General features: G+C 36.6%; 53 protein-coding genes and 1 pseudogene (1 of these 54 only partly in view). 48 read left to right on the forward strand and 6 right to left on the reverse strand.

The features are described 5' to 3' along the window. Positions 1–709 precede the first annotated feature (709 nt). Both ACETMN_RS21840 and ACETMN_RS21845 read right to left on the reverse strand, forming a co-directional pair. Positions 710–3928 (reverse strand): AAA family ATPase, encoded by a 3219-nt coding sequence (locus tag ACETMN_RS21840; RefSeq protein ID WP_091011975.1) that lies wholly within the window; start codon positions 3926–3928, stop codon positions 710–712. After that, complete coding sequence (locus tag ACETMN_RS21845; protein WP_179198370.1) at positions 3925–4965, reverse strand: tyrosine-type recombinase/integrase; 1041 nt, start codon at positions 4963–4965, stop codon at positions 3925–3927. Before ACETMN_RS21845 ends, ACETMN_RS21840 begins: the two co-directional genes overlap by 4 nt. 358 nt (positions 4966–5323) lie before the next feature. Here ACETMN_RS21845 and ACETMN_RS21850 point away from each other — a divergent pair, with 358 nt between their 5' ends. The 48 genes from ACETMN_RS21850 to ACETMN_RS22085 all read left to right on the forward strand — a co-directional run bounded on the left by ACETMN_RS21850 (position 5324) and on the right by ACETMN_RS22085 (position 55216). Then, positions 5324–7918 (forward strand): RNA dependent RNA polymerase, encoded by a 2595-nt coding sequence (locus ACETMN_RS21850; protein WP_411735129.1) that lies wholly within the window; start codon positions 5324–5326, stop codon positions 7916–7918. A 164-nt stretch (positions 7919–8082) separates the two neighbouring features. Next, the gene (locus ACETMN_RS21855; RefSeq protein WP_411735130.1) at positions 8083–8355 is read left to right on the forward strand and encodes an HU family DNA-binding protein; all 273 of its coding nucleotides are present in this window, start codon (positions 8083–8085) and stop codon (positions 8353–8355) included. 282 nt (positions 8356–8637) lie between these two features. Then, positions 8638–9441, forward strand: a complete 804-nt coding sequence (locus tag ACETMN_RS21860) for an HNH endonuclease (RefSeq protein ID WP_091014485.1) — start codon at positions 8638–8640, stop codon at positions 9439–9441. A 22-nt stretch (positions 9442–9463) separates the two neighbouring features. Continuing rightward, positions 9464–9646, forward strand: coding sequence for a YonK family protein (locus ACETMN_RS21865; protein ID WP_091014487.1), 183 nt, complete (start codon positions 9464–9466; stop codon positions 9644–9646). 4 nt (positions 9647–9650) lie between these two features. After that, positions 9651–10865, forward strand: coding sequence for a hypothetical protein (locus ACETMN_RS21870; RefSeq protein WP_091014489.1), 1215 nt, complete (start codon positions 9651–9653; stop codon positions 10863–10865). A 188-nt stretch (positions 10866–11053) separates the two neighbouring features. Beyond that, a complete protein-coding gene (locus ACETMN_RS21875; RefSeq protein WP_411735131.1) occupies positions 11054–11932 on the forward strand; it encodes a hypothetical protein in 879 nt (292 codons plus the stop codon). Further along, the gene (locus ACETMN_RS21880) at positions 11929–13710 is read left to right on the forward strand and encodes a terminase large subunit domain-containing protein (protein WP_091014492.1); all 1782 of its coding nucleotides are present in this window, start codon (positions 11929–11931) and stop codon (positions 13708–13710) included. Before ACETMN_RS21875 ends, ACETMN_RS21880 begins: the two co-directional genes overlap by 4 nt. A gap of 8 nt (positions 13711–13718) precedes the next feature. Then, on the forward strand, positions 13719–15248 hold the full coding sequence (locus ACETMN_RS21885) for a hypothetical protein (protein WP_179198438.1): 1530 nt from the start codon (positions 13719–13721) through the stop codon (positions 15246–15248). A gap of 104 nt (positions 15249–15352) precedes the next feature. Next, positions 15353–16756, forward strand: coding sequence for a hypothetical protein (locus tag ACETMN_RS21890; protein WP_179198439.1), 1404 nt, complete (start codon positions 15353–15355; stop codon positions 16754–16756). 26 nt (positions 16757–16782) lie between these two features. Continuing rightward, positions 16783–17235: a hypothetical protein gene (locus tag ACETMN_RS21895; protein ID WP_091014497.1), complete on the forward strand. Its 453-nt coding sequence runs from the start codon at positions 16783–16785 to the stop codon at positions 17233–17235. A gap of 29 nt (positions 17236–17264) precedes the next feature. Further along, on the forward strand, positions 17265–18257 hold the full coding sequence (locus ACETMN_RS21900; protein WP_091014499.1) for a hypothetical protein: 993 nt from the start codon (positions 17265–17267) through the stop codon (positions 18255–18257). 72 nt (positions 18258–18329) lie between these two features. Then, positions 18330–18767: a hypothetical protein gene (locus ACETMN_RS21905; protein WP_091014501.1), complete on the forward strand. Its 438-nt coding sequence runs from the start codon at positions 18330–18332 to the stop codon at positions 18765–18767. A 68-nt stretch (positions 18768–18835) separates the two neighbouring features. Then, the gene (locus tag ACETMN_RS21910; RefSeq protein WP_143786482.1) at positions 18836–19180 is read left to right on the forward strand and encodes a hypothetical protein; all 345 of its coding nucleotides are present in this window, start codon (positions 18836–18838) and stop codon (positions 19178–19180) included. Between the two features lie 12 nt (positions 19181–19192). Beyond that, on the forward strand, positions 19193–20404 hold the full coding sequence (locus tag ACETMN_RS21915) for an Ig domain-containing protein (RefSeq protein ID WP_091014506.1): 1212 nt from the start codon (positions 19193–19195) through the stop codon (positions 20402–20404). A 12-nt stretch (positions 20405–20416) separates the two neighbouring features. Beyond that, entirely contained in the window at positions 20417–20926 is a 510-nt protein-coding gene (locus ACETMN_RS21920) for a hypothetical protein (RefSeq protein WP_091014508.1), read from the forward strand. A gap of 19 nt (positions 20927–20945) precedes the next feature. Beyond that, positions 20946–21416 carry a hypothetical protein gene (locus ACETMN_RS21925; protein WP_091014510.1) on the forward strand — a complete coding sequence of 157 codons (471 nt, stop codon included), beginning with the start codon at positions 20946–20948 and terminating at the stop codon, positions 21414–21416. Positions 21417–21430: 14 nt separating this feature from the next. Then, positions 21431–22132: a hypothetical protein gene (locus tag ACETMN_RS21930; RefSeq protein WP_411735132.1), complete on the forward strand. Its 702-nt coding sequence runs from the start codon at positions 21431–21433 to the stop codon at positions 22130–22132. Between the two features lie 39 nt (positions 22133–22171). Further along, a complete protein-coding gene (locus tag ACETMN_RS21935) occupies positions 22172–22909 on the forward strand; it encodes a hypothetical protein (protein ID WP_091014513.1) in 738 nt (245 codons plus the stop codon). Positions 22910–22964: 55 nt separating this feature from the next. After that, a complete protein-coding gene (locus ACETMN_RS21940) occupies positions 22965–23744 on the forward strand; it encodes a glycosyltransferase (RefSeq protein ID WP_091014515.1) in 780 nt (259 codons plus the stop codon). Continuing rightward, positions 23707–24714 carry a hypothetical protein gene (locus tag ACETMN_RS21945; RefSeq protein WP_091014517.1) on the forward strand — a complete coding sequence of 336 codons (1008 nt, stop codon included), beginning with the start codon at positions 23707–23709 and terminating at the stop codon, positions 24712–24714. Before ACETMN_RS21940 ends, ACETMN_RS21945 begins: the two co-directional genes overlap by 38 nt. Continuing rightward, positions 24704–25675, forward strand: a complete 972-nt coding sequence (locus ACETMN_RS21950) for a glycosyltransferase (RefSeq protein ID WP_091014519.1) — start codon at positions 24704–24706, stop codon at positions 25673–25675. The genes ACETMN_RS21945 and ACETMN_RS21950 overlap by 11 nt, the downstream gene beginning before the upstream one ends. A gap of 14 nt (positions 25676–25689) precedes the next feature. Next, positions 25690–26172, forward strand: coding sequence for a hypothetical protein (locus tag ACETMN_RS21955; RefSeq protein WP_091014520.1), 483 nt, complete (start codon positions 25690–25692; stop codon positions 26170–26172). Then, on the forward strand, positions 26162–26602 hold the full coding sequence (locus tag ACETMN_RS21960; protein ID WP_256975013.1) for a hypothetical protein: 441 nt from the start codon (positions 26162–26164) through the stop codon (positions 26600–26602). Before ACETMN_RS21955 ends, ACETMN_RS21960 begins: the two co-directional genes overlap by 11 nt. A 69-nt stretch (positions 26603–26671) precedes the next feature. Beyond that, positions 26672–27673 (forward strand): tyrosine-type recombinase/integrase, encoded by a 1002-nt coding sequence (locus ACETMN_RS21965; RefSeq protein ID WP_240661925.1) that lies wholly within the window; start codon positions 26672–26674, stop codon positions 27671–27673. Between the two features lie 155 nt (positions 27674–27828). Continuing rightward, positions 27829–28137 carry a hypothetical protein gene (locus ACETMN_RS21970; protein WP_411735133.1) on the forward strand — a complete coding sequence of 103 codons (309 nt, stop codon included), beginning with the start codon at positions 27829–27831 and terminating at the stop codon, positions 28135–28137. Positions 28138–28219: 82 nt separating this feature from the next. Then, positions 28220–29998: a phage tail tape measure protein gene (locus ACETMN_RS21975; RefSeq protein WP_411735134.1), complete on the forward strand. Its 1779-nt coding sequence runs from the start codon at positions 28220–28222 to the stop codon at positions 29996–29998. Positions 29999–30126: 128 nt separating this feature from the next. Beyond that, complete coding sequence (locus ACETMN_RS21980; RefSeq protein ID WP_411735135.1) at positions 30127–31263, forward strand: homing endonuclease associated repeat-containing protein; 1137 nt, start codon at positions 30127–30129, stop codon at positions 31261–31263. Positions 31264–31447: 184 nt separating this feature from the next. Continuing rightward, positions 31448–36748, forward strand: a complete 5301-nt coding sequence (locus ACETMN_RS21985; protein ID WP_411735136.1) for a transglycosylase SLT domain-containing protein — start codon at positions 31448–31450, stop codon at positions 36746–36748. Between the two features lie 48 nt (positions 36749–36796). Then, on the forward strand, positions 36797–40300 hold the full coding sequence (locus tag ACETMN_RS21990; RefSeq protein ID WP_411735137.1) for a phage tail protein: 3504 nt from the start codon (positions 36797–36799) through the stop codon (positions 40298–40300). 90 nt (positions 40301–40390) lie between these two features. Beyond that, positions 40391–41137 (forward strand): stalk domain-containing protein, encoded by a 747-nt coding sequence (locus ACETMN_RS21995; protein WP_411735138.1) that lies wholly within the window; start codon positions 40391–40393, stop codon positions 41135–41137. Between the two features lie 64 nt (positions 41138–41201). Next, a complete protein-coding gene (locus ACETMN_RS22000) occupies positions 41202–41543 on the forward strand; it encodes an SHOCT domain-containing protein (protein ID WP_411735139.1) in 342 nt (113 codons plus the stop codon). 167 nt (positions 41544–41710) lie between these two features. Further along, a complete protein-coding gene (locus tag ACETMN_RS22005) occupies positions 41711–41827 on the forward strand; it encodes a putative holin-like toxin (RefSeq protein WP_336120830.1) in 117 nt (38 codons plus the stop codon). Positions 41828–42112: 285 nt separating this feature from the next. Beyond that, entirely contained in the window at positions 42113–42727 is a 615-nt protein-coding gene (locus tag ACETMN_RS22010; RefSeq protein WP_411736432.1) for a phage tail domain-containing protein, read from the forward strand. Between the two features lie 20 nt (positions 42728–42747). Further along, a complete protein-coding gene (locus tag ACETMN_RS22015) occupies positions 42748–43383 on the forward strand; it encodes a hypothetical protein (RefSeq protein ID WP_411735140.1) in 636 nt (211 codons plus the stop codon). A gap of 8 nt (positions 43384–43391) precedes the next feature. Beyond that, positions 43392–44030, forward strand: coding sequence for a hypothetical protein (locus ACETMN_RS22020; protein WP_411735141.1), 639 nt, complete (start codon positions 43392–43394; stop codon positions 44028–44030). A gap of 8 nt (positions 44031–44038) precedes the next feature. Beyond that, entirely contained in the window at positions 44039–44512 is a 474-nt protein-coding gene (locus ACETMN_RS22025; RefSeq protein ID WP_411735142.1) for a hypothetical protein, read from the forward strand. A gap of 14 nt (positions 44513–44526) precedes the next feature. Next, positions 44527–45681, forward strand: coding sequence for a hypothetical protein (locus ACETMN_RS22030; RefSeq protein ID WP_411735143.1), 1155 nt, complete (start codon positions 44527–44529; stop codon positions 45679–45681). A gap of 26 nt (positions 45682–45707) precedes the next feature. Continuing rightward, a complete protein-coding gene (locus tag ACETMN_RS22035) occupies positions 45708–46250 on the forward strand; it encodes a hypothetical protein (RefSeq protein WP_411735144.1) in 543 nt (180 codons plus the stop codon). Positions 46251–46326: 76 nt separating this feature from the next. Further along, positions 46327–46938: a hypothetical protein gene (locus ACETMN_RS22040; RefSeq protein WP_411735145.1), complete on the forward strand. Its 612-nt coding sequence runs from the start codon at positions 46327–46329 to the stop codon at positions 46936–46938. After that, positions 46939–47505 carry a hypothetical protein gene (locus ACETMN_RS22045; protein ID WP_091014552.1) on the forward strand — a complete coding sequence of 189 codons (567 nt, stop codon included), beginning with the start codon at positions 46939–46941 and terminating at the stop codon, positions 47503–47505. It begins immediately after the preceding gene. Between the two features lie 13 nt (positions 47506–47518). Further along, positions 47519–47779, forward strand: coding sequence for a hypothetical protein (locus ACETMN_RS22050; RefSeq protein ID WP_091014554.1), 261 nt, complete (start codon positions 47519–47521; stop codon positions 47777–47779). Between the two features lie 31 nt (positions 47780–47810). Continuing rightward, positions 47811–48692 carry a LamG-like jellyroll fold domain-containing protein gene (locus tag ACETMN_RS22055; protein ID WP_091014556.1) on the forward strand — a complete coding sequence of 294 codons (882 nt, stop codon included), beginning with the start codon at positions 47811–47813 and terminating at the stop codon, positions 48690–48692. Positions 48693–48750: 58 nt separating this feature from the next. Next, positions 48751–49899 carry a discoidin domain-containing protein gene (locus tag ACETMN_RS22060; protein ID WP_091014558.1) on the forward strand — a complete coding sequence of 383 codons (1149 nt, stop codon included), beginning with the start codon at positions 48751–48753 and terminating at the stop codon, positions 49897–49899. A gap of 50 nt (positions 49900–49949) precedes the next feature. Beyond that, entirely contained in the window at positions 49950–51521 is a 1572-nt protein-coding gene (locus ACETMN_RS22065) for a hypothetical protein (RefSeq protein ID WP_091014559.1), read from the forward strand. Positions 51522–51553: 32 nt separating this feature from the next. After that, a complete protein-coding gene (locus ACETMN_RS22070) occupies positions 51554–53374 on the forward strand; it encodes a DNRLRE domain-containing protein (protein WP_091014560.1) in 1821 nt (606 codons plus the stop codon). A 56-nt stretch (positions 53375–53430) separates the two neighbouring features. Further along, positions 53431–53892: a holin family protein gene (locus ACETMN_RS22075; protein ID WP_411735146.1), complete on the forward strand. Its 462-nt coding sequence runs from the start codon at positions 53431–53433 to the stop codon at positions 53890–53892. Positions 53893–53896: 4 nt separating this feature from the next. Continuing rightward, positions 53897–54805, forward strand: coding sequence for an N-acetylmuramoyl-L-alanine amidase (locus ACETMN_RS22080; RefSeq protein ID WP_411735147.1), 909 nt, complete (start codon positions 53897–53899; stop codon positions 54803–54805). A 24-nt stretch (positions 54806–54829) separates the two neighbouring features. Then, a complete protein-coding gene (locus ACETMN_RS22085; RefSeq protein WP_411735148.1) occupies positions 54830–55216 on the forward strand; it encodes a hypothetical protein in 387 nt (128 codons plus the stop codon). 70 nt (positions 55217–55286) lie between these two features. Here the strand turns inward: ACETMN_RS22085 and ACETMN_RS22090 are convergent, their stop codons facing one another. The 4 genes and pseudogenes from ACETMN_RS22090 to lysA all read right to left on the reverse strand — a co-directional run. Then, positions 55287–55721 carry a peptidylprolyl isomerase gene (locus ACETMN_RS22090; RefSeq protein ID WP_411735149.1) on the reverse strand — a complete coding sequence of 145 codons (435 nt, stop codon included), beginning with the start codon at positions 55719–55721 and terminating at the stop codon, positions 55287–55289. Then, positions 55718–55882: a hypothetical protein gene (locus ACETMN_RS22095; protein ID WP_411735150.1), complete on the reverse strand. Its 165-nt coding sequence runs from the start codon at positions 55880–55882 to the stop codon at positions 55718–55720. The genes ACETMN_RS22090 and ACETMN_RS22095 overlap by 4 nt, the downstream gene beginning before the upstream one ends. Positions 55883–55979: 97 nt before the next feature. Next, positions 55980–56174 (reverse strand): annotated as a pseudogene (locus ACETMN_RS22100) (peptidylprolyl isomerase); the annotation flags it as partial. Positions 56175–56422: 248 nt separating this feature from the next. Beyond that, positions 56423–57671: the 3' portion of a diaminopimelate decarboxylase gene (gene lysA / locus ACETMN_RS22105; protein ID WP_091018084.1), read on the reverse strand. 83 nt of this gene lie beyond the right edge of the window; only the last 1249 of its 1332 coding nucleotides appear in the window; the start codon falls outside the window, past its right edge; it ends in the stop codon at positions 56423–56425.

Raw genomic sequence — 57671 nt, forward strand, 5'->3', positions numbered from 1 at the left:
AATTAGATAGTGTACAATTTAATTTGATATAAGTCATGATATATGCAAAGGCTGTTACCCAGCGATTATATTATACCCCCATAGGGTATATGGTGTGTGAGGTAAATTTTTCAGAATTTTTGAACATTTTAAATATTTTTTTGAGAATTAGCTTGACAATTTAGCACCTAACCAGATCAGTTGAATGAGTGCCCTTAGATACTCCAAATACCACACAATATATCTTGTGTAGTATCTAGTAAGGGTATGGGGGCTATTTTAAATCCAAAATCGAGTCATAATTGGAAAATAGTGGCCTAGCACTTCCACTTCCACACCATGATTTAATATTCATCCCCTCCCATTTTATTTCCATTTATTTGTAATACTTTTGTAACTTTTTACTCTATTTTCATCAAATATCAATCACAATCTCAATCGTAACTAATCCCTTTTCCTCTACTCCCATCTAACTTTATAAATTTATTACATTACTGTAACCATCACATATCATCTCATATTCTATCCTTTTTCACCCTATTTCCCTTGATACGTATAGGCTTTTGCGATACACATCACTGATCAACATACCCCCTAACAACATTTCTCTCATTTTCCCTTGGTATATCTATCTTTCACAATACAACAACTCAATTCACGATTACCCTTTAATCGTAAAACAAAAAAAGTCTACCGGATATATTCATCCAATAGACTTCGTTTCACTTATTTAATTTTTTTCTTGCAACAGTCTACACAAATGTGTATTTCTTCTCTTACTTTCTACTTTTCTTATGGCAAAGTTTAATGTCTCTGCCTGAGTTAAGAATATACACCTAGATACACTCCTAGTTATTGCTGTATAAATTAAGTTGGCACTTATCTGAAACTTATTGGATCTATCAACTACTATTAACGTTGCTTCGCTAGAACTTCCTTGACTCTTATGTATTGTTAATGCCCAAGCAGATAATAATTGAGCTGCTAAACCTATGTCTAATCTAACAAGTTGATCATCAAATTGAATTATAATTCCTTTTTTTTCACTCTCCGCTAATTCATCGTCACCATTCCTTTTATCATCTTCCGTCTTTATATCGATTACTTTTCCTGAATCTCCATTTACTACATCTATTCCTTCTTCAGACATATTCGCTATCTGGTACATATTGACCGTGTTGAGGATGTAGTCTCCAACTCTAATTAATCCATCGTATCCATATTCATGCTGTTTCTTTGTTGAATCAAATGGATTGACTTGCTCTTGTATGTACTTATTTAGTTCTATGGTTCCTAACTTCCCTTTCTTAGTTGGAGACAGTACCATAATATCTTCAGGCTTATATGTATTCAGTAACAAATTATAATAGTGTTTATATCCCTTTTCAATCTGTACCTGATCAACACAGTGCAGTAAAAAGTCCTTTCCAAACAACTGCTTACCTTCAAAATCATTTCCTACGATCTGCTTGCCTTCTCTTATCTTAGTTGCAACATCAAGGATGCCTCCATCCCCTTGTCTAAAAACAATGTCCAACTTCGTCATTGGAATTACTCCGCTTTCAATAGCATCGTGCAGAAAATTTCCTGCCTGTACGGATAGTAACTGAAAATCATCACCTACAAATAGCACTCTAGTATTTGGATTCTTAATTTTTGATAGTAGTGAGGATAAGATAAAGACATCAGTCATACCGGATTCGTCAATAATTACAAAGTCTTCGTGAATCTCTAGCATCATCTCTTCTTCTTTGTCCATACCAAAACCAATTCTCCTATGTATAGTTTGAGCATTTACTCCCGTATAGGTGCGAGTAACTTTTGCTGCTTTTGCAGACGGAGATAGTAATACATATGTTAGTCCTAATTTATTTAGTAAGTCTACAAGAAACTTTTGTAAATATGATTTTCCGCAGTTTCCTGTAACAGCAATTCTACCTTCTCTTCGCATTATCCACATGCCAGATGGAACCGTAAAACAATACTTCAATCCATCTAACGTTCTATATTCTTTAAACTCAGTCTTAGTATTTCTGGATCTAGATATTAACGATACTTCACTTTTCCCTTGCGATATATTTACGATATATTCTTTAGATCTTCTGTAGTATTTATCTATTCCATTTTTTGAACATTTATATTCTTCTCCAGACCTATCATTAATTGCAATAGTCGATCTTTTACCTATAGAAGAAAATACAAATTGAACAAAATCAGCAGACTCTTTTTCTGTGGTGCTGAACCTTTCTCTACCATTAATGCTATTCCCGTCCCAGTGTAAAACTTCGTCTGCTATTACCTTTATTTGATTCTCATTACAATTGTACCAAAATGAATCAAATTTCTTTGCTTTCATTGGTGCATAGAACGTATATGAGGAGAAACCATCATTTCTATTTTTAACTTTATGGTCAACTTTACATTCATTTAGAATTTGAACTAGTCTATCTTTTTTTCTTTGTTTTTTTATATTTATTCTACATCTATTTGTGTTGATTCCTTTGACGAAATTGCCATCTGCAATAATTGCCACCATCAATCTTATTTCTTCATCTTTTAAATTGATCCCGCATCCCGAATATCTAAACGTCGTCATAAATCTACCATTAAAGCCACATTCATTTATCTCATGTCTACGTTTTAACTCCTTGAATTCTATATTGGCTAGATTTCCTTTGCTTGTATTATAGACAACGTTGTGCTCATCGGAAAGGCACTGGTTTATACTGCCTCTATCTGTTTTTATTAAAGTCAATTTTTCCTCTGGTAGCACTATGTATTTTGAAGGATATACTAATTCTGACGATCCGTCATCATTATATTGTAAAACTCTATCTCCATGTCTAAAGTCACAAATTCTCTTCCATCCATACCCGTCAAAAAATTCTGTATCCTTATCTACACATCCAGCGTATCCTACCAGAAGATTGACAGGGTTATTTTTGATATCATAAAAGAATTTTTTTTGTTGATTCGTAAATTTCGTTTTATATTTCTTCTCTATCTCATCAATATACTTCTCAGGATCAAAATCTAATTCCTTACTGCTACTTAATATTTCAAATAATCGTTTGGCTATGTGTTTTTCAGCATTGTAGGTTCTAGTTAATGAAACTTTGTCATCAATAAACACTAATCCATCAGTATCGTTTAGATAATCTTCGACTACTACCTCAGTGAGTTCAAGTTTCTCAGAAGCATTACGCAGCAACTCATCTCTTAACATATAAGTGTGCCCTTGTTGTTGGTTGTCATCAATTGTAAATCTAATCCCATACTTGATTCTATGTGGATCGTCTTTCTTAAAGCCCATTAACTGTGCAATCTTATCTGCTCGTTTAAATCCAAATCCAGATAATTGAGTTAATTCGTAAGGATTTTCTTCGATCTTCTGAATTGCTAATTCTTTCGAGCCAAAAGTTTTCTCAAGTTTTAAAATGATATCATAGGTGATGCCGTATTTTCCTAATCGACTTAATATGTCACGATAAGCGATATTTTCAAGAATCCTATCTCTAATCCTTTTGTAAGTCTTTGATCCGAACTGTTTAACTTTCTCATATTCAAATTTATCGTCAATAATCAATTTTACAATATCCTCGTTTGGATACGTTTTATACACTTCTTTAAGTTGTAGCTCCGTCATTAAAGTAGCAAGGAAGGCTTTTTGTCCCTCCATAGTTTCAGGAACTTCTTGATAAATGGACAGTACGCTATAACTAGCGCCGTACTTTGCATCTACTTTCTCAAGCTCAATTTGTGCTTCGTATTCGACCCCCAATTCCAAACGCTGCATTACGCCTTTGATGCTAAGATTCCCATACGAGTTCAAAAGTACATTCGGACTATTTGCGTGACAGGAGTATATCCTAAAATCATTTTTGTTATCCGCTTCTTTTCTTGGAAACATCATCTTTTCTGGTGTTAACTTCAGCTCTATTATACTCAATTAATCGCCTCTCCTTTGTTTTTGATTGTTTCTTGTGCGTCTCTTTTCATTTGGGTCAGCACTCCATGGTTTTGTTGCATAATCAATTCGATAAGTTCTTCTTTTGAAAGCTTTTCTAGTATAGAATCTTCAATTTTTTCTTCCATTCTTAAGCTAATGCTATTAGAGCGGTCTTCGTTAACGTGTCTATAATAGGTTTCAGTTGTTGAGACATTCGTGTGATTAAGATGTTTTTTGGCTTCTTCCAATGTTCCAAATCCAGCAGCTACATTCCTTAGACTGTGAAACTTAACATTTCTTTCAGGAGAAATCCCCATCTGTTCTTTCAAGTTGTCCATCATAACCTGAATCGTTTTGGTTGAAAGATGAAAAATTTTATCATCGCCATACCTACCGTAGTATTTTTGATTCTTTATAAGTAATAACTCACTGTATAATTCTTTGGAGATTGGAACAGTGTGCTTTTTGCCACCCTTCCCAACAGTGTGAATATTATAATATCCTCTATTATCATCTAATTTAATATCGGAGTAGCAGATTGACAATAATGTACTTTTGCGGAAACTTGCTGTGTAAGCTAATCGGACGAAAGCTGCCTTTTCAATGCCTTTAACTTTTTCTTCTCGTAGTAATGAAGCGATCTTTTCTGCTTCATTGTAATATAAAGCTCCACTTCGCTCTGAGTCATCTGGTAGAACCTTTACTTTAGCAAATTTCGAATTGACGTCATATTCATTTATCTCAAGGAATTCATAAAAACTTTGTACGGCTGCCATAATGTTGTTTATTGAGTTATTTGAGTAATCAATAGGGTGCTCTTTTAGATATATCTGATAACCAATTAAATCTGCATTTCTAATTTTCATATCCTCTCTCACTAGCATTTCAATTTCTTTACCTTTATACCACATGTAAAAGCTTCTTAATGAGCGTTCGTAATTTTTCTGAGTGTGAACACTGTTGAATTTTTTCAAATATGTTCTCATATCATCAAATACTGAGTTATTATGTAGCCCCACTACATTTACGGTTTGCATTTGTATCCCCTCCATATATCTAATTATACACTACTTTTTTTAAAGAGTAAATATATGTATTGACAATAGTTTATATCCGGATTAATATGAGTACATGGTGATGAACACCAAATATAAAACATACATAGAGGAGCAGCAATTTGAAAAACAAACACAATAAAGGAAATCACTCAACTATCACTTGGGAGGATCGATACTATGATGGATTTGAAGTAGATACATATGAAACGAAGATGGTGTCAGATTGGATGCGAGATGGAATAAATGATTGTGTTGAATACATAGATGTTTTGGATAATGAATATTTCTGGTATAAGAGTATTACAAACAAATAATACATATAGTAAAGGATGTTTGAATGGCACTGGATAAGCAAGTATACATATATAGCGTTGATACGAGCGCCTTCTTTACATTAAAAGAAAGATTATTGCGAAAAGAAATCAACCGAGCAAAACAGAACAACGAAAAAGACAAGGTTAAGGAATTAGAAACTAGTTTTCGAGCAGTTATAGATTCAAACGTTAATCTAAAGCGAAACTTAAACCCAAATAGTTTGTCTATCAATAACAAAGTATCTCTTTTTGAGTCTTCACTCACTCGTACACTTGGTTTAGTAGAAAATCAGACATACGAAGACGTAATTATTGTCGAAACTCATTACTACAGTGTGTTTGACAGTCTAGTGGAAAATGGATTCACTCTAAACGGTGAGGAGTATGTTCCGTTTACTGCGTCTGCTGGACAAATCAGAACTAAGAAAACCGTCTTTATGAAAAAGGAAACTTGGGAAAAAGTCAAGCTCACCCTAATGTGTGGGCTTACTGAAGAGCGAATCAATAATCACTATGACATTGGCAAAAGCAACAAAAGGCTATATGGTGTTAGCATTAATAAATACTTGGCCTACTTAGCATTATGTTCGAGCGCAACTGATCTATGGGGTAAATTCAATATTGATCGCTCAATCGTTGTGGAAGATTTTGAAACTTCAATTAATACTACCGTTGATTTCGTCGATGATGTCAACTATACCGTCCGTCGAAGAAAGATGGATGTGCCAGTTTGCCACACAGATGGCTGCGGAATGATTTTACCCAAGAAGAGCAAGAAAGCCTTTATGGTTCGTCTACCGTGGGTTAAAGGCTTACTCGTCCCCTTCCCTTTTGATAAATTTGTGGGGGAGCACAATAGAATTGTAACTGATATATACGGTAAGAAACACGACATTATTAAAGATAAGATAGAAGTTATTTTCACTAAGTCTCAGTTTAAGATGTGGAAATACTATCAAAGTTGGGATGAGTATAAGTCACTCTACAAGAAGCATAACTGTCATGCTAGTGTAACTAATACAGAAGAAGACGAATTAAGCTCTGCTCGACTTTGTTATCAAATGTTGCAAACACTAACTCTAATTTCCGAAGAAGAGTTAAACCAACTTGTATCGGCTACTCGTAATGACATCCAAGAAACAGTAAGCAACCCTGACGAAATGCTCAATCTGTTAGGGGCAACAAAGGGAAAGTTCGAAGATAAGAACAATCTACAGCAATCATTATACATATATCCCGAGCTCTTATTAGATCCTCACGTAAAAACTAAACTTAAGGAAGCCAAGGCTAGTTTAATGAGGAAAGTATATACGGGAAAAATCAAAGTCGATGGATGCTATACTTTCATTGCCCCTGATCTGTATGCATTTTGTGAGTATTTGTTTAATGGGAATAAAAATCCAATTGGTTTACTGTTAGATGGCGAAGTTTCATGCGTTTCAATTCCAGATAAAGATAAAGTCGATTGTTTGAGAAGTCCGCATCTTTATAAGGAACATGCTATCAGATCTAATGTAGTTGATGATGTAACCCGAGAGTGGTTTGTTAGTAAAAGCGTTCATACATCTATTCACGACCCTATCAGCAAAATCCTAATGTTTGATTGTGACGGAGATAAAGTGACAGTAAGTAACGATAAAACATTAGTAAAAGTAGCTGAAAGGAATATGGAGGGCATTGTACCGCTCTACTATGATATGAAGAAAGCCCCAGCAGAGAAGATCAGTCGAAATAGTATCAAGAAAAATTTAAAAAGAGCTTTTAGCGGAAATATTGGAATCATCAGCAACGATATTACAAAGTTGTGGAACAGCGATTCAGTAGATGTAGATCTAGTTAAAATCAGAACAATGGAAAATAATTTTGAGATTGATGCAGCGAAAACAAATTACAAGCCAGTTCGACCAAAACATATCAAGACTATGTTTAAGCCATTTAATAAAATGAAGATGCCCCACTTCTTTACTTACGAAAAATATAGACTTAAGCCACAAGACAGAAAAAATAAGAAAGCAAAAAGAATTACTGAATCTTGGAGCAACACAACAACGGTTAATAGGCTGAAAAATATGTTTCCAGATGTTCGAATAAGATTTAAATCAGTCTCTGATGTGTATGAGTTTGATTATAGAGCTTTAATGAGCCAGAGCAGAGATAAAGATGAGACATATGATGCAGTGTTAAACAAGTATAGAGAGTTAAATGACACTAAGTGGATGATTTCATCGAGGCAGAAAAGTGGTGATATAAATAACACTGACCACCTCCCCGTTTATATGTACATAAGAAATGAATTGTTACAAATACATAGCGATCCCTATTTTGTTACTGATGTTTTAATCGAGTATCTCTATAATGGTTCAAACTCTGGATACAAAACAACATTATGGTCAAGTTTCGGAGATATAATTGTAGATAATCTCAAAAAAAATCTTATCTCAAGAATAAAGCTATGTGAAAGATGCAATACCGTAGTTGATAATAATAGAAATAAAAGTAACAACTCTAAGAAATACTGTGAAGTCTGTGGAAAAATCGTGGACAATGAGAAGAAAAAAGAGAGAAATTTAACTTATAGGAATAAAAATAATAAAAAGTCGGAAACGAAAATTGATTAAAAAATAAAAACCCTTGGTGCGTAAGGGTTTCAATAAAATTGAGTGTATTTTAGATAGGTGTTTTAGGGGAGGTATGCTAATTCACGGCTTAATGACAAGTAACAGAAGTTTCAAATGGCATACTTTCACCACAACAAATAAACAATTACAAGGGAGATTTATAAATGAATAAAACAGTATTGGTAAATGCAGTATCAGAGTCAACAGGATTAACTAAAAAGGACACAGAGCAAGTAATTAATGAAACGCTAAGTACTATCACAGCAACACTCGCAAAAGGCGAGAAAGTTCAACTATTTGGTTTTGGTAATTTTGAGGTTCGTGATCGTGCGGCGCGCAAAGGACGGAATCCGCAGACTGGAGAAGAAATGGATATTCCTGCTAGCAAAGCTCCTGCCTTCAAGCCAAGTCAGACACTTAAAAATATTTTCAAGTAAATATATACCCAAATAACCGTTACGAAAGCAGTTCTGGTGGGGTAGACTCCCACCCTTTCTTATATTTAAGAAAGGTCAAAATGGTGGACTTATATTTATAATATTGAATATGTAAAAGAAGAATTCAGAAAAAGAAACTGCTTACTAGTCTCAGATGAATACAAAAATAATAAACAATCTTTGTTTTATAATTGTAATCTTCATCTCACAGAGCTTTATAAGATAAATTTTGATAGATTACTTAGAGACCCTGTTACACCCTGTATTCAATGTAGAATTTCAATGAGATACGAAGCCAAGCTTAGTAAGTTCAGGCTACTGTTTGAAGAAAAAGATTATGTAATCACAAAAGATGAATCCGCCAGTATGAATTTAACTTATAACACTATTATTCACTTTAAATGCAACAAGCATCCGGAATGCAGTGTTCAGAAAACAACCTATGAGCTATTGAAGTACTCAAATGTCGGATGCAAAGAGTGTACGAGAGAAAGAAAAGGTAACGCAAAAAGAAGAGACTACTCAACAATTAAAAAGAAATTCACTGACAAAGGATACGATTTGTTAGAAGTTGCTTACAAGAATGATAAAACAAAAATGAAGTATGTCTGTTTAAGGCATCCAGATAAAATCCAGCTCACCAATGTAGGCAACCTCCATTATCGCAAACACAATTGCATATTCTGTTACAGTGAAAGTGTATCAAAGGAAAACTCATCTAATTGGTCTGGAGGGGTTACTTCTGAAGATGCTCTTTTCAGGAATAGTTTGCATTATAAATTATGGAGAAAAGAAGTATTTTCAAGAGATAATTATATCTGCCAATCTTGCTTAAAAAAAGGTGGCAGTTTGAATGCACACCACATAGAAAATTATTCATCAAACCCAGATAAAAGAACGGATATAAACAATGGAATAACTCTATGCGAAAAATGCCACAGTGTCAATTTTGAGGGTAGCTTTCACAATACATATGGAACTTGGAATAATTCGAAAAAACAATTAATTCGCTTTATAGAGAAAAAACGAATGCATCTTAAGTTATCAAAAAAATTACCAGATGTACTGAAATTAGAAATTCAATAAAATAATTCGGGGGCAGTATAATATGGCAAAGCGAAATAATTCTATTAAATTTAAGGGTTTTCTGAACACAGAAACTATGGAAATCACCGAAGAAGATAAAAATGGATTTAAAACGTATGACCTATTGAGTGAACTTAAATTCTATGATGGTAAAAATGTAACACTTTCTATCAATGAAGATCTTCCAGTTCAGCCAAAGGAGTGAATTGATGACTCCTACAACAGCAAAAAGAAGCGTAAATGAAACTATTACAGACTATCATATTCGTCTAGGTGACAATCTGGAATTGTATGGATTGAATTGGACCCAAGCTGCTACTTTGCTAAATCAAGAGTCAGAGGAAGAATATACAGAATCGAGATGGCGTAAAAAATATGCTTCTTATGTCGAATGGAAGCCAATTATTCTTGAGAAATATGCAACAACTGAAGTGGTTGATGAGGTTCAGGATGCCACTATTGAATTAAAGAAAGAGCGAGTCAAACTTCAAACTGAAAAGATTGAGTACAGCAAGATGATTCGTGAGCAAGGTAGAGCGGATCTGCTTGAAGAAAAGATTGTAGAAGCAGTAATTAATCGTCCAACTATACATATTCCAAATATTCATATCAAAAAGAATAACGCAAAACGTGACTTCCTCTTCCCTATTGCGGACATGCATGACGGCGTATCATTCAAACTGTTTGGATGGGAAGGTGAACTTCTCAACGAATACAGCCCAGAGATTCTAGAGAAACGTATGTGGAAGTTGCTTGAAGAGTTTGTATCCATTAACGATGATCATAAGATTAACCATGTCACACTTCCCAACTTAGGCGATAGTATTGATGGCATTCTTCGTATGAGTCAGTTAATGAGCCTAAAAATGGGAGTCACTGATTCGGCAATCCATTTTGCTGAATTTATGAGTCAATGGTTAAATGAATTATCTAAATATTGTTTAGTTGACTACTACTCAATCTTTGGCAATCATGATCAGCTTAGACTCCTGTCAGGCAAAAGAGATGAATTCCCACATGAAAATGCTCAAAAGTGGATTACTAAGTTGATTTCAGCAAATCTAAAGGATAATAAGAATGTTTCAGTAACTAACTGCAATGAATTCATGTATCTAGACATCCTTGGTACAAAAATTTTAGGGGTTCATGGAGAGAACGAAAAGAGCCTAGAAAATAGCATCAAAGATTATTCATTAACATATAACAAGCCAATTCATCTTTTGCTCAGTGGGCATTTGCATCACTCACATGAGAAAACTATTGGTATGAGTGGCATGAGAGATATTGAATACGTACAATCCCCTTCTATTATAGGTATTGATGACTATTCACTAAAACTCAAAAAGACATCAAATGCCGGAGCTAAAGTGATGGTACTTGAAGAAGACAAAGGGCGTACGCTCACCTATAACATTAGATTGTAATTGCAAAGAATACATAAATCGACTACCTGATTAAGTATAGAATCGGGTTTTTTCTTATTTATTTTTACATGGGGAGATCCTGCCATAAGGTTCTTTAAACCGGACGCTCCCTCCTACCCCATGGTTTTTTTTATTAAGGAGCATGTTTAGGAAGGTGATGCAGAATTACTGCTTCAAAGAATATAAAATTGAAATGTTTAAAGTGTAATGAGTTAAAAATGCCAACCACTTTCTATGTAAACACGAATCCGCTGTTCTCCACTGATAAGATTCAAATATGTAAGAAATGTATATCTGATCACATTGGATCAAAAGAGTCAAATGGTTATGAGGATAGGATTAAATCTGTACTAGCAATTATGGATAAGCCCTTCATTTACGATGCATGGGCGAGTAGCGATAAAGATTGGAGTAAGTACATCCCTCAAATCTCATCGTTGTCACACTACAAAGGAAAGACATTTTCCGATAGTGTCTTTAATTCAACGCCAGAATATAGTGCTTCTGATGATTTGAATGAATACTCAGAAGCACAGGTTACTCTAAACGATGATGAAAAAAATAAATATGTCTCTTTTTGGGGAAAAGGATATGAAATTGATGACTACTTATATTTGGAAAATGAGTACGAAACACTCTTAAGCTCATATGAGTGTGACTCTTATGCTCAAGAGATGCTTTTTCAAGAAATAGCTCATGAAAAATTATCCATTAGAAAAGCAAGAGAAGCTAACAAACCCACAGAAAAGCTACTTAAAACACTACAAGAACTACTTGGTTCGTCTAATATCAAACCAGTTCAAGAAACTGGAGCAAACGCAACAGAACAGGCGACCTTTGGAACACTGATTAAAAAGTATGAGAATGAGAGACCAGTTCCTGAACCAGATCCTATGTGGGCCGATGTTGACGGTATCAAAAAATATGTGCAAATTTGGTTTTTAGGTCACTTATGCAGAATGCTAGGAATTAACAATGAATATGCACAGATGTATGAAGATGAGATTTCAAAATACAAGGTCGACGCACCCGAATATGTCGAAGATGATGACGCGGTGAATTCATGAGTGGTCATAAAAACTTCCAAGTGAAAAGAAACAAATCCACTAAAGGAAACAACTTGTTCGAAAAGGGAAGAAATTACAACAAGCATTCTGACAATTTAACTAAATCAGACAGATTGAACCAAGGTATTGGCATATGGGCAAGTTTTTATCGAGCAAATCCACAAAGATTTGTAAAAGAATATTTAGGAATCAATTTGAAGATGTTTCAGATGATCCTAATTTTCATGATGAACTTGTCTCATTATTTTATGTACCTTGCTAGTCGTGGACAAGGAAAGACATTTTTGACCTCAATATATTGCTGTGTTAGAGCCATTCTTTATCCTGAGACTAAAATAATTATAGCATCAGGAACTAAAGGTCAGGCAAGAGAAGTCATAGAAAAGATTGATGATCTGAGGAAAAACTCTTCTAACTTAGCTAGGGAAATATCAGATTTATCCACCTCGGCAAATGATCCAAAAGTTGAGTTTCATAATGGCAGTTGGATAAAGGTTGTTGCTTCAAATGACGGCGCTCGAAGTAAGCGCGCGAATCTTCTGATAGCAGACGAGTTTCGTATGATTGATCTAGATATCATAAATAAAGTTCTCCGTAAGTTCCTCACTGCTCCTCGTCAACCCAAGTATCTTAATAAGCCTGAATACGCACATCTGCAAGAGAGAAACAAAGAAGTTTACCTCTCCTCCTGTTGGTACACCGTTCACTGGTCTTGGGCAAAATTAAAGTCATTTTATAAATCCATGGTATCAGGCAAAAGTTATTTTGTTTGCGGTCTGCCCTATCAATTGGCAATTAAAGAGAGCTTATTGATGGAAGATCAAGTTAAAGATGAAATGTCAGAAGAGGATTTCGATGCTACAGCATTTTTCATGGAAATGGAATGCATGTTCTTCGGGGAATCCGAAAAGGCATTCTTTAAATATGAAGACTTAAATAAAAATCGTAGACTTAACAAACCCCTATATCCTAGAGAATATTACGGTCTGATTAAAGATAAAACATTCCAATATGAAACTAAAAAACTTGGGGAAATCAGATTGGTCAGTTGCGACATTGCGGGTATGGCTGGGAAAGAAAATGACAGTAGTGTTTACACCATTTTTAGATTAGTTCCAAGTGCAAAAGGTTTTGATCGCCATATTATTTACATGGAAAGTATTTCTGGGGGACATACCACCACTCAGGCAGTTAGGATCAGACAATTATTTAATGATTTTGACTGTGACTATCTTGTTTTAGATACACAAAATATGGGACTTGGTATTTATGATTCATTGGTTCAACCTCTCTTTGATCAAGATAGAAATATAGAGTACGATCCATGGAACTGTATTAATGATGAGAAGATGGCAGAGAGATGTACTTATCCTACTGCTCCAAAGGTTATATACAGTATAAAGGGTAATCAAGTATTTAACAGTCAGTGCGCCATCTTACTTAGAGATGGTCTTAAAAAAGGCAAAGTTAAACTCTTGCTTAACGATATGGAAGGCAGAGAATATCTTAAGAAACTAAAAGGCTACTCTGATCTCTCAGTAGAATTGCAAGTAAAATATGAGATGCCATTCAACCAGACCACTCTATTGATTAACGAAATGATCAATCTAGAAGGTGAGATCACAGATAATGGACTCGTCAGACTTAGAGAACCAAAGACGAAAAGAAAAGATAGATATAGCTCAGTTACATACGGAAATTATATCGCAACGGAACTAGAGAGAAGTCTATTTAGAGAAACGAACAATGATGATCATCATTTCTTTATCTATGGTTAAGTTACGTTTTGAACAGAGAGTGGGTGAAAAAAATAACTGATAATCACAATGGGTTAGTAGACAGTAGTTATTTCGAGCTATCTTCTTTTCATGATTTCTTATCGCAATACAGTCAGCAAAGCGCTGTAATCGATGTCAACTTGAAAGATCTTTATTTATGGCTCAGGAATCCGCTACAGCATCGAAAAAATCTTATTAAGTTGAGTAGGTACTATTACAACAAAGAAGGTATTGTAACTGATATTTACGATCTTTTCAAAACCCTTCCTGTTTTAAACTACTCGGTAAACTTAAATAATGAGGCAATGGCCTTTAAAAAGAATAAAACTCAGATAAATGGATTCATTAAGAAGATAAACGTCAAGAAACTTGCCAGAGATACTTTATTTACGCAGATCGTTGAGGGTGTTTGTGTCTGGTACAACCGAGGGAATAAATACATACAGTTTTTAGAGACTGACCAAATATGCATTGAATATATGGTTAATGGTCGTTGGCAAGTGCTTTATGACTTAGAATACTTGTCTAGTTATAAGCTCAACGAAGGGCTTGCGCAACAAATAAATGCAGCACCCGACGAGGTCACAACTAGAAAATACTTAGACTATAAGGCTGGTAAAGGTGAACGTTACGTACCTCTTGATATTCACAAAACTCAAGTGTTTAAACTTCGCGGCTCAAGGAATGAACCTTACAGTATCCCCTACTGCATTCCTGCTGTGGCAAGTATTCTCCATAGAGATTTATTGGAGAAGACTGAAAAGGCACTTGCTGATCGAGTTACCAACCAAATCATCATTCAGAAAATCGGAACCATTCCCAGTCAAGATGGAAAAACTCAACTTCCTGTGTCAAAAGATGCTACTCAAGGTTATCATAATAACCTTAAAAATCTTGTTCAGAAAAAACACGATCATCACTCTCCAGATAGCTCCTCTACTGCTCCCCTCACAGTCCCTTCATTTATCAACATAGAAGAACTTAAGGTCAATATGAACACCTTCCCAAAAGAGGTGTGGGAAAGAATTGAAAGAGACATTTATAAAAAATTAGGTTATTCAATGTCACTTAACATGGGCGGCGCTAATGGCCAAAGCTTTGGTTCATCTTCAATTAATGTAGAAAAAATCTACTCCACTATCTTCTACATGTTAGAGGACATTGAAGAAGCTTTGAACTTCTACATGGAGCAGATAGCAACTAATGATAACTTGAACCCTTCTATTCGATTCAGCCGCGCGACGATTTTAGATAAGGAGACTGGCTTCAAACAGGCAGAATCCCTATATCTTAAAGGCCGTGGCAGCCTAAAAGACTATGTTGAATCAGCCGGATATAATTTCGATCACTGGCTTGCTCAGGTTAGGTATGAAAATGAAGTTCTGAAACTTGACGAACTCCCTGTTCATGCTACCAGTTTCACTCAAAGTGGAGATGGTTCACCTTCTGGCAGAAAGAGTGAAAACAAGTCAACTGATGAGTCGGACAAAAACAATAACAGTAATGCAAATGAAAGTCCATTTCCAAGCAACACCTAGGTGAATATTAACTGGTTAAGGAGGTGATAAAAATAAATCAAGAGAAAGTTATCTCCCTAAAATCTAAAAATCTAGAACTGAACAGTACCTCAAATGACGTGTATATGGAACTAAGTATGTGTATCCTGACTGACCAACCCAATCTAAACAACCTGAAGTTTAACGAGAGTTACATTAAGGGTGTAGTTGCGAATAAAGACAGATTTATAGGTATACCTTTAGTTGTCAATCGTACAAAACTTGAGAATGGATTTTTTGCAAGCCTTAATCACGAACTAGATAAACATACAAGTGTACTTAAAACTGACACGATAGGTACTTTTGTTGATTTCCGTGAAGAAACGGACGCCGAAGGTGCTTTAAAACTTATGGGTGATGTAAGAATACTTAAACGATACCCTACTGTTTGCGAATCAATTATCACCCTATATGAATCAGGCGATCTAGAGTTTAGTTGTGAAGCAATGGTGTATGGATATGAATCTATCGATGATGATACGGGTATTCGAAATGTGGACTACGAATTTGAAGGTAAGGTAAACTCCTTGTTTGGTTCCTGTATTGTATCAGAACCAGCAGAGGTAAAATCGAAACCAACTCTGTTGGTAGCACAGGCTCTAGAAAAAGATTTGGGAGAAGAAATAAAGATGACTAAAACAGATATTGGATTTAACAAAGATATTGAAATTTCATACCATGGAAAACTGGAGCTCTCGTCGCTAAAATTCTCTGATGTTTCAAATCAAATCTACAACATCCTTAATCCTATCAATCCTCGAAGTAATTATCGTTCGTACAACTACTATATTCAGGAAATGTACATTGATCACGTAATTGTTGAAGATGAAGATGATTACAAAGTTCTTTTTAAGATCAACTATAAGATTGAGAACGATATTGTTATTCTGGACGACAAGGAAAATTGGATTGAGGGCTATAAAGGATTTATCCCAAAAGGTGTGAATGTAGAAGAACTAATTGAAGCAAGAGAAAAAGAAGAATCAGAGGCAGCGACAATCACGACTGAACTAAATGCAAGACATAAGGAGGAAACTGAGAAAATGGAAGAAGAAGTAAAAGAACTAAACAGTAAGATCGAAGAGCTAGATAAACAAGTCAAAGAACTCAATAGTGCTCTAGTTGGCAAACAAGAAGAGATTCAGAGTCTTGAGGAAAGCAAAAAAGAGTTGAACTCTAAGATTGAAGAATTGGAACCATATAAATCTAAAGTTGAAACAGCAGAAAAAGAACGGCAAATTAATGAACTGCAAAGCAAATATCAAAAAGTACTTACTGAAGAGTCAATGCAGTCTGAAGAAGTAGTGCAAGCAATTAATGAACTAAACTCTAGCAAACTAGACGCTATTGTGGTTGCACAGATTTTGAGTAAGTCTTCTAAAGATGAAGCAGAAGATCAAAAAGAAGAAACTGTAATTGTTACTGCTTCAAAACAGCAAGACCTTATCCCTCAATCAGCAAAAGAACGTCTTTACGCACCACGAAACTAATTTTTAATTACTAGGAGGATTTATAAATGTCCGCAATTATTAATCAATCAACAGATAATACATATATCGGAAATCTCAAATCAACTGTACCAACAGCTAACGGTGTATTCGTAACACCAAATTATGGCACACAATCGGCAACACCCGTGGTGGACGCTACTGCTGGTGATAAAGCTGGGCTATTGATGGTTTACAACCAAAACACACACATTGACCAAGAACTTGTAGCTGATGCCGATTTCGTTGTTCCTGCCAACAAATTTCTACGGCTTAAGTCTTTCCTTCCAAGTAACGCTTTTACCACTGACCAAATCAATGGCGATATCGCCACATTCAATGTAAATGATATTGTGGCGGTTGGCGCAGGCGGAAAACTAGAGGCGATTGGATCTCGTACCCCAGCAATTACTTTTGTCGTAAAAGATAAAACAACTCTATATGGTAAGCCAGCTCTTAAAGTTCAAGTAGTAACTGTTTAATAATACATAATTCGGAGGAATAAAAATACATGTCCAATATTAACAAAAGATCAGCAATTATCGAAACAATGTCCAAAGCAACCACTAATAAAAAATATAATGAGATGGATTACGAGGATTCTGTTAAGTTAATCAAGGAATTGGCCTCAAACCCAAACCCGATGAACCTATATGAACTCAACCAAATTGTTGCTTACTCTGTAGATACTATTTTGGACACCAGACTTAAGTACATTGAAATGATTGCCGAAGTTAAGCGAACAGATTTCAATGAACGTCCAAAATTCAAAACAAAAACAGAAGGAATTAAAGCTTACTGGCAGGCAATTGGCGGTACTGCGGATCGCTCTAAAGTAGGACATAAATATTCTGGGTTGGATATTGAAGAGCTGTCTGCAATGCCAGTTGCTGAGTGGGCTGAAATTGCTGCTGGTCGATATGATTTTGTAGAATTGCTTCGTGACACAGCAAATGAATTTGAAATCAAAGCAGCTCAAAAAGTACAAAGCACTCTGTATGCTGGTTATGAAGGTCTTGCTGCTCCAATCTATGCTTCAGGTAACGGTGTTATTGCAAATGCGTTCGATCCATTGCTTACTGCTATGCAACGCTTTGGTGGTCGAGCTGCAATCATTGGTGACTACGAAGCTTTGCAAAAACTTCCTAATTTGACTTCTATTCAAGGTCGCACCAGTGACAACATTATCGATGAAGTAAACTCCAATGGTTTGATTGGTACATATAAAGGAGCTCCAGTTATCAAATTGGATAATCCTTATGTTGGATTCCAAGGATATGAGACTGCACTAGATAAAGGATTGATCTATATCGTTCCAGCAGCATCTGATGACCTGAAAACTCTTAAAGTTCAATTTGCTGGTGATGTTGTACCTATGCAAGAACAAACAATTAAGGATCGTTCTTATACAATGCGCTTTGACAAACATATGGGAGCGGGATTGGTTGATGCGGGTCGTCACACTTTGGCAATCTACAAAGACGAGACTCTCTCCACTCTTTAATAGTAAATAGAAATATATAATACATAAACGAGGGAATAGAGATGTTCCCTCTTATCTTTTCGGGAGGAATATATGCAGACGAAAAAAGTTAAAGTTACTAATCCATATGCGAGTGCAGTTGGATTGCGCCTCATGGACGGTATGAGAGAAGTCCTTGTGCACCCTAAAGGTTTTATTATGTTGGACTCAGAAGAAATCTTCTACATCAACAATATGTCTAGTATTTTTAGTAAACGTAGATTGCTGGTACAAGATGATGAGGTAAACATCGAGCTTGGATTGATTTCGGAATCTACAGATGTTGTAGGCATGACTGATGAGCAAATTGAGACACTGCTTAAAGGAAACATCATGACAATGAAAAAACATCTCTCTGGAATCACAGATAAACAAGTGATTGGTCGAGTAATTGAAGTGTCTAAGAAAATCGAAGATTTGGCTACTGGTAAACTTAAAATCATTCAAGAAATTAGCGGATACGATTTTGATCAACTTATTTCTGCCGAATAGGTGGGAATATGTATACAGCGTACGATTCGATCTATGATAGGTTTCTTACCAAAATCACTGACTACGAAATGGCAGAACTTTTAGACGAAGAACTAGAAGTTCAACTTATGAAGTATTTACGTAGCGCAATATCAGATTTTAAATACGCCTCAAAACTACTTGCTGAAAGAGATGACTATCAGCTTGTCTTTTTAAGAGAATTAAGTGATCTCGAACAAGAGATCCTAGCCAAGTTTATGATCATACATTGGTTAACTCCTCAAATTTTACGACTTGAAAACGTCAGGAATGAGTTGGGCAACAAAGACTTTAAACTGTATTCTCCCGCAAACTTCCTCGATAAAATCAGTAAAATGAAAAACGATATCAAAGCAGAAGTGAATCAAGATATGGTTTTTTATTATTACAGTTAGTAGGTGTTGCTATTGAATTCAATTAGCGACTACAAAAAAAGAGTTGGTAAACAAAAAAATGTTGAGTCTGCTACAGTCAAACATGCAAAACACTCAATTAAAACTTTTTTTAGACACTCACCATCCTTTGAAGAGGTCTTATTAAATAACGAGGAAGTAAAAGTTCCGGTTCAAATTGTGTCTGATGCAAAGATACCAACTGTAAAAACTATATTGATGGAGCCCGGTTATTCAATTAAAGCGGGATATAGCATTAAACGCTCAAATAGTGAAACTTGGCTTTGTCTTAGCGATGATCCCAATGATGTATATGTTAGCGGCAAGATTGAGAGATGTAACTTTGATCTTAAATGGATTGATCAAGATGGATTTATTCAAGCCTTCCCTTCTATCCTTTACTTCAATGCTCGCTCTAATTTTGGTACAGAAGAAGACAAAGTAATGAACCTTCCTGCTGGACGTAGACAGATTGTAGTGAGTAAAGATGTTGAGACACAATCAATACTACGTGACACACGTTTCATTATTGGAAGCGAAGCATTTAAGGTAATTGATACGGATTATATGTCTGATGATGGATTGGTAAATTTGAGTTTACAGTCAGATCAAATTGATCCAGTCAAAGACGATCTTGAATTGGGTATTGCCGACTACCATAAGTTAGGTAAATATGAGTTGCTTATCCTTAATGACAATCCTCTATCTCTCAGCATCCATCAATCTGCAAGAATCAATGTTAGAGTAAAGAGAAACGGATCAGAAGTAAGTGATCCGCAAATTTCATACTCTAGTTTGAGTCCTGATTTGGTAAGTGTAGATGAACAAGGGATTATTACTATTCATAAATCAGGCGAAGCAGTTATAACTGTTTCGGCATATGGAATTGATAAACATCTGAATATATATGTAGCCCCCACTATCCATTATGACTATGACGCTACAATAGACGGAGCAAATGATATTTACTTAAACCGCGAGTCTACATATGTGGCTAATTTTTATAATAATGGTATTAAAATTTCTGATGAAAGTTCATTTTCATTAACAAATCTGGATGGCTCCCCTACTCTCCTCGCTTCAATATCTTCGCAAGATCCTATAGCAAATACATGCGTAGTCAAAGCAAACAGTAACCGTAAATTGGGTACTGTTATTTTGCAGGTCAAAAATGCTAATGGACTGTCCAATGGACAAAAAGAAATAAAAATTAAATCACTAATATAAAGGAGTGTGTTCATGGGTCAAAGTATTGTTCGCTTTGGTGAACTGAAACCAGAGAATTACACAGAGGGTTTGAATAACGCATGGATTACGTTCTCCGCTCTCCCCTACTCACGTCAACATTCATCTGGTATTGACGGTGACATTGTAATCAGTGCTACACCAACTGTAGAAATCGTTGATGTTGACTTAGATGTAGCAATCAATCCGCAACATGAATTCGCTTATTCAATTGGCACAGACAATAAGTTGAAGATGGCATTTGATAAAACTAAGTATAGTAAAGCTTCAGCAATTGAAACGCTCAAATGCATCAGCATCACTTATGAACTGGGGCATCTTGAAGCAAACGGTGGACTGTATGTAGCGATTGCCAGAAATAGTCTAGGGGAAGAAGTGCATCGTACTGTTCCACAGACACTAGATCAACTAAAGAATGTTATTTCAACTTTTGATGACACGCGTTCAGTTGACGTGAGTGGATTCTTGAGCTATCAAATTGTACGAGATTATCGGGTTACTTAACCTCTGAGGAGGTGTTTATGTGTCAGGATTTAAAAACTTAGCAGAAGATAAGCTCATTGTTTTGGATAAGATTTTTTCCAGTCAGGAAATACTTAAAGCTCTAACTTACAACGAAATGAACTTTCTTGATAAGCCAGATGTTATTCCAGAAGATGTTTTATTCGATAGAGTTTTTCCGCATAGGTTTATTCCCAAAACATCCGAGGAAAAGAAAACATACATAGCTATTTCGTTTGAAAGGTATCTTCCAATAAAGAATGTTTTTAGAAGTGGATTAATTAAATTCAATGTTTTCACCCATCAAGATTTATTTAGGACGGATTACGGATGTCTTAGAACAGATTACATAATCATGAAACTAGACGAATTATTCAATAGTGAGCGTGGTCTTGGAATTGGTAAAATTGAGTTTTATGAGATGGATGCATTAAGCGTAAATACTGACTATCACGGCTCCTATATTACCTTCAAAGTCCGTGATTTTCAGTGATGGATAAGGAATATGTGAAGTTAAAGACTCTGGCGAATCAATCCATTGTGCTTGATGGTTTAACAATAAAGCCAAAGACACTAAATGAAATCATTGATTTAGGATATGACCAGTTCAATCAGAGATTGAGACTAGTTTCCTTACAAAAAGAAGATATATTTGTTGATGTGGATTTTAGCGAATTTGATTATCCTCTCATTTTCTTTCTACTTCAAACAGACGGAAGTGATTTAGTAGTCGAATACCTTACCTCCTTCTCATATTTCTTAGGAATGAATGTATCTCTATCTCAAGGACAGAGTTCCTTGATAATTGCTGACAACGAGTACTCATTTGAGATTTTAGACTCACTATCAACAATAATTAAAACTCAAAACTGTTACGCGTCAGAAAGTGACGATGACTTCAATCCCTTGAATGATCGTGTCAAAGCGCTCAGAGAGAAGATGTTGGCGAGAAAGAATAAGCTAAGAAAACTCAAGCAAGATCAAGAATCTGATGGCGCGCTGTCATTACAAGATTTAATCTCAATCTTATGTTCGAATGCCAATGGAATAAGCATATTTAATGTTTTTGAACTGAATTTCTTTCAATTTAATGACCAATTCAATCGCATGAGAATGATTGATGAATATGAGGTTAACATCCAAGCACTCCTTCATGGAGCAGATTCAAAAAATATTAAGTTAACACATTGGATTTCCGGTGTGAGATAGGCATGCTGCCTATAATTTAGATTATATGGAGGAAAATTAATGAGTCGATATGGTTCACGCGAAATTATGGACGTAGTACTCAAGAATCCAACTACAGGAGAACCAGTAGTATATCTTGAGAGTCTTACAACTTCTACCCTAGAATTTCAGGGCGCAACAGTTTATGCCAGAGGCGGAAAAGGACATCCTAAACTTATCGGTTGGGACTCTGAGAAAGACGTAACTCTTAACATGGAAGATGCTTTGATTTCCAAAGAGTCTCTTGGAGTCCTTACAGGATCTGATTTTAAGAAAGGCGTTAAGCCAGTACGTAAGAAAGAAGTAATTGAAGTTTCAGAAGTAGATACACTTACTCTCGCAAAAGAGCCTTTGTCAACTAAACCAGCATTCTTCTATCGCACAGTAGACGGGACTTCAATGGGTGAGAAACTAATTTCAGCAACTCCTGTTTCTCAAGAAATTGATTTTGCAGGTTTGGCGGTTGGTGAGAAAGTCATTGTCGATTACTATTACAATGCTCCTGACACTACTCAAAGCATGACTGTACACTCTGATGTGTTCCCGGGTACATACCTCCTTGAAGGAACTACTATGTGGAGAAACGAAGACGGAAAAGATGTTGAAGCACTGTACACTGTGCCTAAACTTAAAGTTCTGCCGGGATTCTCTATCGGTATGGCTTCTACTGGTGATCCTCAACCATTCACATTTACATGTGAAGTATTGAAAGATACAAAATCAACAGCAATGGTTATCATTGATTTGTTGGAAGATTAAAATACATAGGGGCTGAGTCTAATTGGCTTAGCCCTATTTTTTTCTAGGAGTAAACATGAAAACAATTACAATAGCTGCACCAGTTAGAAATAGAGAGTGGATACTTCCACAATATTTACTTAGAATTTTCGAGATCAATTATCCTAAATCTTTAATCGATCTACATTTCGTTGTTAATGATAGTTTAGACAGAACATTTGAGTTGCTGACAGAATTTAAAAAAGACAACAAAGGTTTGTACAATAATATCAGAATAGATGTAATTAACAATAATTCACCCGAAGATGAACGAGAGTTTACGGTAAGAAACAAATACATATATAAGAGTTTGAGCAACTTAAAGAATTACATTATGAGCAAAGTTCGAACCGATAAATTGATTTTTATCGATACAGATATCCTTGTAAAACCTGATGTTATTACTAAGTTACTCAAGCATGGGAAAAAGATCATATCGGGATTGATTTACAATGGATATTTGACCAATAAAGATAAGCCGTACCTGTTTCCGAACATCATGAAATTGGATGATAAAGGGCAATATCGACATATAACAAACTATCATGTTAAGACTGCCCCTGCCCTACTCTGCTCTAAATTGCAAAGAGTGGACTTAACGGGAGCAGTCATTTTATTGGATAAATCAGTTTATAAGTCTATAAAATACGGATTTCATCCTCAAGGAGAAGACGCATACTTTTGTAAGATGGCTCAAGACAATGGTTTTGAGCTTTTTTGTGATTTGTTTGCTTATAGTCAGCACATTATGTCTGAACAACAATTAAGGGAGTTTATTAATGAAACAAAAAACAATACTCTACTTCCCCGTCCTTAACTGGGAATTTTTAAAACAACGTCCACAACAGATACTTTCACAGTTTGCACGTAACGGATGGACAGTTTACTTTTGCAATAACACTCAATCCGAGAAGCCTATTGAACAGGTTGAACCTAACATTTATGTAATCCATAATTTCGAATCCTTCATGAAAGATGTCAAACACGGGAAGTATAAAATCGATGTGGCTTATGCTACATGGGCAAAATCAGCCGAACACTTTGATAAGGTGAATGCAAAAATCAACATTTACGATAGTATCGACGAGTTTCCAGATTGGGAAATGTATGAAGAGTTTGCCGTAAACAGTGCAGACATAATGCTTACTTCAAGTCAAAGATTATATGATATCCGAAGCAAAATGCACGACAATGTTCATCTAGTGCGTAATGCTGCTCCATCTGAATATATCAACAAACCATCCAATAAACCTAAAGAATATGAAGATATTGATGGCCCCATTGTTGCATTTGTTGGGGCTCTAGGTTCGTGGACAAGTACATATCTGATTAAGAAAGTAGCAGAAAAATATCCTACTGTATTTGTAGGACTGGAGTTTGGTAAACAATGTCCATCGAATGTTATTAACTTGGGATGTAAGAACCATGATGAGTTATATGACTATTACGCACATGCTGATGTTTGTCTTATTCCATTTAATACTAAAACCAATATTACTCAATCTGCATCTCCAGTTAAAATGTATGAACACTTGGCAGCAGGAACAATTACTGTAGCAACAAAATGGCATGAGACTGATCTATATCCATCAGCAGTACTTACAGCAGATAATAATGATGAGTTTTTAGCAAGAGTTGATGAGGCGATTATCACTTCAAAACTAAGAGGGTTCAAGGAAGAAGCCAGACGGATCGCTTTGGAAAACACTTGGGAAGTACGTTTCAACCAAATTGAACAAGCAATTGAGGAATATGCACTGAAAAGTGGTGTTGTGATTGGGTCTTAAAGTTTTATTTACAAATACAAGTTCTCTCATCAAATACGGTATATCTTCAGGATTTAAAAATCTTGGACACGAAGTACATATTATGGATGGCAAATATCAATTATGGGACAAGGATAAGGAAACCCAAGTTCAACTTTTTAAAGATTATATAGAGAACAATCATGTAGACATTGTGTTTTCTGAATGTTTTGCTAACTTCGCTGAAGGTATATTTGAACATACAAGAGAAAAGGGAATATTTCATGCTTTGTGGAGTATTGAGGATACTCCCTTCGATCATTGGATAGGTGATTATTGGTCTGATTATGCTGATTACATTTTCACCACAACCGCAGAATGTCTCCCAAACTATTGGAATAAAGGAAAACAAGCTGAACTGATGTTGTTTGGCTGCAATCCTGACTTTCATAAAAATACAGATTCAGGTGTTCAGAGAGACATAGTTTTAATTGCTAACAATTATGAGCGAAGATTTGAACAAACCAGAAAATTCATCATGCCAGTCGTAGAGAATGGATACGATGTAAGTGTATTCGGTAATGAGTGGTGGATGGATTCTAATCGTGAAGTGAATCTCATTAGCTACCCTTCTGTTTATAGAGGATACGGCGCATATGAGGATCTGCCCTATTTATACTCTTCAAGCAAAATTATTCTAGGTCAAAACTTGGATGATAAATCTATAACTCAAACTTCTATGCGCCCCGCAGAGAGTCTTGCTGTAGGAGGAGGTATTCTTATCTCCCCTTTCACTCCTGCCCAGCAATATTTATTCCATGATCATGTTTATTTACCTAGGAATACTGATGAGATATTATTGATGGTTAATGAAGTATTGGGTATGACAGATATACAACGTGAACAGAAGGCTAAAAAAGCACAAGAATTCGTGTACAGGTATCATAATTACAACTTAAGAGCTGAACTAGTAATCAATGCTTATCATGGCTATAAACCATAAAGGGAGATGAATAAATGGCAAAATCAAATAAGCTTACACTAGCTAAGTTGAATACTGTTGACAATGAGAACAACAAGCGAAAAACAGTATACGTAACCCCAAAAAAATATGAAGTAAATATACACACATTTTTCCGTGAGTCATTGATGGACGATGTTGTCACAGAGTATATTGCACTAGTTGAGGAGCTCAGGTCCAAGACAGAGATTGATGATGTCCTAATCAGAGGTACGCTGAGTCTGTTTAATGTTCTCATGATGAAGAAATTTACTGACCTTCCATTTCCTAAAAAAATGGACTTGGGTGCATTGATCGGTATTTCTCGAAAATTTATGGACAATGGAATCACCAATGAGGTGATCAATGAGTTCCCTAAATCTGAACTTGATAAACTCGAAGAACGATTCAAAGTAGCTCAACAAAATGCAGCTAAAGTAATTGCTGAGATGGCTGTCTACTCAGTTGCTCAAGCTCAGGAAATTGCAGATGCAGGTTAAGACACAACAGGATTTAATTAAGTTTCTACAAAAGTTGAATCAACCTATTGGAAAAGCATTGGTTAATGATGTAGCTAAAACTGTTAAGCAAACTCAAAAAGAAAAAGTAAAAGAAGAAGTCTACGAGGTTTATACTCCTGACCCCAATAGTGCATATTCATACAAGAGAACAGGGTTATTGGGTAGCGAGGAAAGTATGAAGTCTGAATTGATTAATGACACTACTCTTTCAGTTGAAAATATTCGCTCTGATGGCGATAGAAACGTTGCTGAAATTGTGGAGAGTGGACAAAATTACAATTATTCATTTGAGTATGCTGGTGTTCCACGTCCATTCACTGAGGCAACACGCGAAGAGTTAAGGAATACTGGTGCTCACAAAGCGGCTATGTATAGAGGCTTAAAACGTCAGAATATCAAATTGAAATAATAAAACACAGGGAGCGTGTTATTTATGGCATTGGAAAGTTACGATCAATATACGTAAGGATGATGTTAATTGAGCAAAAAAGAAGTCAAGCAAAATACATTACGTGAACCAGCTAAGAAACAAGCAGAAGTAACTGAGGAAATGTGGCTACAGGTCAATGAGGATTATAGATTAATTGTAGATGAATTTATCTCCGTACAAGATCTCTCTCCAGCATCAAGAAAGCAATATACAAGTGTACTTCGACAATTTGGCTGGTATCTTTTTAGTTCAATGAATGACAAGCCATTTTATAAGATCACCAAACGCGATTTCTTGCGTTATCTAAGTTTCATACGTGACAATCGTAAAATGTCTTCCTCAGCTATTAGTTTGAGAAAATCTGTTGTGTCTAGTCTTTGTAATCACATTGAAAATATTATCGCAGATGAAGAAGAAAATTATAAAGGCTTTAGAAACTTTACTCGTGGACTCCCTGCTATTGCGCGGAATAGAGTTTATGAGAAGGTTAAAGTTACAAAAGATGAATTTGACTCAATGATGAAGATCCTTGAAGAAGATCAAAACTGGTTAGGCATGGCATGGCTTGCTACAGCTTTTCTTGTGGGTGCTCGACGTTCAGAGATAATTCAGTTCAAGTCAGAAATTATGGATTATAAAGTTCCTGAAGGTCAGAATTATGTACTATCTCACGTAGTTCGCGGTAAGGGCCCTTCAACCGATGGTAAACCACTCGAATATATGGTTCCTTTGGAAGTCTTACCGTACTGGCAAAAATGGATTGATACACGCGGTTACGAAAGCGAATATGTTTTCACAACTAGATATGGGAATGAAATAAAAGCGATGTCTTCAGCATGGGCTAATGATTTCTGTACCAATGTGCTATCAGACATGTTAGAGCGTAGAATTAACGTACATATATTTAAAAACTCATGTATCACATATTTGCTAGAATCTGGTGTGCCGATGCATTTGGTATCTAAATATGTCGCCCATCACAATGATATTTCAACAACACAAATTTATGACTTGAGAGATTTCGAAGAAGAAAAGAATCAGATTTTCTAATTTAAACACTGTAAAATTACCATTTCATTTGAATATAAAGGGAGCAAAAAATGAAAATATACAATCGTCAACTTGAGAAATTAATTGTCTTCCTCCACTCCCTTGAGTTGGAACGGAAAGATTCTCGTATGAGGACACGTTTTAAGTATTTACTGATGGATAAACTGCAAACAGTTATAGATGAAACAGTTGAAATCAATAAACAATACATAGCTTACGATGAAAATAGCCAACCAATTAAAGAGAATGGTGATTATCTAATCAAAGACAATGTGAAGCGTGTAGCCGATATCAATGAGTTAATGAATGAAGTATATGAGATTCCACAGGATATCAACAACAAGGAAATGCTATTGTCAATTAGAGATAGTGTACTAAACCACTCACCTGTTACATTTAAAGGTGATGAAGCCGACACCTATGACATGGTCTGTGAATTGGTTGAACAAATTGAATACGAGTAAAATTGGGAAGCGATCATTTGAATCGCTTCTTTTTTATTTCTCTTTTTAACACTAGAAGCAAAAAGGAAGTGATTTAAGTATTATGACTGATTTGAAGATTTTGATTGAAGCTGGTCTCAGCATGGGTTCCAGCGTTAAGAATATCAACGATGAAATTAAAGCTTTAGCTAAACATCCGTCCCTCAAATCTTTGAATTTGAAAGTAGATATCGATAAATCATTTGTTAAATCGATGAATGAATTTGTAGCAGCAACTAAAGTATTGAGCACTGCGTTAGAACAACAGCAAAAGGTAATTAATGAGTCGGTTAAAACAACTAAGATGTTGGATGGTTCAGTTGAGAAAGTAACTCAGAAACAATTAGCCAATGGCTCAATTATCACTCAAACAACCAAGAAGATTAATGAAGAATCCAAGGCTTACTCTGAACAAAAGAAAACTCTTCAGCAACTTGAAAAAGAATTAGATGGATACGCTCTAGCACGTACCAGAGCCAATAAAAACAAACTTGGTGAGATCAATAGTACGACAAATACATATAAAAATCAGACTGGTCAACAAGTTAGCGTCAATGTAGACAATGAAGGCAACGTTAAGAACTACAGTCAAATAACTGACTATCTCAAGCAACAGCAAGATGCGCTACAAAAAGAGCAAGCAATCAATAAACAACGTGAGCAAGCAGCGCAACAAGAGTATGCAACACGTAAAGCATTGGCAGATAAGAATCTCAAAGAGGAAGAACAGCGTAATCAACAGTTTCTTAACCAGTTGAAGACTCGATTTGCTGAAGAACAGAAAATTGCTCGTGATCGTGATGCATTGGATAAGGCACATTCAGCAGCTATTACTGAAAATTTAAACAGGCAAAAAGCTGTTGCTGATATGCAAGCGAAAATTACAGCAGCCCAGACTAAATTCAAGGGTAACTCCTCTGCTGTTGCTGAGTTAACCGCGCTAAATGCTCAATTAGGCAATGTATCGAAAGTTAGCAATTACAAGAATGCTTTGACAGAGTTACAAACTAAGTTAACACAGATCACCTCTCAAGCTAAGTTGGCTGGTAATGAAACGAAAACACTAGGACAACGTTTTGGCGATGCCGCTTCGAAGGTAGCTATGTGGGCAGGTGCAACTTCATCTGTATATATGGTTACACGGGCATTAAGAGACATGGTTAGTGTTGTTATTCAAGTAGATAGCCAGATGACTCAGTTAAAACGTGTAATGGATGAGTCGACAGACTTTGAGGGCATGTTGAATCGTAGTATTCAATTGGCAAATGAGTTAGGTCGAAGTATTACAGAGGTAAATGAGAATGCTATCGGATTTGCACGTATGGGATTCGATGAAGATCAGACCATGAACCTTGCAAAGACAACAACATTGCTACAGAACATATCTGAGTTAACACCGGGAGAAGCAGTAGACACTCTCACGGCAGCAATGACTATATACAATATAGAGGCAAGTAAAAGTATTGAAATTGCTAATAAACTTAATGAGGTAGACAACAACTACGCTATCACGACTCAGAACTTAGCCTTGTCACTAACAAGAGCTGGTGCGGCAGGCAATACCTTCGGTGTGAGTCTTGAGAAATTAATTGGTGATACTACGGCAATTACCACTGCAACGCGTGAAAGTGGTGCTGTGGTTGGTAACTCGCTTAAATCCATCTACTCACGTATCACCTCGATGAGTAAATCCGAGGATGTATTGAGTGGCGTTGGAGTTTCAATGCGTGAAATGAACGGTGAAGTTCGAGACGTATCTTCTATTCTAGATGAATTGGCTGGAAAATGGTCTGGCCTATCTAAGGAACAACAACAAAATACAGCAGTGCAGCTGGCGGGTTAAAATAACGGCCCCACAGTCAAGTGATTGACTGTTGCAAAGTCAACCATATCGGTGAACACCTTAGCACATAATGGTGAAGGCAATACCGAGGTAAGGCGTCTTGTGAGAGAGACAGTTAGAATTGGAGCATGATTAAAATAGAAAAAGAAATTGAGTTGAGTATCGTTGAGGATTACAAAAATGGATTAAAGCGTAAAGATATTTGCGAAAAATACAGAATCACAAATTTCTATAAGATACTTGATAAATATGATGTGCCTCGATTTAATAAGAAATGGACTCAAGATGAATTAGACAAACTTAACGAACTTTATCCAACTGAATCATGGGAGTTAATTTTAAAGGAAATTAAAAGGTTTCCAAGAGAAGAAATAATTCGCATGGCTTCTAAAATGAAGATAAGAAGAGAAAACTTTCAGTATACGTACGAAGAAATTGAGTATTTAAAAAAATATTATTGTGAAATGCCTACTAAAATTTTCATTGAGAAGTTTTTCCCAAATAGAACTGAATCCGCAATTCACACTAAAGCCAGTAGAATGGGTTTAGTGTCAAGAGAAGCTTGGTCTAATATAGAAAACGAAATACTTCAAGAATATTACCCTTCTTTATCAAACAAATCCATACGAAATTTATACTTAAACAATAGAAGTTTAAGTGCGATCATGTGTCAGGCAGCAAATTTGGGCTTAAAAAAAGAAAAAACTAACACCCATTTCTCTAAAGAAGAGTTGATTTGCGACCTTAAAAAACTTGCAAATAATCTGGGACGAACACCGACTCTAACAGATATCTCCATATCTGAGGATCTGCCTTCGCCAATGACTTATTACAGATATTTTGGATCTTATGATAACGCTTGTTCAATCGCTAGTCTCCCTATCAATCACATTAATACGTTTGGATCTATTGGTTTTCATGAAGCTTCCGATGGTACAATCTGTCTGTCGCAAGCAGAACTAACCATTACAGAATTCTTTATTTCAAATAATATAACGTTTGAAAAGGAAGTTCCATATACTGAATTTTCCGAGGATGAACGATGTGGAATGAAAAGGTGTGACTGGTTACTCTCAGATGGAACTATTGTAGAATACTTCGGTATGCCTGAATTAGAACATTACAAAAAGAAAATGACAATAAAGTTAGATATAATTAAGAATAGCAATCTAAAGTTTGTGGCCTTATATCGAAAAGATTTATCAAAATTACATAAAATTTTCAAACCTCTCACAAACGTTTCAACCGTAACGACTAAACGTTGACCTTCTATTAAAGTAGAAGATGTTATAGTCTGAACATCTATGGAAACATAGAGAGGGAAGGTCAAGTGTAAAGACACTTTTGGAAGAACCTTCCCCGCTATACTTTTTTAAGTATAGTCAGTAAGGCGTTTTATGCCTGAAAGTAACAGATTTGCGTTACCAGCTCACCAGATTTCTCGCGTTGATGCAAAATTATAATATTTCTCTTTCCGCTACAGAAACAGCCCTTAACTCTCAAGGTTCGGCTACACGAGAGAATGAGAAATATATGGCATCGCTCGAAGCACGAATCCAGAAAATGAAAACTGCATGGGAAACTATGTCCCTCGCCTTTGGAGACGCAATAATCTCTGATTCAATTGTAACCCTTACCTCCCTCATAGCTTCCATGTTAAACGGTGTTGCTAAAGTAGTCGATGTAGTTGGTGCTCTCCCTGTCATCTTCGGGGTGGCAAGCGTTGCGCTTCTCGGTCTTCATCTTGGCTTCCGTATGCTTATCATCGAAATGACTAAAACTATCGCATCGATGTTTGGGCTTACTATTCAAACTGGTACAGCTTCAGCAGGTTTAAATAGATTTTCCTTGTCTACTATTGCATCTAAACTTTCGCTTATGGGTTTGTCTGGTGCAGCTAATATAGCTAAAGTTGCTCTTCGTGGACTCATGATTGCAACAGGAATCGGTGCTGCTTTTGCTGCATTAGGTTGGGCTATCGAAGGTATCGTTGGTCTCTTCTCTGATGCAACTCAAGCAACAGAGGACTTTACCGATAAAACGGAAGTGTTAAATCAGAAACAGTATGATTTAGCCAACCTTAAAAAGCTACAAGGTGAATATGATGAACTCACCAAAAAGACTACTCTCAACTTTGACGAGAAAACAAAATTAGCTCAAATTGAAAGTGAATTGTCTTCTAAATACGGTATCACTGTTCAGGGTATTGATGGTCAAACTAAGTCTATTCAAACTAACAACGAAGCTATTCAAGCTGCAATTGAACTGAAACAAGCAGAGATTAAAATTGAGCGAGATCGTGCAGAACTTGATTATGCTGCAAATGCACTAGATATTGAGAAGAACATCTCAAAGTATAAAGAGCAACTTGCTGTGCGAGAAGAAAGCAAACGAATTGCACAAGAAGAGTACGATCTGAGAGCTACAATTTTGAGTAACACTAGCACTTCTGATCCTTCGTATGACGCTAATACTCGTCACTATCAAAATGCTGCCAAGGCTCTACAAGTAGAAGAAGAGGCATATAATGAATCTTTAGTTAAACTTGAACAATATACAAATAAAAAAGGTCTAGCGTTAAAAGCTGCTGGACAAAACTATGTAGACGAACAAGAGCGAAATAACGTAAAAATTAATGGTCTTACGCGTCAGATGATTGATATTTATTCCGATGCTTCAGCAAAAAGTAAAATTCCATTAACCGAGCTTAAAAACGATATCTCAAAAGTTTTCGATGCTGCTCAAAATGGAAACATATCGACTACTGAGCAAGGTGTAAACATACTAGAGAGATTACCCGGTGTTGGTACTCTCGCTGCAAATGCAATTAACAGTCTTAGTGGTGCGATCTCCCAATTTAAATACCAGCCTGTAGTCGAAGGCGTTGAGAATACAGAAGATGCTGTAGATGGATTAGGGGATTCAGCTGATCAAACAGGACAAAAAGTCAGTGAGATGTCCAAAAAGCTTGATGAACTATCAGTATGGGCAACTAATTCAAAAGAAGAAGTTGAACTTTTAAATAAAGCTCAGTCTGAACTCGCGAAAAAGAACACTCTTTCTGCCGACACGATCAAGAAGATGAATGAAAAGTATGGAGACTTTATTAAGATCACTGGACTTAGTAAAGAGTCTATTTTGAAGTTCATAAAAGCAAAAAAAGAAGAGAAAACAGAATTTATCAATGCCGAAATTAAGAAAACTGAGGTTGCAATTAAAGCTTCAATATCTAGAATTGCTACCGTTGAGTTAGAAATGAGTGCCCGACAAAAACTCATTGATCAGATGAAAGAAGATTACTCGGATATCGCTGGTAAAGATCCATTGGAAGATATCAAGACTGAATCCAGAATGGGTGCTGTCCGATCTGCTGGTGGCAAGCAAGCTGACTTAACTTACGAAAAGGAAAAATTATCTGAGTTAATTGCAACACTGCAAACATGGAAGAGTATTGGCTCCGACACCACCGAAATGATTAAGAATGGTGATGAGGCTGTACAGGATGCTACTAAATCGAACGACAAGTCCAATGAGTCATATAGTGAAACCAATGAAGTTCTGACGGATCTACAGAAGAAACTTAAAAATGTAGAAAGTGCCATTAATTCTTTACATAATAAGCAAAAGAGTCTAGAACAAGGATCTTCCGCATATCGGAAATCGATAATGGCAGAAAACAAACTTTTGGAACAAAAAGCTAAATTACTTGAGGAAGGTATCGCTGATCCAAGTAAGCTTGTTTCCTACAAAGTTACTACAACTTCAAACACTTCTGGTGGTAATTACGCCGGAGAATACGATGATATAATCAATAAATACGCCTCTGAAAATGGTGTTGATCCAAGACTCGTAGCTGCCATTATTCAAACGGAGAGCACATTCAACCCTAACGCTAAATCGGATGCTGGAGCTATGGGCCTAATGCAACTTATGCCAAAAACCGCAAAAGGGTTGGGTGTTAAAAACGCATATGATCCTGAACAAAACATTGCGGGTGGTACAAAGCACATTGCAGATTTGCTTAAAAAGTATAATGGAAATGTTGAGTATGCTTTAGCTGCGTATAATGCAGGTTCTGGAAATGTGAACAAATGGATTAAAAATGGTCAGATGGGTAACATTCCGTTTTCGGAAACGAAGGCTTATGCTCCTAAAGTTTTAGCTAACTATAATTCAATCTCTGGCACAAATTCTTCCTCTAGTGGATCTGGATCGAAATTGGACACAATGCTCTCAAATGCTCTTGGTTTACAGGGGGATTTTACTTACAAGAAAATCAATGGCAAATTTGAAGGGACATTTGATCAATTTAAGAAACGTGCTCTATCTGACTGTTCTCAATTTGTACAGGAGATGTTCGATGAGTTTCTTGGTATAAACCTTCCCCGTACTGCCGCCGAACAATCGCAACAAGGTACTGCCGTAGCTAAGAAAGATCTCAAAAAAGGAGATCTAGTATTTTTTGAAACAGTTAAAGGGGAACAAGCTTCTCATGTTGGCGTATACACTGGAAACGGCAAATTCATTCAGATGGGTAATTCCGGCCTTAAGGAACAAGACTTAGATAGCAGTTATTGGGCGCCTAAGTATCGTAGTGCTAGACGTATTGATGGGGTTGGCGAATCAATTACTAGTTCAGTTAACACAAAAACATCGACTAAAGCTGCATCTGAAAGCGACAAAACTCAAGCAAAAGAAAATGCTAAAAATGATCTTGAGGAGATTCGCACTGAGCAAAGAGAGAACCAATTTAAATTAATTGATGATTGGGTGCTACAATACTCTAATGCCATTGAAAAAGTGCAGAATAAAATCGATAAATCTTCAAATAAACAGTCAATGTTCTATGTCAATTCTGAGGAATGGCGCAAAGAGGAACAATCACAAATTAGTTTAATTGGGCAACAACGTAAATTCAGAGAAGATGAAATTAAGAAAATTAATGAGTTGATGAAACAAAAGAAAATCACTTCTCAGGAGTATAATAAGCAAATTGCTGAAATAGAAAATCAGTTATTGGCTGATGAAGTGGAAATCTATGCTAAGCGTGAAAATGTTATTGAGTCGTTTATTGGAAGTTATAACGATAAGCTTGCCGATCAAGACCATAGCTTGTCTTTATCTGAATCGAATCTAAAAGGATTGACTGAGGGCTCAGTAGAATATAACAAAGAGTTACGAAGTCAGATTCCCTTCCTTGAAGAAAAGAACAGTATTGTTGTCAAAGAAATTGACTATATAAAGCACTTGTTGAGTAGTGGAAAACTCAATGCTGAACAAACAGTTAAATACACCAACCTGCTGAAAGAACTTAACCTTTCCCTTCTTAATACCAGTTCTGCAATGAAAGATGTTAATGATCGACTTAAAGATCTGAAAGAATCTGCTGCTGACAATATCATTGAAGAGTACAAAAAAGTTATCGAACAGCAACGTGACTTGGCACTCGAAGCTCTTGATCAAGAAATTAAAAAAGAGAATGAGCGTCACGGGGAACGCACCAAGAACATCGATGATGAACAAAAACAGTTTGAAAACTACATTAATAATCGAATCAAGGCATTGGATCGGGAGAATTCTGGAGTTGATTATACTGAAGAACTTCAGAAAAAAATGGATGAACGTCAAAAGATTATGAATAAGCTCAATGATATATCTGGCGACAAGTCGATGGATGCAAAGGCTAGACGTAAAGATTTAAATGATCAACTCACAGCCATCGATGAAGAGATTCGTAAGTTTGAACGTGATCGTGAACGCGAATTAGTTAAACAAGGGTTACAAGATCAGCTTGACGACCACAAGAATTACAACGATAAAGTTAAAGATGAAGAAGATAAACAACATCAAGATACTCTTGACAAGTTGGATGAAGAGAAGAAAAAGACTGAGCGTAAATACAAAGACATCTTAGAGGATCAGAAGTATTTCTATAATCTCAAACAAGGCTTGATGAGTAATGACGCTATCGTTGTAACTGCTACACTTGGTATTATTGGTGGCGAGTATGATAAGTTATTTGCCAACATGAAAACTCACATTTTTGAGACTTCCAAGGAAATGCAGAATCTTGTAGATCAATTTGAGTTGGGTAGAACCACTTTAGACAAGTTTAAATCTGGTGACTACTCCCCTACTGAACCGGGAAGTGGTGGTACAAATAGTGGGAGTGGATCAACTGGTCAAACAGGAGCTATTAAAGGTACAACTGCTGCACGAGTTGCATGGACTGAGTATTTGAGTAACAAACAGTCTGCTGAGTCGATTAAGGCTGAAATGTCTAAACTTGATAAGGCTTCTTCGCAGTACAAGAATCTTACTCAACAGTTTGATTCACTTAAAGCTAAGAATGACCAATTACGGTCTGTGTATAGTTTTCCTGATGGAAGTTTTAAAGATTTAGTAAATCAAAAAATATTCAGCGCTGAGACTGGTGGCATGACTCCTGCTGGCATAGGAAAAGAGGGCAAATTCCTATTGGCGCACGAGAAGGAATTGATACTTAATAAATCTGATACCTCCAACCTCTTAAAAATCGTGGACGTTGTTCGCGGAATTACAGATAAGATTAAAAATGGATTAGATTTTACTGGTCTGTTCTCGAAGTCAGTACCCACTCCTTCAACCAACGACAATCGCATTCAGATTGATAAGGTTGAAATACATGCTAAAGATACAGATACTGGTTCAAGTTTATTGAGTAAATTTGAAAATGCTTTAAACAACAAATTAAAAACAAGAATGATTTAAGGAGAGGGTTGATCCCCTCTTCTTTTTATTTATCAGAAAGGAAAGTGTATGTTAGGAGAAATTGACCACAATAGGAAACCTATTCAACCACAATACTTTCTGGCTAAACCAAATCGTGAGATTATCAGTAAATTAAGCGAAATCTTCAATGATGGCATAGATGTTAAATTGAATGATGTGAGCGAATTATCATTTTCTCTCCCCTACTTTATTGATAAGCATCACAAGTTGAAGCCTAATAAGAATGTGGAGTTAATCAAAGAACGATACTTAATCAAAGTTGTTACTGGGATTAAAATTGAGTGGTTTATCGTAAATGATATTAGTGATAATCTCGATGATTCGGATGTAATGGATATTAAATGTTTTTCTTTGACTCGTGAATTAGCAGACAAATTGATAAAAAGCTATGAAGTTGAGTCTTACGGAGCAGATAAAGTAATTGAAGATATGCTTCGGTTAGGCAACACTATCTGGAATATTGATTATATTGATGCCGATTTCAAATTAAGTAAGAGGTCATTTGAATTCCCTTCCTCTACCGTCCTCGAAGCTATATACTCCATTGCTGAAGTATACAATGCCATAGTTACACTCGACACAGACGAACGTACATTGAGTATGACTAAGCCCGAGCTAACTGGAATCAACATGGGATTCACTGTTTCGCATGGCAAACTAATGAAAAGTATGAGTCGAAATCGGAGCTCAGAGGAAATGGTTACACGTCTCTCCGCTTCTGGTAAAGATGGATTAGGTATTCAAAAAGTTAATCCAACTGGGCAAAACTATATTGAAAACTATGGATACTTCATTTATCCATTTGAACGAGATGCCAATAAAACAGTGATTTCATCAAGTCATTGGATGTCGGATTCACTGTGTCATGCGCTGTTGGATTACGAGGCATTAGTTGAAAGTAAGACTGGATTGTTTAAGCAATATCTTGAGGAATTAGAAGGATATGAGACACAGTTAAACCAACTTAAAATTGATCTCAATAAGTTACAACAAGACGAGAAAGTTGTACAAGAAGTAACATTGGCTCAACAATTTGGAGATAAGATGTTCTTTGAGAAGTATAGTCATAGTGGAAGCACATCGAGAACATTCAAATTGAACAAAGGATATAACTATGCAGCTATGATTAAAGTTGATTCCTCTTCTGGTGTGACTGTTGCGTTGAATGGATCTGTTAAACCTGTTACTTCAGGTAGATGGGTTATGTTGGGTAAGTTGAACAATTTAGAAACAACAACAATTACTGTTAATGGATCATCTACTGGCGTGTTCATGCAGGTTGCAACGATTAGTATTGAAGAGTATCAGATGGCTGGTAATGATGCAGCTATTGTGGAGAGATACAGCTTAGACAATAAAGAGAATCAAATTAATCTAAAGCAAATTGAAGTAAACAATAAGTTAAATCAGATAACGAATGTGCAGACTAGGATTAGTGGATTGCATACGCTATTGGATTCGGAGAACAACTTTACCAGTGAACAATTACAAGAGCTGAACTATTATGTGATTGAACGTGAATTTGCAGATGACGTATACATAGATGAGCAAGATTTATACGATGCGGCAATGGAAAAGTTCAAGGAGTTGCAAGTTCCTCAATTAGCGGTAGAGATTGATATTGTAAATTTTCTGGAGATTATTGAGGAGCAGCGTAATTGGAAAAAGTTAAACCTTGGTGATTTCGTTAATGTTAAATATGAACCATTGGGGATTGAGTTAACAGCAAGAATAAGTGAGATTAGCTATGACTTTGGTGGATCGAGTATTAAGTTAACGTTGAGCAATGCTAAGAATGTTAACGATGAGAGTACGAGATTAGAGAAATTTTTGAAGGATACGAAGAATACTAGTGTAATTGTTGATACGAGTAAGACTAAGTGGGGTCAGGCTGTAGTTGACTCTTCTGAGATGAGTCGATTGTTCGATAATGTGTGGAATAGGATTACCAATAGTATCAATATGAGTATCAATAATACGGTAGATATTAACAATTTAGGCATCACAATCAGTGATGTGGACGATCCTCTTAGATTCCTTCGTCTGACCCACGGTCAAATAGGTCTCACGAGATCAGGAGGCCTCCGTTTCGAAACAGCGATCGACGCTAATGGGGTCATTGCTGAGATGGTCTACGGGAAAGTCATACTTGGACAGCGCGTGGTCATCGGTGATACGACAGGTGTATTTACAATTGAAGGTTCCAAGTTAATGATTGATGATCGATGTGGTCGACCTGTTGTGAGACTTGGTTTATTATCTGAAGCTCCCGATAAATTTGGATTTACACTGAATCGTTATGCATCAACCAACTGTAATGATCTCAACATTGTTAATAGGGTTAATGTAACTGCTGACGATGGATTCTCCATTGAGCGAAAAAACGGTACAATATTTGATAAGACCTTCTATACCTCAACAGATGGCGATTTATATATGAAAGGAAACTTTCAAGCTGGTGAGGGTGAGAGAATATTTAAAGTGACTCATACAGGATTTCAGCTAGGAGGATCTGTATGGGAAACAGCGCCACTGCACGCAGATATGTTCGGGAATGTATGGATGAATAAGCTCTTCGCTGATTCGGCTGAAATCAAAAACTCACTCTTTAAGGATGGGACAATTGAAGGATCATCGTTAACCTTGCGTGATGGCGAGGGCATTTTTAAGATTTTTCCAAAGATCGGAATGTGGGCTGGAAGTGAGAATTTCGATGATGCCGTATTTTCCGTCGATCTCTTCGGAAACCTCAAAGCACATAAAGCTAAATTTTATGGTAAAGCTGGAGAACTATTAATTGATACCGATGCGGGAGTTATAGATCTTGACCATTTTGACATGATTAATGTTGGTAAACTTATGGCTGAAATGCTAGAAGTCAATACAATCCTTGCAGACGATGGCTATATTAACAATTTAACTGTAAACCGATTAAAGACCATCGGTAAAGATGCTAATGTTGGTCAGTACATCGACTACATTGATATTCAAGATAACTTTCAGCGTTATGTAACAGCACAAGTATCCGCAAAGGAACAAGCGAAAGATTCTCGTGGTCGACTTTTATTTTGGCAAGATAGTGAAAAGCGCATACTAACCACAGAAAGCACAGGAATAATTGCATACTCCTACACTTTGCCAGAATCAAGTATGAAGGTAAAACGTGAAACAACATTCTTAGGGTCTGGAGATGCTGCTCAGCCAGTAGAGAAAATTGGCACAGGTGATGGTGGCCCAGATGATCGAGCCAAGATGGTCAATACCAAATACAATGGCGGTTACAAACAGGAGTACAAGGCTTCAAATACAGCTAGATTAAGAAGTGTAGACCTCGCAGATGATGGAATACTTATTAAAAGTGATGGTGGTGATATTAATATCACAATGGACTCCTTCAATGTACTTGCTAAGAAGTCGGTCAAGATAGGTATCGAATCTGGCTCATTCATTGAAATAGCTCAAAACGGTGACATCAACATCAACTCCACAAGAAATGTAAAAATTAATGGTACTCGTATTGATTTGAACTAAACTTTTCCAAAAATAATACCGATATATATAGTATAATTTATCTAGATAAGCAGGATAAATTTACTATATAAATTCGGAGGTACATAACTTATGAAGAAGATATTAACTAAGCTACCAACTTTCATGCTTGGTGCAATTGTTGGTATTGCAGTAACTGCTGGTTCTGCCGTAGGAGCTGCTACTTATTTTAAAGCCACTCAAAGTAATGTTAAGGTTGTTGTAGATGGAACTCAAGCTACATTATCTGTAAGTCCAATGAACATTGGAGGAAAGCTTTATCTTCCAGTACGAGATACGGCAAATGCCATGGGCTATTCTGTTGAGTCTGTTACCAACTCTCAGGTTTCATTAAAAGAGTCATCAAGTAGCTCCAATACAACTCCATCAACATCTAACAGTTCAACTACTACTGCTCCAAGCAATTCTACAAACGCAAATACTACAGCAAGTAAAAAGGTGAAAAATTTGAAAGAGACTTACTCAACTGATGACAAATTAGATGCTGAGAAGATTCGCACAGCATTAAATAGCGGAACTCTTGGGGTTAATGACCAAGATAGCTCAACTTCAAAGACACTACTAATGCTAGCTATTGAAGAGAATAATTATGAAGCTTACAAAGCAATTAAACGCAATGCACTTGACCCCAACATTCGAGATTCGCAGGGTATGACTGCTCTACACATAGTAGCTAAAAATGAGGATAGATTCTATTTCGGTGAACTTAAAATTCTTAAAGCTGACCCAGATATCAAAAACAATGATGGTAAAAAGCCCATAGATCTCACTAAAGAAGGTTCCGCTATGTATGACCTGCTGAAAATCTACATGTTCTAATACTGTAGACCCACTCCTTTTGGCATGATATAATCATTCCATAATTAGGAAGTGAGGTCTACATATGCTATACAAAAAGAATTTCTATTTAATTTTTGCCCTTGCTCTAGTTCTTCTGGGATTTGCTTCAGTTCCTTCGTTGACTAGACATCACCCTGCTCCAAACATTTTAATTGTCTCTTCTCTGCTGTTCTTTGGGTTATACGCATACGAAGCTATGAAAACAACTGCTGCTAAAGCAAAAAATGAAGAAGCAGATTTCCACACTAGAATGCTTACGAATGAGCTCAACAAACTTCAAACTCTACTTGATAACAACATGATCACTCAAGAAGAATTTGAAGTAAAAAGAGACAGTCTTAAGGTGCAGTATGCCAATCAAGTTAATACTTATATGAATTTTTAAGCACTCATTAGATTGAGTGCTTTTTATATTCCAATGAAAGCATACTTTTACCTAGTATAAGTTCCTGTGATAATATCCACTAGTAAAAATGTATGGTATAATATCCCTTATCAACAGAATGGCTTGATTGGGCGGTCGGCTAGTCTCCTGTAAAGGAGGTGATGCCTGTGGAGATGAAAGATGTGCTGACGTTGATGATCAGTTTTGCGGGGTTCATAGTAACCTTGATTGGACTGATTGTAACTATCGTCATTGCATTGAATAATCAAAACAAAAGGAAATAGGCCGCCCTCGGTAAGGTAGCGACCCATTTCAATTACCTGTCCACAGCCACCGCCCTTGAAAGCGGCTGTTGTAAAGAGTTAGGATGTTAGCGCATCCTGCTCTTTTTATTATACCCAGTAATACTTTATTCAGTACTTGCTACAAACAATATATCACAGTGGCTATTTAATTTCCACAATATTGAATATAGAAATATAAATGAAATACCGATTTTACATAGAAATTAGCGTCATAAAAGCCTTATAAATAGGGCTTTTTTTATTTGTCCAAATTTTATATTGGAGGTGATTTGGATTACAATACGTGACTCCCTCTACTTTTCTTTTGCTGGTATCAAATCTGTTGACTATGGCATTTTAAATGTTAATTTAAACAGTGGGATGCAAGAAGAGATATTTTTCCCTTCTAGGGAGATTATTGAGGAAAAAGTTAAAGGAAACGATAAGCCATATTTTATGAGGACTGAAACTGAGCCACTAAAGTTTTCGGTCTCTTTTGCATTTGAAGAAACTTGGAACACAGCTAAAATTCGAGAAGTTGCCCAATGGCTGACCCAGCACGAATACTATCAAGAATTGTACTTTGTTAATGAGGATGGATTAGGAGCTGAGCGTATTTTCTATGCCATGGTTGTTGATGATTCCACTTTGGTTCATAACTGTCTCAAGCAAGGATATATCAACTTAACTTTTCGTTGTGACTCCCCTTATTCCTACTCTCCCATCATGACATCTCGTACATACCAGTGGAATTACACTCCAATGGAGATCAAGAAGAATACATACTCAACTGGAACACATCAATCAACAATAACGAATTCGCAAGGAAATTTAATGCCTAATCCAGCAAGACCAAAATGGTCTGACTTTGGCGTAGGTACTAAATGGTCAGATATTTAAAGAAAGGAGAATCAAATGTAATGTCTACTGAATCAAATAAACTTAAGCTCAAGATACCCTCCTTTACAGACGAAATAGAAAAAACTATCAGAGAACTTGGCGATAATTTTAATTTACTTGATCTCATATCGGATGACTATGTATCTGCTACCCCAATAAGTGGGGACTATCTAAGAACTAAGCGTTTATATAATACTGCACCTGTATATGATGGATACATTGGTTGGATAAATGTACGCACAGGCAAAGCGGCTCCATTTTGGCAAATGCTTAAGAGTTATACTGTTGGTGATTATATTGTCCCTAGAGTTGATAATGGTCATGCTTACATTTGTGTTCAATCGGGCACATCTGGCTTCACAGAACCCATCTTCCCTGTTTCCACTGATGCTCAATTCAATGATACTCGATTGGCGAGTACATGGGCAGCAAATACACAATACAGGCGAAATGATATCGTATTGCCTACTATCGATAATGGTGGGTTTTATATAAACATTCAAGCAGGAGAGTCAGGTAATACAGAACCACCTTGGCAAACTGTTGATGGAACTACCACTTACGACAAGAATGCTTCTTGGGCCACCTACCGAATAACAAGGTGGAAAGAAGCTGGTAGTGCAGCACTATTTTATCCCTTTGGTAAGATTGGTTAGGTGATGATATGACTACATGGCAATCAATTATCAATCTTAAAGGAAATTACACTTCTGAACCTATACCAATTCCAATTAGCGCCGATGGTGTGTTGAGTAAAGTGTCATGGGAATCAGTTGAGCCAATTGGATCTAAAATTGTTGTTCAAACTCGATTCACACGAGACAACGTTAACTGGTCAGAGTGGCAGAATTGTATCAATGGTGCTCATATCCCAGATGTTGTTGAGGATGTGGGATTCTATAATGTTAGTATAATGTTCCGTGTTTTGTTCATGAGAAATACTTACAATGAAATACCTGAGTTTAGGGGCACAACTTTTTATTTCGAACCAATCCTCTTATTTGATAATAAGGGAGATAAAAATTGCTCCCCTGAGATTTGGATAACCAAACAAGGTAACGGTGACTTCAGTATCATCAACACTTCTCACAACAATGAAGAGTTTAAGTTTAAAAGTCTCATTCATGGTGAAACAGTGTTTGTTGACAATGAAAATCAGGACATTGAAACATCTTTAGCGGTCACGTATCGATACAAAGATTTCAATAACAACTATCTCTCCTTCCCCACAGGAAAAAATATACTAAGGGTAACTGGTGATGCGGATATCAAGTTTAGATATCAATTTACACTATTACAATAGGAGGATATATGGCTGGTGTAGCATATAAAGGATCAACTATTCAAGAATCAATCAAAAGTGGACACGTCTCATATGTTGAGAGGTATCCAAGTGGATCAGAATGTTCATCATGGGATCAATTCGGCAACTGTACAGGATATAGTCCTGTTTATAGTACGGTTACTCACACTACTGACGCAAAAATTACAGGCTCAGTCAATTCTAGCTCGACTGTTTATGTTAATGGGCAACCAATTGTCTCTATATCATCTCCCACACAAGAACAATGGGTAGCAGATCCATCACCTTCCCCTAAATTGGGTGGATCAATTATTTCAATCAGCCCCGGCACATCAGGATCAGGTTCGGGTCAAGTTTCAACAGGTAGTTCTACAGTTTTTGTTGGCGGTAAAGCAGTATCAAGTATCACTAAAAACGTGACAACGCATCTCAGCACGACAACACCAATTACCTCTGGCAGCACCAATGTATTCGTCAATTAAAAGGAGGTGAACAATTGCCAGATTTAAGTACATATTTACAATATAATGACCCCTTAACAATTATCTCTCGGAGCGGAACACCACAAGATCCCTTCATTGATCGAGCCGACTCGCTGCCTGTCATTAATGGAATTATAACTCTCCTTGAACTGCCCTCTCCTACTGACAAAGTTAACATCGCTGGATTTATAGAAATTGATCAAGAGGTATTCGAGAATAGGCCAGTGTTGAATGAGCATGAATTTCTCGTCCACTACGGCATGGGAGTTATTCAATTTCACCCTTCTCAAGAAGGAACTGTACATCTTTGTAGGTACAAAGGCAGAGGATTAATTATGTACCCCGCTTCTCGTATCTATGCCATGGTGACGCGTAATCCAGATGTGGTGGTTACATTGCAGGATTACATTGATCAAATCCAAGCTAAGATTAATGAGAATCAGATTGCACTAGGTAAAATTGAGGATGCCATTAAGGAGTCACAAGCTCAGACAGATTTATCAAGAGTTGCAACAGACAAAGCGAATCAAGCTGCTGATAATGCAACAATAGCTGCGAATAAAGCTAAAGATGCATATGAAACAACTCGTCTCGTATTCAAAGAGCCTGTTGCAGATATTGTTGAACTGAGATTGATGTATCCATTACCTGAGATTGGATGGACAGTACAGACATATAAGGATGGTAAACGATATCGATTTGATGGTAACCACTGGATTGAGATCGATGTATTCGGTCAGAATCTGCAAGTTGTTAATGATTTCAAAGATGGACTGATGAGTATTGAGGAGCATAAGAAACTCAAAGATATGCCATTAGAATTGCAAGATAGGGTAATTGTCTTATGTAAGGACTCATACGTTTTTCAGGAACCAATAGGTGTATTAGCTCCCTTCCCTTTCACTGGTGAGATTGTGAAAGTGGAGGCTATTTGTGCTTTCGCTGGGGAAACGGAATCTGAAATCACAATAGAAAGAACCAGAGATTTCAACACTTGGCTAAATGTACTTGATAGGAATATTAAGTTTAATCCTAACGATAGGAAAGATGATAAGTTGGTTTCGATTAGACATAATCAAGTATTGGCAGGAGATATATTTAGAGCGAATGTAATAAAGGCAGGACTAAATATTCAGAGTATAACTATTCAAGTAACAGTAAGAACATAATTTAAATACTAAGGAGTTTTATACATATGGTGCAACCAATCGTCTCATGGCGTAATGCGACTCATACAGCGGCAATTACAGAACCATTCAATTACGGAACAGTTGACGCAGATGACAAATCCCCAATTTTTATTTTTAACGTATGGAATAACTATAACGGTACAGATGATGTGGCAAAAATGGAAGATTGCACAATCACAACTCGTGACATGAGTGGTGGTACTGGTGAAACAGAAGGAAATATCGTCGAACTTGTTAAAAATAACTGGTTTCATGTACAGGTAGATTCGCTAGGCGAAACTGATTTGGATGAGGAGAGTTCTCGGGTGGGTAAAGACTTTTCAAAACCAATTGGTACTACAGGTTCAACTACTAAAGACCATTCAGGGGCAACCTATACAACACCACAGAAGCCGGGAGTTAAAGAGATTTTAGGGGTAAACAACAACGGTAACCCTGTTGATGCAGCAGGTAACTATGTAACATTGTCTATTCAATGTGAAGTACCTTTGGACGCTTCTTCAGGGAGGCAAAATTTCAAGAAGCGTATCTCATATCGCTACGTCTAATTATTTACATATTAACATTATACATTCAGGACAGGGAAAATTCTCTGTCCTTTTTTAATTTAAAGGGGGTTTAATTTTGATCCTAGGAAATAAACAATTTAATCGTTCTCCTGTTACACAAGCATACGTTTGGGTTGCGGATTATTATGACGATACTGATCTATGTGAATTCGATTTACTAACTAAGAAATCAAATAACTTTTATAGTATAGACAAAAATAAATTAGTCAGCTTTGGAATCGTTGGTCAAGGTTCACAGCTCTATTACAATGTTGCCAATGGTGTATTCCACGTGAATCAGGATCGGTTTTCAATCTCTTATGTTGTCGGAGATGATGAGTATCCGTTAACGGGTAGGGCGTTCCTCTATAATGACATCATCCAGTATAAAAATGGATCGTCAGATGCAAATCTTAATTCAAGAAATATGGAAGGCAAATTCAAAAATAATATTGATTGCTTTAATTTTGGATATAAGAAATCAATGAGTTTAAATGGTGTAAATATAAACTATCAATCCATCCTCTCTCTCCCCAATAAACAAATCCCCTTCCTTCAAATTAAAATTACATCAGATCAGGATTTAATTGGGCAATTGGTAGTGCGGAAAAATGGAATAATGATTGATAAATTTGACGCACCACTCAAAGCAAATCATTCGGGTAATATCAATTGGGAGTTGAGATAAGTGTCAACAAAAGAAATTGGGCTCCCCATAGACTTAACGTTTGGCGTACACAATGGAACAGAATTAAAAGATGGAAAACTACAACTTAAAGAGGTGGCTATTGATTCTACAGGGAAATCTGTCTACTCTTCAAAGGGCACATGGGAATCTGCTGTGATTGCAATTGGCGATAAAGTAACTGCCTTTCAACGAGTAGTCAAAACTATGGTGGATGCTGGTTCAAATGTGGATTACAAAATATACACAAAGTCATCCACCAATAATATTGACTGGTCTGACTATGTTGAGATTACATATGTAGATGGGAAAATAAATAGTCCAGTTGGATTGTATGCAAGAATTAAGATTGAACTATCTTCCACCCCGGTTCCTGCGTTGCTCACTGTAGATGAGTTTACAGATGGTAAATACAATACAAACTATGTCTCATCATCTGATGGAACGTTGAGGTTGAAACGCAATATATCACTCTCACCTACTGTATCAACACACGAAGATGGATTTCTTTATCGCACAAAGTTTGAGCGTAACAAATTAAGCAAGATTAACGGAATAACGTTTCAATAAATGAGGTGACAATTTGGCTAATTATTCTCTAATTCAAGATTCCGCTAATTATAAAACTTTCAAAAATTATGCTTGGATTAATGTATCAACAACATTGCCTCTTAAAAGTGTATTTATTTCAGATGGAATAGTTGATCTCAGTGTGTTTAATCGTAACAGTAAAGTTATTGTGCAGCCTATGACTAGTAATGTGACGCTTGGTTCAGGCATTGTTTTTAAATCAACAGTAAATTTAAATAAATACATGGAGATTACTAATTTGTCTGTAAAATAATGACTTCATTTAGGAAGGAGATGACACTGTAGTGATTTATAATCCAATCTATACGCAATACTTAATGAATTTATGTGGTGTTTCTTGGTTTAAAATGGATGAGGAATCTGGAAATCTAATAGATAGTAAAGGCTCTAACATTGGAACAAACAATGGTACAACTGTTGTTACTGGCGTTCATCGAAACGCTAGAAGTTTTAATGGAGTAAATAGTTATGTACAATTTAATGCACCAGTTATTCCACACGGGGAAAAAAGTGTACGATTCAAGTTTAAGTATGATGAAATACCTTCCACGAATGTGGCTATCATTGACTGTGGTGGAACCTCTGCACAACGCGGTTTCTTATTTGCAACTACACCGAGCGGCATCGCATTTCAAATGTCAAGAGGTACGTCAGGCACATTCAATTTTGTGTGGACTGGCGGTCACTACAATAATGGTCTATTTCATGATTTTTTATTTACTTATGATGGCACACTAGCTGGCAACTCCATACAAATATATATTGACAGATCGCTTGTATACGAAGGAAAGCCTTTAAGTTTAGAAACAACAGCGTACTCAAATAATCTTACACTTGGTAGATTTGCATCCGTTGCATCTGGTTATGGAAAAGGTGTACTTGACGAACTGGAGATTTACAGCGAAGTAATCAAACCAACTCTAAGTAAATTCTTACTTTCATCAGATGACAAATATTCAATCAAAGATTCTACAGTATTTAAAATGGAGACAGATAGCGAAAAGAACTTCCTTAATTACGGAGCAGATTTGATTTCCAATTTTAACGGATATGTAACCAAGCAAAAAGATATAAAAAGTACAAATGTAATATTGGGCATAGGCAAAACCTTCGAGCACACAATCGACATGTCAAAACGCCGAGTTGATAAAATTATCCTTGGCTAAATTTATGAAGAACGCACCATACAGATGTGTTCTTTTTGTTTTGAAAGGAGTTCTTTTAATGGCAATTATAGGGCAATCGCTGACCGCCCCAGAAAGCGGTTGGAGACGTTACGATGGTCAGAATAACTTAATTAAATTTAATGGGAACTGGTTAACTACAACCAATACATCATATTACAACGGAACAAATATATACAGTTCTGATGCGAATGCAAAATTATTTTTTAATTTTTCAGGAACAAGGATAAGAATAATTGGCTATCGTGACCCAGCGCGCGGCATTGCTAAGATTAAGATAGACGGTATAGAACAAACATACACTCAAAATGGAAGTCCGCAATTTCAAACGCTTGTTTATGAAAAAACAAATTTAGCAAGCCGTGAACACTATGTCGAGATAAGTTGGGGATCATCATCTATTGATCTAGATGCGTTAGATATAGATTTTTCTGGGGAGTTGAAAATATATAACCCTTATTCAAGTAGATTCTTGATTTCATCGGAAGATAAGTATTTCAGTTTACCTTATGATGTTACTGATATAATTCCACAAATGACTAGCGACATTTTGCCAAGTGGGGTTGCAACTTGTAGTAGTACATTTAGTACCAGTGGTGCTTACAATGCTTTTAATGCTTTTGATAAAAATATAGTCCAAAGTGGCAATTTCAATAGCTGGGTTACCGCATCAGGGCAATTGACCGGATGGTTGGCTTATGAGTTCCCTGACACAACAGTAGTAAATAAATATACTATTGTTCATGGACTCAATAATGTGAATGTTGCTCCGAAATCGTGGACATTTGAAGGGACAAATGACAATGGTTTAAATTGGACAGTACTAGACCAAAGAAGCAATGTTACTGATTGGATATTATGGACAGAAAAAGAGTTTGAATTTGTTAATGTAAAAAAGTTCAAAAAATACAGAATAAACATCACTGCAAACAATGGAAATGCATCTTATGTGGGCATACAGGAATTGAAGATGTATGATACAAATAGAACTCTCCTGTTTTGTTCTTCGTATTCTGAAGGAATTTTTATTAAATATGGAATACAAAAAAATGAGACAATTGAGACTTATAAGCAGATGTCTAAGAGGTCATATTTGACGACCTCGTCAACCCAATTAGGTTCAGGCAAAGTGTTTAAGCAAAAAATAGATACATCTAAAACACCAATCAAGAAAGCATCAATAACTTAAGCATGTGAAATGATTGTTTATTTAATTTAGATTTAGAAAGGAGGAAAATAATGGCTATCCAAAAGCTACTTGTGTTCAGTGGTGGCTCATATTATAGCTACACTTCAGGAGTATGGACAGATCGAGGTTTAAATGTAAGTGAAGCTGACTACCTTAATTATGGGACTTCTACCGCTTCCTTGATCCCAGAATCTGCTTGGTCACAACTTGCTGGTGAGTTAGAACTATGTTGCTACACAGACGATCCAACGAAAGTTGAAGCTTCCTTTAACATCGAAACCGAACCTTTTATTCTAGCAGCAGAATGGGAAGCTAAAGAGATCAAAATTATCGAATATGCCGATGACCCGAATCAAACTGAATCTATAATCACAATTGAAACCGAACCTTTTACCCTCTACGAGGAGTTGGGTGACGGTGTAGATGTTCTATATTATACAGACGATCCCTCCAAAACGTCAGCCGAATTAAATATTACCACCAACCACTCTCCATTGGATGAACTTGAGGGAGATTTTGATGTGGTCACATGGAGTGATAATAATAATCCGAAAGTTGCATCTAGCTCGTCCATCTCCTCTCCGCAATCCGTTATCCAGACAGATGATTTTAATATTCATGGAGATCTACTTTCGATTGTAGATAAACTCAACTCAACAAATGGAAAATTAAGATATGCCGTATCGTTTAATGAAGGCGACACTTGGGAAGTGTGTAGTTTTGGTAAGTGGAGCACAATTGATGTTTCAAGTTTGACTATTTTTAAGAAAAATGGGATGAGTCATTATGATATTTCTTTAATTAATTCGACTAACTTGAAGAATAAAGGTAATAAAATTCGATTTGCTTACTACATAGAGGATAACATACATAGTTCAGATCCCGGTATTGCGATTGATAATATGAAACTAAGCGTCACCTCAGCCATGGAGACAATTAAAATGGACGATGTTGCTTTTTATGTACTTAACACAAACGCAACAATACAACTCTCATTATCTGGCAGCAAACTAACAGGCACATTAGATGACACTGATAAAGGTAAAGTTCAGTATCGTATTCTTTTAAACGACAAAGCGTATTATCCTTCTGATGGCAGTTTTACTAGATTAGCCCCCTCTCCACAAGATATAGATATTAATATCTCTGATCGTGATGTTATTATTAATCAACCTAACATCCTCAAAGTGGAGTTTCAAGATTACTGGGGGGAAACAGATTACTGGGAGACCACATTTGTAGGCACATACTCGGGATTAATGTTTATGGATGAAACTGGAGAGTACTTGTCGGATACGTTTGGGGATATATTAAAACAATTAGACTTTGATATTATCATAGCTGGACAAACTACCCTCACGAAAAAAATAAAACTTAAGAATCAATTGGGGTATCCAATCAACAATATATTTCTAGAAATGGATGAGCGTCATTCTAAAGAAGATGTATTTGTTCAATTATCAAGGCAAGATAATCCATTCTTAGCCACAGACTATTTGACTTATGGATTAATGCAGCCCGATGATGAGATTGATTTCTACATAAGGATTGCTACCAATATAACTGCCAAGCCAAATCCCAATGGTACATTTGATTTAAAAGTCAAAGCAGATCGTGTTTAAATCTCAATACAATGAGATGAGGAGTGACATTTTTGTACTATGCTGACCATGATACGGAGGGATTCATATATGTAAAAAGTCCCTCCAACAGATTTACAAGTAAATATATATTATATGCTCAAGACGAGTCAACACTAGAGTCTGAAATTAGAGTTTCTCTTAGAGATAATCATTCTTTAGAATCATCAATATCGGTCAGACTTACCACCGAAAGTGAATTAACAAACATTCTTAACATAATGTTCAGAGGAAATGGCGATCTTGACTCTTCTATCCTTGCCATGTCTGTTACTGAAATACAATCAACTATTAATGTGCGGCCTCATAATAGGGCTCAAGGGATATATGAGCTAATGGAAGCTCCTCGGGTTACTGTTGATCTAAAGCCCATAGCAGATGCAACTACCCGTAGCCGTATTGACCTTCAGACTATCAACTATGGCGACACTCAGCGTATGATGATTGGTCAGAGTGATTTTGAAGGCTTCGAATCATTCGTCAATTTTGGTGATTTAAATTCTGCAATTCCAGACCTACTAAACATTGAAAGTGCAAAGTTAAGACTGTATTACACCGGAACAATTAGAAACAATGCAAACATTGAACTATATCAACCAAGTACGGTTTGGTATGAATATGGGATCACTTATGCCAATAAACCAAACAGTATTGAATTACTGAGTAATGCCTATGTCGTCAATACTCAGTTAAAATATATTGAGTTTGATGTAGTAGAAATTTTAAAAAGATGGCAGAATAAAACATTATTTAATTATGGATTGATAATTAAATCAAGCGACAATCAGCCTATCTACATAAATACTCGTGAGTCAACAAAGCCACCTATACTCGAATTAAGGTATATTACATCTCAAGTTCGATCTTATGGACGTTCAGAAGTAGAATCAACATTGTTTGTTTATAAAAAGAAGCCTAGAGATATTGACTCATTTATCACAGTCAAGAGTACCCGCGGAACAAAGACGTTGCATTCAACAATCTACATCCATAGATATGAAGATCCACTATTCTCAGATATTGATAGTTACATCTCCATTAATAGAAATGAAGCGGATTCTTGGATAACCGTTGCAATACCAGATGAATCTACAATGTTATCTTCAATTACTATCATTGAAAGTGCAGTTTCCGATTTGTGGTCAACCATATCTACTTCAAGACCAGATATGAATTCAATGATTACGATTGATCCAAGAATGAGTTTGAAGAGTTACATTGATGTAGCCAATCGAACACAAAAATATATTGATAGTCGAATAACAATATCGAAGCCAGATTTAGGCAGTTATGTTGAAGTATCTGAGCATACTCGCGCTAACTACGGTTTGGAATCTGAAGTTTACGTTAGAACAGAATATACTGCTGAAACTGATGGATATATAAGTATCTCAAGACCAGAAGTATTGGGGTATGTAAATGTTCGGGCTATTGATTCTTATGATGTAACAGCGCATATCGATGTTCCAGTATCCGATTACTTTGAATCGTTTATTCAATTATCGAGGCCTGACTTGTCTTCCATGATTACAGTGAAGTACACATCTGAGATACCAAGTGACCTATATGTCAAAGATAAAGAATACCTAGATGGTACGATTGATGTGAAACAAATCAGCGAATTAGAGTCAACGATTTTGATTATGCGACTTAGTGAGATTGAGTCTGAGTTAGTCATATCAAAGCCAGATTTAGGTGGATTTATCTATCCGAGAGTTGGTGGATTGCATGATACTATAGCGGTTATTGATATTCGTAAGCGAGACGTTGCAGATGTGAGTTCAACAATTGTAATTAGAGGCGTCTCTTCGGGAGCATATTATTACATACTTTAAGCTTAAAGACTCTCCATTATAGGGGAGTCTATTTTAATTGAGAGAAGGAAAACAATGTGTCAGACAAATTTTTAAACTTTATTGTGGGGGTGGTTGGAAGTGTAACATCATATATGTTTGGAGGTTGGAGTAATCTTCTGGAGACTCTTGCGATTTTAACGATTTTGGATTTCATCACTGGGCTTACTGCTTCAGCAATTGAAGGACATAAATATCCTGATCAAAAAGATAAGGGCCTTAACTCCAACAAGGGTTCTTTAGGCATAGCTAAAAAAGCTTTAATGTTTACAGTTATTTTTGTAATGTACAAGATCGATGCAATACTCGGATTGAACGGAACCTTGAGTTTAGCCGTGGGAGCTACATACTTTTATATTGCAAATGAATTGTTAAGTCTCACAGAAAATTGGGCTCGATGTGGGCTTCCTGTTCCATCACAAATTAAAAAGGCAATTTCTATTCTGAAGGATAAAAGTGGCGATGACACTGCAACAAAAGATAACAAAAAAAAGGAGTGATTAGATGATTCAAAAAGGCAACTTCCTTCTACTTGATATTGACGAGTTTCGTCCATGGTTACAGAAGCAAAAGGTAACACGTAGGATCAAAGGCTTACAAGTACATCATACAGGTGCCCCCAACTATACTACTCGTAAAATGGTTAATGAAATCGCACAACAGGATCATTTTGTGTGTTTAGAGGGAATGCGTAGTTATCATATTAATACGAATAAGTGGAAAGCCACAGGTCAGCACATTACACTTTTCGAGGATGGGAAAGCGGGCATTTCATTGGATCGTGATTTAAACATGACTCCTGCTTGTATCTACAATAACAATGCTGGATATGTAGGTATTGAGATTATAGGCTGCTTTGATAAAGGCGTAGACACTATGACCACTGTTCAACGTAAAGCTGTAATTCATTTGTACGCTGCTTTGTGTGAGAAGTTTTATGTGCCTGTTAATACAGATAAGATTGTATATCACGCATGGTTCTCTGCCAGTGGTACACGGTTAGGAGATTATACACCGGGCAAGTCTTCAAAATCGTGTCCGGGTACAGCATATTTCGGTGATGGTAACACCGTTGCTGCTGCAAATAAGAACTTTATCCCTCAAGTAAAAGCAGAATTAGAACGTTTAAGAAATGGGATTTCGAATGCAACTCCAATTACAAAACCAAAGGATGATGAACCTATGACCGAAGCAGAAAAGTTACAAGTGGCTAATCTTGAGAAAACAATGCAACAGCAAGCAGATTGGATTAAGGCTGAAAAAATCAAGGCTAATATGGAATGTCCAACTTGGGCCAAAGAAGCATATGCGTACTACAAGCCACATATTTCAGACAGCAAATGCAGTTATGATTTCTGGAGAATTCTTGTAACTCAGTATCGAAAAGAAAATGGAATCACAGTTAGTAAGTAATTATACATAAAGGGGTTTAGATAAATGGATAACTTATATGTCATTGCAATCATCCTTGCTGCTGTTGTAGGAGGGTTAATTGTCATTCCGTTTGCTAAGAAAAAAGGATGGATTACGAAGGATAAGGCAGATGGCATGAAGCAAATGCTGTTGGTTACTCGACTTGTACTAGATGTAGTTAAGACAGATAAATTAGATAAAAATAAAGCTACATTTGCACTAGATATTGCAGATAGAGTTGTTGATTATGTAAATGAGCACATGGAAGACAATGTTGATAAAAGGGCAATTTCATTAAGAATTATTGACGATTTACTCTCAAAAAACGCAGTCGTGCCAACGGTTTCTGAACGTCAACTTATTGAAATTGTGATAGATCAGGCAATTTTGCACTCAAACAAAGATAAATAACAAATATAGGTAAAACTTAACCCCTCTTGAGATATTATTCTCTTGAGGGGTATTTTTTTCATTTTTTATTCTATTCTTCCCAAACTTTAACTTCTTTCATTTTGTCCCCTTGTGAAACAGCATCGATAAACTCCATGCCCTTAGTTACTTTACCGAATACTGTATGCTGACCGTCAAGGTGCGGCTGAGGAGCGTAACAAATGAAGAACTGACTTCCTCCAGTATTTCTACCAGCGTGAGCCATAGAAAGAACGCCTTTAGCATGCTTAGTTGTGTTAGTGCTTACTTCACAGTTAATTGTGTAGCCGGGACCTCCGGTTCCATTTCCTGTAGGACAACCACCTTGCGCAACAAAACCGGGAATTACACGATGAAACGACAATCCATTGTAGAAACCGGAATTAGCCAGTTTCTCAAAGTTTGCTACTGTGTTTGGAGCTTCTTCTGGTAGGAAATCGATGTGTACTACTCCACCGTTTTCAAGTTCAATTGTACCTTTTTTCATTTGCTATCCACTTCCTTTTTGAATTCTTCTATTATGTGCTTCGCTTTTAAAAGCCCATTTGTTAAATCAGAGTCACTATTAGATTGTATCTCATCATCTATCTTCAATGCAATTATTTCAGTTATTTTATAGATAAGATCACGTATCATAAGTTCAGTCATCCGACATCCCTCTTATCTACGTTCACTTTTTTAACGAAAGGAAGGCCATTTTTAAATACTATGTTGAATAAAGCAGAATATAGTGGTGCATTACCTACCCAATTACACTACCGTTAGGGCATCCGCCTTGAGCTACAAAGCCCGGGATCACGCGGTGGAATGTAAGACCATTGTAGAAACCGGAGTTAGCCAGTTTCTCAAAGTTTGCTACTGTGTTTGGAGCTTCTTGATCGAACAGATCGATCAGAACTTCTCCGCCGTTTGCCAATTTAATTTTCGCTTGTTTCGCCATATGTAAATGACTCCTTTCGTATTGACCATCGTTAATGGTGCCAGAACGCATGACCCTGGGTCAAGCATTACAGCACTTTTCTTAGTGTACACCGAAAATGTCTGGATCGCAAAAAAAACGGCAACTTTTTTCATGATTTAGCTCAAATACGCAAAAAGCAGACAAAAAAGGAAGTTCCCTTTTCATCTGCTTCAACTTTAAGATTGCTATATCTTGAATAATGCAGAATCGCATTATCTTTTGACGAATCAGCGAGTAACTGGTTGTTTTCCAATGCGTGCTGGTACCAGGTCATTCTGGATGATATCCTGATACGTCTCACGGCGTACCACGACATCTCCTTGACCGTCTTTGACAAATACAACGGCCGGACGACGAATCCGGTTGTAGTTGCTCGCCATGGAGTAGTTATACGCGCCTGTGCAAGCTACAGCGAGCAGGTCGCCACTTTCCACTTTTGGCAGGTCCAGATCCCAGATCAACATATCGCCACTCTCGCAGCATTTACCCGCAACAGATACCGTTTCCTGAGCAGCCTCATTCGCACGGTTGGCTAACACAGCTTCGTACTTGGATTCATACAAAGCAGGACGCGGGTTATCGGTCATACCACCATCAACGGCAACGTATTTACGCACGCCTGGAATGTCTTTGCTTGTTCCAACGGTATACAGCGTTGTTCCCGCTTCACCCACAATGCTGCGGCCTGGTTCAACCCAGATCTCAGGTACGGCATAGCCGATTTGAGCAAAATGATTTTTAACGGCATCTGTAATAGCCTTCACATATTGTGCAACTTCAAGTGGCGTATCTCCATCGATATAACGGATTCCGAATCCACCACCAAGGTTAACCACTTTGAAAGCAACATTAAGACGCTCATATACACTTGCTGCAAATTCAGCAACACGTTGAACAGCCATCTGGAAGCCTTCAACTTCGAAGATCTGGGAACCGATGTGGGAATGCACACCGAGCAATACCAGGTTAGACTGCTTGGAAGCCAAATCAATCGCTTCAAATGCTGTACCATTGCCGATATCGAATCCAAATTTGGAATCCGTTTGACCTGTGGAAATATATTCATGCGTATGGGCCTCAATACCAGGCGTCACACGAAGCAAAATGTTTACTTTACGATTTTTGTCCGCTGCTACAGCCTGCAACAGATGCAATTCATTGAAGTTATCAACAACAAAGCATCCAATCTCTGCATCAAGAGCCATTTCAATCTCTTCCAGCGTTTTGTTGTTACCGTGGAAGTGAATGCGCTCAGCCGGGAATCCTGCTTGCAGTGCAGTAAACAGTTCACCATCAGATACAACATCCAGAGAAAGTCCTTCTTCAGCTGCAAGTGCACACATCGCCATTACACAGAATGCTTTACTTGCGTATGCCACTTGGAAGCCCAATCCGGAAGCACGGAATGCTTCCATGTACTCTCTGCAACGCTCGCGAACCAATTGCTCGTCCACAACGTACAGCGGAGTTCCGAAT

The sequence above is a fragment of the Paenibacillus sp. M2 genome (assembly GCF_046713495.1).
Lineage (GTDB): Bacteria > Bacillota > Bacilli > Paenibacillales > Paenibacillaceae > Paenibacillus > Paenibacillus amylolyticus_B.

Bases quoted from the DNA above. Each gene is read 5' to 3' on its own strand.
- ACETMN_RS21845 (WP_179198370.1), bottom strand. From the start codon at position 4,965: ATGCAAACCGTAAATGTAGTGGGGCTACATAATAACTCAGTATTTGAT.
- ACETMN_RS21850 (WP_411735129.1), top strand. From the start codon at position 5,324: ATGGCACTGGATAAGCAAGTATACATATATAGCGTTGATACGAGCGCC.
- ACETMN_RS21855 (WP_411735130.1), top strand. From the start codon at position 8,083: ATGAATAAAACAGTATTGGTAAATGCAGTATCAGAGTCAACAGGATTA.
- ACETMN_RS21860 (WP_091014485.1), top strand. From the start codon at position 8,638: ATGAGATACGAAGCCAAGCTTAGTAAGTTCAGGCTACTGTTTGAAGAA.
- ACETMN_RS21865 (WP_091014487.1), top strand. From the start codon at position 9,464: ATGGCAAAGCGAAATAATTCTATTAAATTTAAGGGTTTTCTGAACACA.
- ACETMN_RS21870 (WP_091014489.1), top strand. From the start codon at position 9,651: ATGACTCCTACAACAGCAAAAAGAAGCGTAAATGAAACTATTACAGAC.
- ACETMN_RS21880 (WP_091014492.1), top strand. From the start codon at position 11,929: ATGAGTGGTCATAAAAACTTCCAAGTGAAAAGAAACAAATCCACTAAA.
- ACETMN_RS21890 (WP_179198439.1), top strand. From the start codon at position 15,353: ATGGAACTAAGTATGTGTATCCTGACTGACCAACCCAATCTAAACAAC.
- ACETMN_RS21895 (WP_091014497.1), top strand. From the start codon at position 16,783: ATGTCCGCAATTATTAATCAATCAACAGATAATACATATATCGGAAAT.
- ACETMN_RS21900 (WP_091014499.1), top strand. From the start codon at position 17,265: ATGTCCAATATTAACAAAAGATCAGCAATTATCGAAACAATGTCCAAA.
- ACETMN_RS21905 (WP_091014501.1), top strand. From the start codon at position 18,330: ATGCAGACGAAAAAAGTTAAAGTTACTAATCCATATGCGAGTGCAGTT.
- ACETMN_RS21910 (WP_143786482.1), top strand. From the start codon at position 18,836: ATGGCAGAACTTTTAGACGAAGAACTAGAAGTTCAACTTATGAAGTAT.
- ACETMN_RS21920 (WP_091014508.1), top strand. From the start codon at position 20,417: ATGGGTCAAAGTATTGTTCGCTTTGGTGAACTGAAACCAGAGAATTAC.
- ACETMN_RS21935 (WP_091014513.1), top strand. From the start codon at position 22,172: ATGAGTCGATATGGTTCACGCGAAATTATGGACGTAGTACTCAAGAAT.
- ACETMN_RS21940 (WP_091014515.1), top strand. From the start codon at position 22,965: ATGAAAACAATTACAATAGCTGCACCAGTTAGAAATAGAGAGTGGATA.
- ACETMN_RS21945 (WP_091014517.1), top strand. From the start codon at position 23,707: ATGAAACAAAAAACAATACTCTACTTCCCCGTCCTTAACTGGGAATTT.
- ACETMN_RS21955 (WP_091014520.1), top strand. From the start codon at position 25,690: ATGGCAAAATCAAATAAGCTTACACTAGCTAAGTTGAATACTGTTGAC.
- ACETMN_RS21960 (WP_256975013.1), top strand. From the start codon at position 26,162: ATGCAGGTTAAGACACAACAGGATTTAATTAAGTTTCTACAAAAGTTG.
- ACETMN_RS21970 (WP_411735133.1), top strand. From the start codon at position 27,829: ATGGATAAACTGCAAACAGTTATAGATGAAACAGTTGAAATCAATAAA.
- ACETMN_RS21975 (WP_411735134.1), top strand. From the start codon at position 28,220: ATGACTGATTTGAAGATTTTGATTGAAGCTGGTCTCAGCATGGGTTCC.
- ACETMN_RS21980 (WP_411735135.1), top strand. From the start codon at position 30,127: ATGATTAAAATAGAAAAAGAAATTGAGTTGAGTATCGTTGAGGATTAC.
- ACETMN_RS21985 (WP_411735136.1), top strand. From the start codon at position 31,448: ATGCAAAATTATAATATTTCTCTTTCCGCTACAGAAACAGCCCTTAAC.
- ACETMN_RS21990 (WP_411735137.1), top strand. From the start codon at position 36,797: ATGTTAGGAGAAATTGACCACAATAGGAAACCTATTCAACCACAATAC.
- ACETMN_RS21995 (WP_411735138.1), top strand. From the start codon at position 40,391: ATGAAGAAGATATTAACTAAGCTACCAACTTTCATGCTTGGTGCAATT.
- ACETMN_RS22000 (WP_411735139.1), top strand. From the start codon at position 41,202: ATGCTATACAAAAAGAATTTCTATTTAATTTTTGCCCTTGCTCTAGTT.
- ACETMN_RS22015 (WP_411735140.1), top strand. From the start codon at position 42,748: ATGTCTACTGAATCAAATAAACTTAAGCTCAAGATACCCTCCTTTACA.
- ACETMN_RS22020 (WP_411735141.1), top strand. From the start codon at position 43,392: ATGACTACATGGCAATCAATTATCAATCTTAAAGGAAATTACACTTCT.
- ACETMN_RS22025 (WP_411735142.1), top strand. From the start codon at position 44,039: ATGGCTGGTGTAGCATATAAAGGATCAACTATTCAAGAATCAATCAAA.
- ACETMN_RS22035 (WP_411735144.1), top strand. From the start codon at position 45,708: ATGGTGCAACCAATCGTCTCATGGCGTAATGCGACTCATACAGCGGCA.
- ACETMN_RS22060 (WP_091014558.1), top strand. From the start codon at position 48,751: ATGGCAATTATAGGGCAATCGCTGACCGCCCCAGAAAGCGGTTGGAGA.
- ACETMN_RS22065 (WP_091014559.1), top strand. From the start codon at position 49,950: ATGGCTATCCAAAAGCTACTTGTGTTCAGTGGTGGCTCATATTATAGC.
- ACETMN_RS22080 (WP_411735147.1), top strand. From the start codon at position 53,897: ATGATTCAAAAAGGCAACTTCCTTCTACTTGATATTGACGAGTTTCGT.
- ACETMN_RS22085 (WP_411735148.1), top strand. From the start codon at position 54,830: ATGGATAACTTATATGTCATTGCAATCATCCTTGCTGCTGTTGTAGGA.
- ACETMN_RS22090 (WP_411735149.1), bottom strand. From the start codon at position 55,721: ATGAAAAAAGGTACAATTGAACTTGAAAACGGTGGAGTAGTACACATC.
- ACETMN_RS22095 (WP_411735150.1), bottom strand. From the start codon at position 55,882: ATGACTGAACTTATGATACGTGATCTTATCTATAAAATAACTGAAATA.